Here is a 55,284-nt window from a genome sequence, read left to right as displayed (position 1 = left end):
GACCCCCTCTGCTGGTCGAGTAGCCCGGAGGGGCGGACCCCCTCTGCTGGTCGAGTAGCCCCGAGGGGCGGATCCCCTCTGCTGGTCGAGTAGCCCCGCAGGGGCGTATCGAGACCCACCCCCCTCTGCTGGTCGAGTAGCCCCGCAGGGGCGTATCGAGACCCACCCACTCCGGGAGTCGTGAATCTCGAAACGCCCGCTTCGCGGGCTACTCGATCAGCAGGGGGCTAGCCCCGCGGGGGCGTAGCGGCATCGACCGTCCCCCAACCGGCTCACCCCTCCAGCACCCGCCCCTCACCCGAGTACACGTTGAACCCCGCCCCCCGGCTGAACCCGATCAGCGTCAGTCCCGCCCGCCGCGCCAGGTCCACCGCGAGCGACGACGGAGCCCCCACCGCCGCGAGCAGCGGAACACCTGCCATCACGGCCTTCTGCACCAGTTCGAACGACGCGCGCCCCGACACCTGCAGCAGCGTCCCGCGCAGCGGGAGCCGCCCCTCGCGCAGGCCCCAGCCGACCACCTTGTCGACCGCGTTGTGCCGCCCCACGTCCTCGCGGAGGCACAGCAGCGCGCCGTCGGCGTCGAACAGCCCGGCGGCGTGCACCCCGCCGGTCCGGTCGAAGAGCCCCTGCGCCTCCCGCAGCCGGTCCGGCAGCGAGGCGAGCAGGTCGGTGGACGCCGTCACCGGGTCCTCGTCGACGGTCCACGCCGACTCCGTCGTCACCGCGTCCAGCGACGCGAGCCCGCAGACCCCGCACGAGCTGCTCGTGTACACCGAGCGCTCGCGCTCCAGGAGGATCGCCGCGCGCCCGCCCCGCACGGTCGCGTCGACCACGTTGTACGTGTTCTCGCCCGGACCGGAGCCGCTCGCGCAGTAGCGCAGCGCCGCGAGCTGATCGGTCGACGTGAGGACCCCCTCCGACACCAGGAACCCCGCGACGAGGTCGAAGTCCTCTCCGGGAGTGCGCATCGTCACGCTGAACCGACGCCCGCCCACGCGGATCTCGAGCGGCTCCTCGACCGCGAGCACGTCCTCCCGTCGACGGGTCGGCTCCGCGGCGCGCACGGCGGTCAGTCGGGTCCTCGCGGCGGCGCGGCTCATGGTGGTCTCCTCCTCGAGCGGTGCTGTCCATCCTCGCACCGGCCGCGCGGAACCGGGCGGCCGGTCCGTTCCCCGGCTGCGCGACGTAGCATGCAGGGATGGTCGACGACGCCGCACCCCGAGAGACTCCGATCGACGAGCGAGGCCTCACGGTCGGCGCCCGCAAGCACCGAGCGGTCGGCATCCCCGGAGTCGCGCACGCCCTGCAGATCTCGATGAAGCAGATGGGTCCGCTGCGCAGCGCCGAGACCCTCCTCCGCGTGAACCAGAAGACCGGCTTCGACTGCCCCGGCTGCGCCTGGCCCGAGGCCGACAAGCGCCACGTCGCCGAGTTCTGCGAGAACGGAGCGAAGGCGGTGGCCGAGGAGGCGACGCTCCGCACCGTCACGCCGGCCTTCTTCGCGCAGCATCCGCTCGCCGAGCTCGAGACCTGGGACGACTTCGCGCTGGGCCAGCAGGGCCGCCTCACCGAGCCGATGCTGCTCGAGGAGGGCGCGACCCACTACCGCCCGATCGGCTGGGACGAGGCGCTCGATCTCGTCGCCGAGGAGCTGCGCGCGTGCGCGAGCCCGGACGAGGCGATCTTCTACACGTCCGGTCGCACCTCCAACGAGGCCGCCTTCGTCTACCAGCTGATGGTGCGCGGCTTCGGCACCAACAACCTGCCGGACTGCTCCAACATGTGCCACGAGTCCAGCGGATCCGCGCTGACCGAGACCATCGGCATCGGCAAGGGATCGGTCAGCCTCCGCGACATCGAGCGGGCGCCGCTGATCATCGTCGCCGGGCAGAACCCGGGCACGAACCACCCGCGGATGCTCACCTCGCTCGAGCGGGCGAAGCGGGCCGGCAGCACGATCGTGGCGATCAATCCGCTGCCCGAGGCGGGGCTGCTCCGCTTCGACAACCCGCAGACCGTGCGCGGCACGATCGGCGGAGGCACCGCCCTCGCCGACCACTTCCTGCAGGTCCGCCTGGGCGGCGACCAGGCCCTGTTCCAGGGCTTCGGCAAGGCGCTCCTCGACCTCGAGGAGTCGCGCGGCGGGGTCTTCGACCGCGCCTTCATCGAGCGGAGCACCGACGGGCTCGAGGCCTACCTCGACGAGCTGCGAGGCACCGAGTGGTCCGAGATCGAGCTCGGCAGCGGGATCGACGAGGTGCGCATCCGTGCGATCGCCGAGCTGATCGCGGCGTCGGAGGGCACGATCGTCTGCTGGGCGATGGGCCTGACCCAGCACCGCCACTCCGTCGCCACGCTCAAGGACGTCGTGAACGTGCTGCTGCTCACCGGCAGCATCGGCAAGCCCGGCGCGGGCGTCTGCCCGGTGCGCGGGCACTCCAACGTGCAGGGCGACCGCACGATGGGCATCTTCGAGCGGATGCCGGAGGTGTTCCACGACCGGCTCGACGCCGAGTTCTCCTTCGCCTCGCCGCGGAAGCACGGCACCGACACCGTCGCCGCCATCCGTGCGATGCGCGACGGGAAGGCGCGCGTCTTCATGGGACTCGGCGGCAACTTCGCGCGCGCGACTCCCGACACCGCCGTCACCGAGGCCGCGATGCGCTCGCTCGCCCTCACCGTCCACGTCTCGACGAAGCTCAACCGCTCGCACGTCGTCACGGGCCGACGCGCCCTGATCCTCCCGACGCTCGGCCGCACCGACGCCGACGTGCGGGCGACGGGGGAGCAGCGCGTCACCGTCGAGGACTCGATGAGCGCAGTGCACGCCTCGCGCGGTCGTCTCGCGCCGCCGAGCGAGCACCTGCGCTCCGAGGTGGCGATCCTGACCGGCCTCGCGGAGCGGCTCCTCGCCGGCCGCGAGAACGCGCCGGTCGCCGACTGGGCGGCCCTGCGCGAGGACTACCGCCTCATCCGCGGGCACATCGCGAACGTCGTCCCGGGCTTCGAGGACTTCGAGGCGCGGGTGAGCGCTCCCGGCGGCTTCGTCCTCCCGCACCCGCCCCGCGACGAGCGCCGATTCGAGACCGCGACGGGCCGGGCCCGCTTCACCGCGAATCCGCTCGAGTACCCCCGCGTGCCCGAGGGGCGGCTGCTGCTGCAGACGCTGCGCTCGCACGACCAGTTCAACACCACGATCTACGGCCGCGACGACCGCTACCGCGGCATCCACGGCGGGCGGCGCGTGGTCTTCGTGAACGCCTCCGACCTCGCCGCTCTCGGCATCGCCGACGGGGCGATCGTCGATCTGGTGTCGGAGTGGGAGGACGGCGTCGAGCGCCGGGCGCCGGAGTTCCGCACCGTCGCGTACGACACTCCGCGCGGGTGCGCCGCCGCCTACTACCCCGAGACCAACGTGCTCGTGCCGCTCGACTCGACGGCCAGGATCAGCGGGACGCCGACCTCGAAGTCGGTCGTCGTGCGGCTCGAGCCGGTGGCCTGACCGCTACCAGGGCAGCGGCAGCAGGCGGACGGAGTCGCCGATCCGCGCACCGCCGGGCGGCACCACCGCGACGGCCTCCGAGGCCGCGAGCCCGGTGAGCATGTGCGAGCGGATGCCCGCCGCGGCCCGCCAGCCGCCCTCGCCGCGCGAGACGGGCACGAGCACGGTCGTCCCCGGCCTGCCCAGCGGCTCACCGAGAGTCCCGGTGCCGGGCGTCCACGGCGTCGCTCCGGCCGCGGCGTCGAGCGCCGGAGGGAGGAACGACAGTGCGGCGAGCAGCGCCGCGAGCGGGTTCCCCGGCAGGGTGATCACGAGCGCGCCTCCGGGCAGCACCGCGAGCATCGTCGGGTGGCCGGGACGCATGTCGACGCCGTCGACCAGCACCGCGGCGCCGGCGAGGGTCAGCGCCCGCCGCACCGCGTCCGCCCGCGAGCGCCCGGTCCCGCCGGTCGTCAGGCGGATCGGCGCCGAGCCCGCCGAGAGCCGCGCGGCGATCGCGTGGTCGTCGTCGGCCAGCCGGTCGATCCGGCCGATCGCGCCTCCGACACCCTCGACGAACGAGGGGAGGAGCGGAGTGAAGGCGTCGCGGACCCGGCCGGCCACGGGCGCCCCCTCGGTGTCGATCTCGTCGCCGGTGAGGAGGAGGTCCACGAGGCACGGCCGACGCACGTCGACGCGGTCGACACCCGCGACCGCGAGCAGCGCGAGGTGCGCCGGGGTGAGGCGGGTCCCGGCGTCGACCAGCACGGTCCCGGCGGAGGCCTCGTCCCCGGCGCGGCGCACATGGCGCCCGTGCGGCAGGTGCGCGGCACTCGAGAGCACTCCGTCTCTCACGACGCCCTGCTCGGTGGGCACGACCGCGTCGCACCAGGCGGGCACGACGCCGCCCGTGACGATCGGAGCGGCGACCCCGTCGGCGAGCCGCCACGGTCCCGCGCCGCGCACGGCCCAGCCGTCCATCGCCGACGAGTCGTAGTGGGGGAGCGGGCGGGTCGTCGCCACGGGCCCGGCGAGCACCGCTCCGCGGGCTGCGAGGAGCGGGACCTCGACGACGCCGCCGATGCCGACGGCCTCGGCGGCGCGCCGTCGGGCGTCGTCCCAGTCGGTCGCCTCGTGCCGGTGCGCGCTCATCCCCTCATTCTGGCCGGAGCCCGAGCGGGGCCCGTATCGCGCGGACCCCGCCCCTCGCTCAGCCGAGGTACCCGTTGGGGTTCAGCACGAACTTCTTCGCCGCTCCCTTGTCGAAGTCCGCGTAGCCGCGCGGAGCCTCGTCCAGCGTGATCGCCGTGGCCTGCACCGCGTCCGCGATGTGCACCCGGTCGTGCAGGATCGCCATCATCAGCTGCCGGTTGTACTTCATCACCGGGCACTGGCCCGTGGTGAACGACAGCGACTTCGCCCAGCCCAGGCCGAGCCGGATCGAGAGCGAGCCCTCCTTCGCCGCGTCGTCCACTCCGCCCGGGTCGCCGGTGACGTAGAGGCCGGGGATGCCGAGCGCACCGCCGGCCGCTGTGATCGACATCAGCGAGTTCAGCACCGTCGCCGGCGCCTCCTGATGCGAGTCGGGTCCGTTGCCGTGCGCCTCGAAACCCACCGCGTCCACGCCGCAGTCGACCTCCGGCACCCCGAGGATCTGCTCGATCTGCCCGGCCGGGTCGCCCTTCGAGACGTCGACGGTCTCGCAGCCGAAGGAGCGCGCCTGGGCGAGCCGCTCCTCGTTGAGGTCGGCGACGATGACGACGGCGGCTCCGAGGAGCTGCGCGCCGACCGCCGCGGCGAGGCCCACCGGGCCCGCGCCCGCGACGTACACCGTGGAGCCGACTCCGACACCCGCGGTGACCGCGCCGTGGAAGCCGGTGGGGAAGATGTCCGAGAGCATCGTGAGGTCGAGGATCTTCTCGAGCGCCTGATCGCGGTCGGGGAAAACGAGCAGGTTCCAGTCCGCGTAGGGCACCATCACGTACTCGGCCTGGCCGCCGACCCAGCCGCCCATGTCGACGTAGCCGTAGGCGCTGCCCGGGCGGTCCGGATTCACGTTCAGGCAGATGCCCGTCTTGCGCTCCTTGCAGTTGCGACAGCGGCCGCAGGCGATGTTGAAGGGCACCGAGACGATGTCGCCGACCTTCACGAACTCGACGTCCGGCCCGACCTCGACGACCTCGCCGGTGATCTCGTGACCGAGGACGAGGTCGGAGGGGGCGGTGGTGCGGCCGCGGACCATGTGCTGGTCGGATCCGCAGATGTTGGTCGAGACGGTGCGGAGGATCGCACCGTGCGGCAGCTTCCGGCCGATGTTGGCCGGGTTGACGCCCGGACCGTCCTTCAGCTCGAAGGCCGGGTAGTCGATGTCGATGACCTCGACGACTCCGGGGGACTTGTAGGCGACGGCTCTGTTGCCCGACATGGGTGCTCCTTCAGCGCAGCGACCGCGGAGCGCTCGCCCCGCGGGAGCCCTGTCGCCGCGCGGTGGTCCGGCCGCGGCGTCGGGGCTCGATTGCACCGTACGCCCGCAGTCTGGAGCGGGATCGAGCGTCGGGGAGTAGCGTGTCAGGAGTCGTGTGCGCGGCCGCGGATCGCCGCGCGGGACGCCTCGACCGCCGCGTCGAGCGCCTCCGCTCCGCCGCCCTGCAGCCCCGCCGCGTACCCCGCGAGGAACGTCGTGAGTGGAGCGGCCGGGCGCACGACCCCGTGCGCCGCGTCGCCCGCCAGCGCGAGCAGCGCGTCTCGGCCGATCGGCACATCACCCAGCTCCAGTGCCGTGCACAGCTCGTCCCACCAGGCGGCCAGCACGGCGTCGGTGGAGTCGGCGGGAGGGGCGGTGTTCGTCTCGGTCATCCGCTCATTCTCCGCCGCGGGCGCGCGGGACGTCGATGCCGTGGCTCAGGGCGTCCTCGGGATCGTCGATGTCGTCGGCGGATCCTGCGGGCACCTCGACGAGGGCGACCTCCCGGTCGGCGAGCAGGGCGCGGACCGAGGCGCCGTCGGCCGCGCCGAGCCGCCGGAGCGCCGAGACGAGCGAGGCGCGCCGGTGCACGCCGAGCAGCTGCTGCGGGCGCCGGTCCGCATCGACGGCCAGGACGGAGTCGACGCCGGTGCCCGCCGCCTCCTCGATCAGCCGCCCGACGGCCGCCGACGGCGCGACGAGGTCCGCGGCGAGGACGAGCACCCACTCCGGGGAGTCCGGACGCTCGAGCAGGGGCAGCGCGGCGGCGAGGCCCGCGACCGGTCCGCCGAAGGGCGGCTCCTCCTGCACGAGCAGGGTGCTCCCCGTCGCCGAGCGCAGCGACGCGGGTCCCGCGACGACGATCCGCTCGGCGCCGTCGACCGCTGCGAGCGCGGTGGCCAGCAGCGTCGTGCCGCGGTGCACCAGGAGCGGCTTGGCCGCGCCGTCGAGGCGGCGCGCGCGCCCGCCGGCGAGCACGACGGCGTCGAAGCGGAGGAGGGAGGCGGGGTCCGTCACGGTCCGAGGCTACGCGGGGCCCGGGCTCGGGCGACCCGGCTCCCGTGTCGGAGGTCGCGGCTACTCTGTACGGGTGGTAGCAGCCCTGTATCGCCGGTACCGGCCCGAGACGTTCGCCGAGATGATCGGCCAGTCCCAGGTGACCGATCCGCTCATGACGGCCCTGCGCACCAATCGCGTAAACCACGCCTACCTCTTCAGCGGTCCGCGCGGCTGCGGCAAGACCACGTCCGCGCGCATTCTGGCCCGCTGCCTGAACTGCGCCCAGGGTCCGACCGACACTCCGTGCGGCGTCTGCGACAGCTGCGTCGAGCTCAGCCGCGAGGGCCAGGGCTCGCTCGACGTCGTCGAGATCGACGCCGCGAGCCACAACGGAGTCGACGACGCGCGCGACATCCGCGAGCGCGCCGTGTTCGCCCCGGCCCGCGACCGCTTCAAGATCTTCATCCTCGACGAGGCGCACATGGTCACGCCGCAGGGCTTCAACGCGCTGCTCAAGATCGTCGAGGAGCCGCCGGAGCACGTGAAGTTCATCTTCGCGACGACCGAGCCCGACAAGGTCATCGGCACCATCCGCTCGCGGACCCACCACTACCCCTTCCGCCTCGTCCCGCCCGCGCAGATGCTCGACTACACGCAGGAGCTCTGCGAGCGCGAGGGCGTCGGAGTCGCGGCGGGCGTCCTGCCCCTCGTGGTCCGCGCGGGAGGCGGCTCGGTCCGCGACACGCTGTCCCTCCTCGATCAGCTGATGGCCGGGTCCGAGGACAGCACCGTCGAGTACGAGCGCGCCGTCGCGCTGCTCGGCTACACCCACGGCGCCCTCCTCGACGAGGTGATCGACGCGCTCGCCGAGCACGACTCCGCCGAGGCGTTCGGAGCGGTCGACCGCGTCATCCAGACCGGTCAGGACCCGCGGCGCTTCGTCGACGACCTCCTCGAGCGGCTCCGCGACCTGATCGTCGTGGCCGCCACCGGAGCCGCGGCCGCCGCCGTGCTGCGCGGCGTCTCGCAGGACGAGCTCGACCGCATGGCGGGCCAGGCCCGCGCGCTCGGCCTCGCCGAGCTCTCCCGCATCGCCGACCTCGTCAACGACGCCCTCACCGAGATGACCGGCGCCACGTCCCCCCGCCTGCACCTCGAGCTGATGATCGCGCGCGCCCTGGTCCTGAGCGGCGCGCCCTCGGCCGCCGGTGCCCCGCGCGAGGCGCCCGTCCGTGCTGAGGCCCCGCGTGCCGAGGCCCCCCGTGCCGAGGCCCCCCGTGCGGCCGACGAGCCGCGCGATCGCGCTCCGGCGGCCCCGGCCCCGATCGCGCCCGCGCACCGCATCGAGCGCCCCGCCGCCGTGATCGCCACCGCCGTGCCGGTCGAGGAGGTGCCGGTCGAGACCGTCCCCGTCGCCGCTCCGGCGGCGTCCGCTCCCGACGCCGTCCCCGCGAGCCCGGCCCCGTCCGCTGCCGCCCCCTCCGCCCCCGCGCCGTCCGCCGCCGAGGAGGGCCCGATCACCCTGCAGCGGATGAAGGACAGCTGGCCCGAGATCCTCGAGGTCGTGCAGAAGGCGAAGATGACCGCCTGGCTCGTCGCCTACACCGCGCAGGTGCGCGCGCTGAAGGACGACGTCCTCACCCTCTCCTTCCCGAGCCAGAACGACGTCGACTCGTTCAAGATGGCGGGCACGGCCGGGCAGCCCGGAGTCAGCGAGCACCTCCGCCAGGCCATCCAGCAGGTGCTCGGCCTCCGCGTGAAGTACATCGCCCGCGTCGAGCCGTCGGCCGCCGCTCCCGAGACGGTCCGCGCAGCCGCCGAGGCACCGCCGGCGCCTCCGGCAGCCGCTCGAGCGGTCGCGGCGCCGTCCGCCGCGACGGGCTCCGACGGCTGGGCCACCGTGGCGATCCCCGCCGACCCGGTCGCTCCCGTCGTCGAGTCGGAGTCGGCTCCCGCCCCGAGCACCCCCGCGCCGCCGCGCGCCGCGGAGCCCTCCGTCGCGCGCAGCGCACCGGTGGACGACGCGCCCCCCTTCGACGAGGAGCCGCCGGAGGAGGACATGCCGCCGGTCGAGCCCCCGATGCCCGATTCCTGGGCCGTCGTCGCCCCTCCCGGCGAACCCGCTCCGGCGGCCGCCCCCGAGCCCGTCCGCGCGCCCGCCCCGGCCCCCGAGCGCCGGGAGCCGCCCGCCCGCCCGGTGACGCGGACCACCCGCTCGGCGACGGCCGACGGCCGCCAGCGCTACGGCGAGGCCGTGGTGCGCGAGATCCTCGGCGCCCAGTTCATCGAGGAGCAGCCCCACGTGCCGCGCGGTCCCCGCGTGAGCGGCGCGTGATCGTCCCCGTGCTCCGTCCCGTCCGTTCCCCCCGCCCCGCCCGTTCCCCCCGCACCGACAGAGAGGAGGCGACCGCATGTACGAAGGCATCGTCCAGGAGCTGATCGACGAGCTCGGCCGCCTCCCCGGCATCGGCCCGAAGTCCGCCCAGCGCATCGCGTTCCACATCCTGCAGACCGAGACCTTCGACGTCACCCGCCTCGCCGAGATCCTGCTCGAGCTGCGCGGCCGCGTGCACTTCTGCGACATCTGCGGCAACGTGGCCGAGGAGGCGACCTGCGGCATCTGCCGTGACCCGCGTCGCAGCCGCACCGTCATCTGCGTGGTCGAGGAGGCGAAGGACGTCCCCGCCATCGAGCGCACCCGGGAGTTCCGCGGCCTCTACCACGTGCTCGGCGGAGCGATCAGCCCGATCGACGGCATCGGCCCGGATCAGCTCCGCATCCGTCAGCTGCTGCAGCGGCTCGCCGACGGCGAGGTGCAGGAGGTCATCATCGCGACCGACCCCAACCTCGAGGGCGAGGCGACCGCGACCTACCTCTCGCGCATGCTCAGCACGCTCGGCATCCGGATCACCCGGCTCGCCTCCGGCCTGCCCGTCGGCGGCGATCTCGAGTACGCCGACGAGATCACCCTCGGCCGCGCCTTCGAGGGCCGCCGCCTCGTCGAGAACTGACGCAGGAGAGGACGACCGGCCGGCCCGACACATGGCCCCTCGTGCATGCGCCCGCCGGTAGACTCCTTCGTCGGGTCGCGACGGCCCACCAGCCACCGACCCGGGAGCAGCACGTGAGCCTGATCGTCCAGAAGTTCGGCGGGTCCTCCGTCGCCGACGCGGAGAGCATCAAGCGCGTCGCGAAGCGGATCGTCGCCACGAAGCAGGCGGGCAACGACGTCGTCGTCGCCGTCTCGGCCATGGGCGACACCACCGACGACCTGCTCGAGCTCGCCCACCAGGTGACCCCCATCCCGGCCCCCCGCGAGCTCGACATGCTGCTGTCCTCCGGCGAGCGCATCTCGATGGCGCTGCTCGCCATGGCCATCAAGAGCATGGGCTACGAGGCCCGTTCCTTCACCGGCAGCCAGGCCGGCATGATCACCGACGCCCAGCACGGAGCGGCGCGCATCGTCGACATCACTCCCGTGCGCCTGCGCGAGGCGCTCGACGAGAACGCCGTCGTCATCGTCGCCGGCTTCCAGGGCTTCAACCGCGACACCAAGGACATCACGACCCTCGGTCGCGGCGGCTCCGACACCACCGCCGTCGCGCTGGCCGCGGGCCTCGGCGCCGACACCTGCGAGATCTACACCGACGTCGACGGCGTCTTCACCGCCGATCCCCGCGTCGTCAAGCGCGCCCGCAAGCTCGACCGCATCTCCAGCGAGGAGATGCTCGAGCTCGCCGCGGCCGGGGCCAAGGTCCTGCACATCCGCGCCGTCGAGTTCGCGCGCCGCCACGGAGTGACGCTGCACGTGCGCTCCTCCTTCAGTCCGAACGAGGGCACCATCGTCTACAACGCCGGAGCAGCCGGCACCGAGAAGGGACAGACCGTGGAAGAGCCGATCATCGCCGGCGTGGCCGCCGACCTGAACGAGGCCAAGATCACCGTGGTCGGCGTGCCCGACATCCCGGGGAAGGCCGCGCAGATCTTCACGATCGTCGCGAAGACCGGGTCGAACATCGACATGATCGTGCAGAACGTGTCGGCCGCCTCGACCGGTCTCACCGACATCTCGTTCACGCTGCCCAAGGCCGACGGCCAGACGGTCCTCATGGCGCTCAACGCCGAGAAGGACGACGTCGGCTTCCAGGCGCTCCAGTACGACGACCAGATCGCCAAGCTGGCCCTCGTCGGCGCCGGCATGCGCACCAACGCCGGCGTCTCGGCGAAGCTGTTCCGCTCGCTGTTCGAGGCCGGCATCAACATCGAGATGATCTCCACCAGCGAGATCCGCATCTCGGTCGTCACGCGCGCCGACACCGTGAACGAGGCGCTGCGCGTCGTCCACACCGCTTTCGGGCTCGACGCCGAGGACGACGCGGTCGTCTACGCCGGCACCGGTCGCTGACGGACATCCACCCCCGCGATCCCGCCGATCGCGCGGTGCCGGGCGCGGAGGCGACTCCCCGCCCGGTACCTTCTCACCGGTACCCGCTCCCCGCGGGACCCCTCCTGATCCCCACGCGAGTGGGAGCGGCGGCCGCGCCGCACGGACGAAAGAGCAGAGCATGAGCAGCACCCCCCTCCACGTGGGCGTCGTCGGCGCGACCGGTCAGGTCGGGAAGGTGATGCGCCGCCTCCTCGAGGAGCGCGACTTCCCGATCGCCTCGATCCGCTTCTTCGCCACCGCCCGCTCGGCCGGCACCACGCTGCCGTTCCGCGGCGAGGACGTCGTCGTCGAGGACGTCGAGAACGCCGATCCAACGGGGCTAGACATCGCCCTCTTCTCGGCGGGAGCCACCGGGTCCCGCGCGCAGGCCCCGCGGTTCGCCGCCGCCGGCGCCCTCGTGATCGACAACTCCAGCGCCTGGCGCATGGACCCCGAGGTCCCGCTCGTCGTCAGCGAGGTCAACCCGCACGCGATCGACCGGGCCGTCAAGGGCATCATCGCGAACCCCAACTGCACCACGATGGCCGCGATGCCGATCCTGAAGGTGCTCGACGCCGAGGCCGGGCTCACCCGTCTCATCGTCAGCACCTACCAGGCCGTCTCGGGCAGCGGTCTGGCCGGAGCGAACGAGCTCGCCGGCCAGGCGAAGGCGGCCGTCGCCGACGAGCGCCTCCTCGACCTCGTGCACGACGGCTCGGCCGTCGCGTTCCCGGACCCCGCGGTCTACGTGGCTCCGATCGCCTTCGACGTCATCCCGTTCGCCGGCAACCTCGTCGAGGACGGCCTGAACGAGACCGACGAGGAGAAGAAGCTCCGCAACGAGAGCCGCAAGATCCTCGAGCTGCCCGGCCTGCTGGTCTCGGGCACCTGCGTCCGGGTCCCCGTCTTCACCGGGCACTCGCTCTCCGTCAACGCCGAGTTCGCGCGCGAGCTCACGCCCGAGCGCGCCCGCGAGCTGCTCGCCGACGCTCCCGGAGTCGTCCTCCGCGAGGTCCCGACCCCCCTCGTGGCCGCGGGCACCGACCCGAGCTACGTCGGCCGGATCCGCGCCGACGAGGGAGCGCCCGAGGGCCGCGGCCTCGCGTTCTTCATCAGCAACGACAACCTCCGCAAGGGCGCCGCGCTCAACGCCGTGCAGATCGCGGAGCTGATCGCGTCGCGTCCCGCCGCCTCCTGACGCCGGAGCGGCGCCGCGCGAGCCGAGCCGACCGCTCGTCCCTGCGCGGCGCCGCCCGCCTCCGCGTCGAAAAGCCGCGAATTTGATGACGGTGCAGCCCCCCGTCCGGGCTGCCGACCCTTCCGCGACGGTAAACTCGGTTCTCGTGAACTCCTCGGAACCGGTCGACGTCGCCCTCATCGGAGGGGGCATCATGAGCGCCACGCTCGGAGCCCTCCTAACCACGCTCCAGCCCGACTGGACGATCGCGGCCTACGAGCGCCTCGGCGACGTCGCGCAGGAGTCGTCGAACCCGTGGAACAACGCGGGCACGGGCCACGCCGCCCTCTGCGAGCTGAACTACATGCCTGAGGCGGCCGACGGCTCCGTCGACCCCGCCAAGGCGATCCAGATCAACGAGCAGTTCCAGATCTCGCGCCAGTTCTGGGCGAGCCTGGTCGAGGCCGGAGCGATCCGCGAGCCCTCCAGCTTCATCAACGCCGCTCCGCACATGACCTTCGTGCACGGCGAGGCCAACGTCGAGTACCTCCGCAAGCGCTACGAGGCGCTGAAGGACCAGCCGCTCTTCGCCGGCATGGAGTTCACCGAGAGCGTCAAGACGATCCACGAGTGGGCGCCGCTCCTGATGGAGCAGCGCCCCGCAGGCGGGGGCCCTTACGCGGCGACGCGCATCCCCGCCGGAACGGACGTCGACTTCGGCGCTCTGACCCACCAGCTCTTCGATCACGTCGTCGGCAACGGCGGGACCCTCGACACGGGCCACGAGGTCACGAACATCACCCGCCGCAAGGACGGGCTCTGGCAGCTCGACCTCAAGCAGCTCGTCGGCAGCACGCCCAAGCGCGTGCTCGCCCGTTTCGTCTTCGTCGGCGCGGGGGGCGGCGCCCTCCACCTGCTGCAGAAGTCGGGGATCCCCGAGATCAAGGGCTTCGGCGGCTTCCCGATCTCGGGTCAGTTCCTCCGCACCGACAACCCCGAGATCGTGGCGCGCCACCAGGCGAAGGTCTACGGCAAGGCCGCGGTGGGCGCACCGCCCATGTCCGTCCCGCACCTCGACACGCGCGTCGTCGACGGCGAGGCGTCGCTCCTCTTCGGTCCCTACGCGGGGTTCACGCCCAAGTTCCTCAAGCGCGGATCGTGGCTCGACCTGCCGCTCTCGATCCGCCCGCACAACATCGGGCCGATGCTCGCGGTCGCGCGCGACAACTTCGACCTGATGAAGTACCTCCTCGGCGAGGTCGTCGCCGGCCGCGGCAAGAAGATGAAGGCGCTGCGCGAGTTCCTGCCCACCGCCCGCTCCGAGGACTGGTACCTGATCACCGCCGGTCAGCGCGTCCAGGTGATGAAGAAGGACGAGAAGAAGGGCGGAGTGCTGCAGTTCGGCACCGAGGTCATCACCGGGGGAGAGGGCACCATCGCCGGCCTGCTCGGCGCCTCGCCCGGAGCCTCGACCGCCGTCCCGATCATGCTCGACGTGCTCAAGCGCTGCTTCCCGGACGAGCTGAAGGGCTGGGAGCCGCGCATCCGCTCGCTCATCCCGAGCTACGGCTCGACGCTGAACGACGCTCCCGAGGCGGCCGAGCGCACGGTCGCGGCGACCGCCGAGACGCTCGCACTCGGCGCCTCGGTCTGACCCGTTCGGGCGCCGCCCGGCGCGCGGAGTTCGAACGTATGTTCTAATTGCTCCATGAGGTGGAGCGGGCAGTCGATCGGCGCGGCGGACGACCGCGCGCTCCCGGGACTCGTGCGGCTGACCGATCTGGTGCGGACGACCCGCACCCCCGAGTTCGACGGCATCACCTTCTACGAGGTGCTCGCGAAATCGGCGCTCAACAGGGTGCACACCTCGTCGAAGATGCCCTTCGGCTGGACCATCAACCCGATGCGCGGCTGCACCCACGCCTGCACCTACTGCTTCGCCCGTCCCACCCACGAATACCTGGAGTTCGACGGCGGCCGCGACTTCGATTCCCAGATCGTGGTGAAGGTGAACGTCGCCGAGGTGCTCACGCGAGAGCTCGCCCGGCCGAGCTGGGAGCGGCACCCGGTGGCCCTCGGTACGAACACCGATCCCTACCAGCGGGCGGAGGGGCGCTACCGCCTGATGCCCGGCATCATCGCCGCGCTCGCCGCCTCGGGCACCCCACTCTCGATCCTCACCAAGGGCACCCTCCTCCGCCGGGATCTGCCGCTGCTGAAGGAGGCCGCGGAGCACGTCCCGGTCGACCTCGGCGTCTCCATCGCGGTCTACGACGAGGAGCTGCAGCGCTCCGTCGAGCCGGGAGCCCCCACCGCCGCGGCGCGACTGGCCACGGTCACCGCCGCTCGCGAGGCGGGCTTCGACTGCTCCGTCTTCCTCATGCCGATCCTGCCGTTCCTCACCGACACGAAGGCGCACCTGGACGCCTCGCTCCGCGCCTGCGCCGAGGCGGGCGCCACGTCGATCCTGTACTCGACGCTCTACCTCAAGCCCGGAGTGAAGGAGTGGTTCCTGCACTGGCTCGCGCAGGAGCACCCCGAGCTGCTCGACCGCTACCGCTCGCTCTACCCGGGCCGCTCGGCCTACGCCCCCATCGAGTACCGCCGCTGGCTGACGGAGCGGATCCGCCCGTTGATGCGCGCCCATGGCCTGGAGCAGGGGCGGGAGGATCCCGCCACCGGGTCGGTGCTCTCCTCCGGACTCGGCACGCTGCGGGTGCTCGGAGGGGATCGCCGCCCACTCCAGCACGGCGGTCTCCTCGCCGAGGAGCTCGGTCCCGATCGTGCTGCGCTGCTCCCCGGAGTCGGCCAGCCGACGCTCTTCTGACGTGCCTGCGCCGCCGGAGCCCCTCCTCGCAGCTCCGATAGGATCGGGCCATGGTCAGCCGCTCCGGTGAGCCCTCGTCCGGCTCCTCCGCTCGCAGCGGCGACGACGAGTCTCCTCGCCCCGTGCGCCTGGGCATCCTCGACGATCACGAGCTCGTCCTCGACAGCATGAGCAGCTGGATCGCGGCGCACGCGCCGGACTTCGAGGTCGTCGTCGGCGCCGGGACCTGGATGGAGCTGGTGACGAGCACCGTGTTCCCGACGCAGGTCGTGATCATGGACTTCGAGCTGCGCGAGCCGATCTCGATCGAGGCGCGCATCCGCACCTGCCGCGCCGCGGGAGCCGTCGTCGTCGTCCTCTCGGAGCACGAGGACGACGAGATCCGCGAGCGCAGCCTCCGCGCCGGAGCCGCCCGGCACCTGACCAAGGCGCAGCCGATGCGCGAGGTGATGGAGAGCACGCGGTCCGCGATGGCCATGCGCTCCACCGAGGGATCGGCGACGCAGTGGCGGCCCCTGCCCATCGGCGTCGCCGCTCAGCAGCGTCCGAGGCTGAGCGCGGGCGAGCTCGAGGCCCTCCGGCTCTACGTCTCGGGATCGAGCACCCCCGAGGTCGCTGCCAAGATGAACGTGCAGTTCGAGACGGCGAAGACCTATCTGCGCCGGGTGCGCCAGAAGTACGCCAGGATCGGCCGTCCCGCGAGCCGTCGAGCGGAGCTCATCCGCCGCGCCGCCGAGGACGGCTTCCTGGAGTGAGCGCCCTCGCGAGCTCCCGACCGCCGACGAGCCCCGAGGAGACCTGATGGCGAAGCTGTACTTCCGCTACGGAGCGATGAACAGCGGCAAGAGCACGTCGCTCCTGCAGGCCGCGTACAACTACGAGGAGCGCGGTCACCGGGTCCTGCTGGCCAAGCCGGCGGTCGACACCAAGGGCGAGGCGCTCATCGTGTCGCGGCTCGGCGTCACCCGTCCGGTGGACATCCTGTTCCGCCCGGACGACGACCCGGTCGCGGTGTTCGGCGCCGCCCGAGCGCACGTGCTGGCCGAGACCGCGCGCGACGTGAGCGCTCTGCTGGTCGACGAGGCGCAGTTCCTCTCCGAGTCGCACGTCGACGACCTGCTGCGCATCGCCATCCTCGAGAACGTCCCCGTACTGGCGTACGGCATCAGAACCGACTTCCGCACCGCGGCGTTCCCCGGCAGCAGGCGGCTCCTCGAGATCGCGCACAGCCTGGAGGAGCTCAAGACGATCTGCCGGTGCGGTCGCAAAGCGATCTTCAACGGGCGCGTCGTGGACGGCCGCTTCGTCTTCGACGGCGACCAGGTGGCGATCGACGGAGCCCTGGTGACGTACGAATCCCTCTGCGGAGCCTGCTACCTGCAGGAGAGCCGCGGACGCCTCCGGGGGTAGCCTCCGAGGAAGCCTCACGCCAGCGACACCCACGCGAAACGAACTAGTGGGTAGCCTTGCGGCGTGACATCACCGGAGACGGAAGAACGCGTGTCGAAGAACGAGGAGAGATCGGGGGGATCGATGACGGCGCAGGGCATCACGCCGAAGCGCGGGTCGTCCTGGGAGCAGGAGTACCGCGGCCGGCTCCTCGCCACCGACGTCCTCGCCATCCTCGTCTCCGTGTTCGGCACCCAGCTGTTCTGGTTCGACCTCGATCTCGGCTCCGGCGTGGTCGGATTCCGCACGACCGACGCGTTCACCATCAACTACACGGTGGTCTCGGTCGTGCTCTCGATCGCCTGGCTCCTGGCCCTGCAGGTGTTCGACACCCGCGACCGCCGGATCATCGGAACGGGGTACGTCGAGTACCGCCGCATCGTCGACTCCACGATCTGGCTGTTCGGCATCGTCGCGATCGTCGCCTACCTCCTGCAGATCCAGCTCGCGCGCGGCTACATCATCACCGCCCTCCCCGCCGGCATCCTCCTCATCTGCGTGGGCCGTCTGGTCTGGCGCTCCTGGCTCACCCGTGAGCGCAAGCAGGGGCGCTCGGCGAACCAGGTGGTTCTGCTCGGTTCGCGGGCCAGCGTCCTCCACACCGCGCGCGAGCTGCGCCGCGGCACCGAGGCCGGCTACAAGCTGGTCGGCGCAGTCTCCACCTCCCCCGGGGGAGCGGACGCGCTCCACGGCGAGAGCGAGCTCGACGGCCTCGCCGTGCACTCCTTCACCGGGATCGACGGGGTGCGGGCAGTCATGGATGCGACCGGCGCCGACACCGTCGTGGTGACCAGCTCCGACGAGCTGGCCCCGCAGCGGATCCGCGAGCTGAGCTGGACGCTCGAGCCCGGTCGCGAGCACCTCGTCGTGGCGCCGAGCCTCACCGACATCGGCGGTCCGCGCATCCACACCCGCCCTGTTGCGGGGCTGCCCCTCATCCACGTGGAGACCCCGCGCTTCGACGGGCGCCAGCGCTTCGCCAAGCGTCTGTTCGACATCGTCGCGTCGACCGCGCTGATCCTGCTCAGCGCTCCGGTCCTCATCGTCGTGGCGATCCTCGTGCGCACGACCAGCCCCGGGCCGGTCCTGTTCCGTCAGGAGCGCATCGGGCTGAACGGCGCGACCTTCGAGATGCTCAAGTTCCGCTCGATGGTCGTCGACGCCGAGGCCCGCCTCGCGGCTCTCGCCGCCCAGCAGCGCGACGAAGGCAACAGCGTCCTCTTCAAGATGGCGAAGGACCCGCGCGTGACGAAGGTCGGGACGGTCCTCCGCCGGTTCAGCCTCGACGAGCTGCCGCAGTTCCTCAACGTCTTCCGCGGCGACATGTCTCTGATCGGCCCCCGCCCGCCGCTGGCCCGCGAGGTCGAGCAGTACGAGGCCCACGTGCACCGCCGCTTCCTGATGAAGCCGGGCATCACCGGGCTGTGGCAGGTGAGCGGCCGCTCGAACCTGTCGTGGGAGGACACCGTCCGCCTCGACCTCTACTACGTCGAGAACTGGTCGATGACGGGCGATCTGATCATCCTGTTCAAGACTGCCCGAGCCGTTCTCGCTCGCGACGGCGCGTATTGATCGCGTCCGAGGCGGGGGTCGCCCTCCGCAGCATGACCGTCTCCGTCCTCGACGTGCCCTTCCGGGTCGTCTTCGGCGACGGACTGTCGCCGGAGGACGTCGAGCGGATCGCCTGCAGCTGGGCGGCGTGCCACCGCCCGCCGACGGGGGAGGAGCGGAGGGTCCTCGCGGACGTGCTGCCCTCGACCGTCGACGGGGAGGGCGTGCGGGTTCTCGCCGGGTCGGTCGCCCAGCTCGAGGAGTCGCTGACCTCGACGCTCACCGTGGAGGCGATCGGCGTCCGACGCGGCGACCTCCTCATGCTCCACGCGTGCGGCGTCGCCGACGAGTCGGGCCGGGTCCTCGCCTTCGTGGCCGCCTCCGGCACCGGCAAGACGACGATGGCCCGGCTGCTCGGCACGCGCTTCGGCTACGTGAGCGACGAGACGGTCGGAGTGGGCGAGGGCGGGCGGGTCCTGCCGTACCCCAAGCCGCTCTCGGTGAAGCCGCTCACGGGCACCGCTCCCAAGGCGCAGCTCGCCCCGGAGGCGCTCGGGCTCCGGCCCGCTCCGCTCGGGCCGCTCGTGCTCGCGGGCGTGGTCCTGCTCGATCGGCGCCCCGGAGTGGCGGAGCCGTTCCTCGAGGCGGTCGATCCGATCGAGGCGATCGACGACCTCGTGCCGCAGACCTCCTACCTCTCGGCGCGACCGCGCCCGATCGTGCATCTCGTCGAGACCCTCCGCTCGCTCGGCGGCGTGCGGCGCCTCGTCTACTCCGAGTCCTCCGACGCCCTCGGGCTCGTCGAGCAGCTCTTCGCGACGCTCGGCGACCCGGCTCCGGCGATCTGGGACGAGATCGTCCCCCTCCCGCTCTCGGGGACCGCGTCGGACGACCTCGAGCTCTCGCCCGTCGACGACGCGCTGCGCGCTCCCGACGGCGAGGTCCTCGTCTTCTCCGGCGGCGTCCTGATCCGCCTCGCGGGCATCGGCCCGGCCCTCTGGCAGCGGGTCGGCGAGGGCGTCCCCGCCGACCGCCTGAGCGCCGCGGTCCTCGCTGACGTCGGCGGGGCGCCCGACGGAGTGGACCCGCGGTCCGCCGTCGACGCCGCGGTCGACGAGCTCGTCGGGCTCGGGGTGATCACGAGGAGGCGTGCACAGCAGCCCACCCCGGACGGGGTGCACACATGATGCGCCGCGAAACAGGCCGACAACACGCCTGTGCAACAATCTCAGGGCTCACCGTCTCCGACGGTCGTGCGCCGCTCCGAATCAGTGAAGGAACCTGCCACCTTGGAACTTAGGGACGTCCTCCGACTTCTCCGTGATCACTGGTTGCCGATCGTCGCAGCGATCCTCCTCGGAACCCTGGTCGCCTTCGGCTGGTCCCTGACGCAGAAGCCGCGCTACGTGGCCGATTCCAAGGGCCTCGTCACCGTGACCGTGCCCGGCGGAGGAGCGGATGACTCCCAGGGCGTCTACCTTCAGCAGGTCGCCGACGCGCTCGCCAAGTCGCGCCTCACCACCTTCGTTCCGATCGCCTCCTCGCGCGACGTCGCCGAGATCGCGATCGAGAACCTCGGCCTCGACATCAGCCCTTCCGCCCTGATCAGCGCGATCACGGTCACTCCGGAGACGGCTTCGCCCGTCCTCAACGTCACCGCCGAGGCCTCGACCGCCGACGGAGCGCAGAAGCTCGCCGACGCCTGGGTCTCGGCCGTAGCCACCCGGATCCAGCAGATCAACGCCGAGACGGGCGCCGGGGACGCGGTGAACCTCCAGGTGATCCAGGACGCCGCTCTGCCGGGCGCGCCCGCCTTCCCGAACCTCCGACTCGTCCTGGCGGTCGGAGCACTCGCCGGGCTCGTGCTCGGCCTCGTCTACGCGTTCGTCCGCAACACCCTCGACCGCCGCATCCGCACCGCCGAGATGGTCGAGCGCCTCTTCGACCTGCCCGTGGTCGGCACCCTGCCCATCGACAAGCGCCTCAGCGAGACGAATCGCATCATCCCCGAGGCCGACACGACCGACTACGTGAAGGCCGACGGCAAGCACGCCCTCGCCGAGTCGCTGCGCGAGCTGCGGACGAACCTGCAGTTCATGAACGTCGACAGCCCGCCGCGGATCATCGTCGTCACGAGCCCGCTGCCCTCCGACGGCAAGTCCACCGTGACCGCCAACCTCGCCGTCACGCTCGCCGCCTCCGGGCAGCGCACCGTCGTCGTCGACGGCGACCTCCGCAAGCCCACCGTCGCCAAATCGTTCGGCCTGGTGCCGGGCGTCGGCCTCACCGATCTCCTCATCGGCAAGGCCGAGCTGCAGGACGTCCTCCAGCCGTGGGGCCCCTCCGGCAACCTCTGGATCCTCGGCGCCGGCTCCATCCCGCCGAACCCGAGCGAGCTCCTCGGCTCCAACGGGATGGACATCCTCCTGCACGAGATCGCCCGCGAGGCCATCGTGATCGTGGACGCGCCCCCGCTGCTGCCCGTCACGGACGGCGCCATCCTCACCGCCCGCACCGACGGCGCGCTCGTCGTGATCTCGGCCGGCAAGACCACCACCGACGAGCTGGGCAAGGCGATCCAGAACCTCGAGCGCGTGAGCGGCCACACCCTCGGCGTCATCCTCAACCGCGTTCCTCCGCGCGGCCAGGTCGGACGGGGCTACGGCTACTACTACACGAGCTACTACGGCTCCGAGAAGACGGGTGCACGCCCCGAGTCCGCGAGCGAGCCCGCCCCGAGCGCCGTCTGATCGGCGCGGCATGACGTTCCCCGGAGACGACGGCTCCCGTCGGAGTCGCCGAGGCCGACCCTCGGCCGAGGCGGCGTCCGCCGCGGGCTCTCCGGTGTTCACGATCCTGTCCGTCTGCACCGGCAACATCTGCCGGTCCCCGATGTCCGAGCAGCTGCTACGACACGAGCTGGGCGATGCGCCCTCTCCCGCAGGGGGCCCGCTCTTCTCGTTCCGGAGCGCAGGGGTGCAGACGCGGGACGGGTACCCGATGGATCCGACCTCCGCCCGGCTGAGCACCGTGCACGGCGGTGATCCGACCGGTCACTCCAGTGCGCGGCTCTCGGAGCGACTGGTGGCCGAGGCCGACGTGATGCTCACGATGACCCGCGACCACCTCGTCGATGCGGCACGGAGCTTCCCCTCGATCCTGCTCCGGGGCTTCACCCTGCTCGAGTTCGCGCGGGTGCTGCCCTTCGTCCTCGCCGAGGTCCCGCTCCCGGTCGTCGAGGATCCTGCCGCTCGGCTCCGCGGCGTCGTGCGCCTCGCCGCAGCGAACCGGGGGCGTGCTCCCGGCGGCGCCGCAGGGGACGACATCGACGACCCGATCGGCCGCAGCGAGGCGACGCACACCCGCGTCGCCGAGCAGATCGCCGTCGCCGTCGCCGACATCTCCCGCGATCTGAGAGCATTGGCGCGGTGAGAGAACGCTCCCGGAGCGGCTCGTCGCCGGATTCAGCTCCCCCCGCCGTCGCCGACGCGACACCCACCCGTCCACGATTCGGAGAAACCCTGTGAAGCTTTCTGTCATTGGTTGCGGCTACCTCGGTGCCGTCCACGCCGCCGCGATGGCCGAGCTCGGCCACGATGTGATCGGCATCGACGTGGACCAGGCCAAGATCGACGCCCTGGCTGCCGGCTCCGCCCCGTTCTTCGAGCCCGGCCTGCCCGAGCTCCTGTCCTCCGGAGTGGCGTCGGGCCGTCTCCGCTTCTCGACGAACACGGCCGACGCCGCCGGTGCGGCCGTGCACTTCGTGGCCGTCGGCACCCCGCAGAAGGCGGGCTCGAACGCCGCCGACATGCGCTTCGTCGACTCGGCGATCGAGGGCCTCCTGCCGCACCTCACCGCCGACTCCCTCGTCGTCGGCAAGTCGACGGTCCCGGTCGGCACGGCCGCCCGCCTCGCCGAGATGATCGCCCCGACGGGCGCGTCGCTCGTGTGGAACCCCGAGTTCCTCCGCGAGGGCTTCGCCGTCGAGGACACCATCAGCCCCGACCGCCTCGTCTACGGAGTGCCCTCGGGCGAGGCCGGAGCCGCCGCCAAGAGCGTGCTCGACGAGGTGTACGCGACCGCGCTGGCGGCCGACACCCCGCTCGTCGTGACCGACTACGCGACCGCCGAGCTCGTGAAGGTCTCGGCCAACGCGTTCCTCGCGACCAAGATCTCGTTCATCAACGCGATCGCCGAGATCGCCGAGGTCACCGGAGCGGACGTGACGCAGCTGGCCGACGCCATCGGCTACGACGCCCGCATCGGCCGTCGCTTCCTGAACGCCGGCATCGGCTTCGGCGGCGGCTGCCTGCCCAAGGACATCCGCGCCTTCTCCGCCCGCGCGGACGAGCTCGGCGTCGGCGAGTCGGTCGCGTTCCTCCGCGAGGTGGACTCGATCAACCTGCGCCGTCGTCAGCGCGTCGTCGACCTCGTCGTCGAGGGCCTCGGCGGCTCGGTCGAGGGGAAGAAGATCGCCGTCCTCGGTCTGGCCTTCAAGCCGGAGTCCGACGACACCCGCGACTCGCCGTCGCTCGACGTCGCGGGCCGCTTCCACGACCTCGGCGCGAACGTGGTCGCGACCGACCCCGAGGCGATCGAGAACGCTCGACGCAAGTACCCGGACATCACCTACACGACCGACGTCGACGAGGCCCTTCGCGGAGCCGACGCCGTGGTGGTCGTCACCGAGTGGAAGCAGTTCCGCGCCATCGACCCCGCCGTCGCGGGCGAGCTGGTCTCGAACCGCTTCGTCGTCGACGGGCGCAACTGCCTGGTCCCCGCCGACTGGCGCGCCGCAGGCTGGGAGTACCGCGGCCTGGGTCGCTGACCCACCAGCACCCCTCGATCGGCGCCGGAGGCGCGGAGCTCGGACGACGCGACTGCGTTGCACCGGCCCGGCCCTCCGGCACCGTCGTTCGTGCGGCGAACGGACGCCCGCCTCAGACGCGGCCGGGGAGCGGAGCGCGGACGAGCAGATCGTCCTCCCTCCGCGCGAGCCGCTCGCGGCGCTGCAGGATCGCGCGCACGACGGCACCGAGCACGGCGCCGATCGCCGCCCCCAGGCTGTTCATGACGACGTCGTCGGTGGTGGCGAAGCGGTCCGACAGGAACAGCAGCTGCCCCGTCTCGATGACGGCGCTCGTCACGGCTCCGATCACGGCGGCGAGCCAGGCCCAGCGGGGCCGCAGGTGCAGGGCGACGAGGACGCCCAGGGGGACGAACAGCGCGACGTTGGCGGCGCGCTCGATCAGGTCGTAGTCGATCACTCCCAGGCCGTGACGAGCGAGAGCGGCCAGCAGCCGGTCGAGCACGCCCCGCACTCCCGAGTCGACGGGGACGGGCCAGAACGCGATCAGCGCCAGCGCTGCCAGGTAGGGGGCGCCGACGGCGAGGGTGAGGCGGGTGAGCGACCGGCTCATGGTGCTCCTCCTGCGGGGACGATCGGATGCGGCAGCAGTCGACGGGAGCGACCCAGTCTGCTCCGCGTTCCTCCGAGGGGACTGCCCGAGCGCGGAACACCGCCTGTGCGGCGCGCGCACGACCCCGGGAACGACGAAGCCCGGCCCGGATCATCGATCCTGGCCGGGCTTCTCACCGGTCGGGGTAGCGGGATTCGAACCCACGACCTCCTCGTCCCGAACGAGGCGCGCTACCAAGCTGCGCCACACCCCGGTGGAGTGCTCGCACCGCTCTCGCGGGCGAACCTCGTCAATGATAGCCGATATTCACGAGCCGGAAGAACGGCGGCGACGTGCTCCGACTCAGCTCGCCGACTCGAGGGTCACGAGCGTCACCTCGGGGCGGCAGGCGAAGCGCACCGGCGCGTAGATCGAGGTGCCCACGCCCGCCGAGACGTTGAGGTAGGAGCTCCGCAGCCCGTTGTCCCAGGTCGTGAACCCCGAGACCTTGTCGCGGGGGATGTCGCAGTTGGTGACGAGGGCTCCGAAGCCCGGCACGCAGACCTGGCCGCCGTGCGTGTGCCCGGCGAGGATCAGCTCGGCGCCGCGCGCGACGAAGTCGTCGAGCACGCGCTGATATGGCGCGTGCGCCACTCCGATGCTCACGTCGGCCGGACCGTCGGCGGCGGCGCGCAGCTCGTCGACGGCCCCCGCCACGAGGTCGATCCGGTCGCGGGAGATGTGGGGGTCGTCGACCCCGAAGAACTCGATCCGGGTCCCGCCGACCTCGATCGACGTGGCGGTGTTGTTGAGGTCGGTCCAGCCGAGGTCGTCGGTGAAGTAGCCCGTCAGCGCGGCGGTGTCGAGCCCGGCCTGATCGGGGCGCGGGTTCTTCGACGGTCCGCGGAAGTAGCGCAGGGGGTTCTTCAGGCGGGGGCCGAAGTAGTCGTTCGAGCCGTGGACGAACACTCCGGGGACGCCCGCGAACGGCTCGAGTGCGCGGCGGATGCCGAGCACGCCGTCGCGGTGGCCGAGGTTGTCGCCCGTGTCCACGATCAGATCGGGGGAGAGGGCGGCGAGCGAGCTCAGCCACTCCTGCTTCTTCGACTGCCAGGGGGCCATGTGCAGGTCCGAGAGGTGCAGGATCCGCAGCGGCTCCGCTCCCTGCGGCAGCACGGGCACGCTGATTCGGCGGACGGTGAACAGGGTGCGCTCGATGCCGATGCCCCAGACGCCGGCGGCCGCGCCGGCGAGGGCGGCCGTCGCGAGAGCGGTGGTCAGGGGGCGTCGGCTGCGTCCGGTCATGTGTCCTTCTCCCGAGGGTGCGGTCGCGAGGCGCGACCGCGTTCATTCTGCACGACGGCACCGGACGGCCGGTGAGTGCTCATCCGCCGGCAGGAGGCGCGGTGCCGGGCGACGGCGGAGTGGGCGAGGGCGGCGGCGTCGCGGGCCCCGCGCTCACCTGGAGCACCACGGCGCTGCCTCGGGCGATGCGCGAGCCGGCCGGCGGGCTCGTCTGGGCGACGGTGCCGGCGGGGCGATCGGAGGGCACGCGGACGGGGTCGACGCTCACCCGGAAGCCGAGCTGGCGCAGCCGCTCGGAGGCGGCGGCGGGGCTCTGCCCGGTGACCTCGGGCACGGCCTCCTGAGGCGCCTCCACGAGGGAGCGCTGCGGTGACGGGAACGCCGAGCCGCCGTACTTCGCATCGGCGACGCGCATGATCCGAGGCCAGATCTGATGGCGCACCTGACCCGCGTTCACACCGTTCAGGCGCAGCCCGCGCATGGAGGTCTTGCCGACGACGTTGCCGACCCAGGTCGCCGTGGCGACCTCGGTGCTCGCGCCGACCATCCAGGTGTGCACGGCGTTGTCGGTGGTGCCCGTCTTGCCGATGTGCGGGACGCCGGTGCCGGTCGCGGACGCGCGCCCCGTTCCTCCGGTCATGACCTGCTGCAGGGCGTAGTCGGCCGTGGCCGCCACCGCCTCCGACATCCCCTGCGTGCACTCGGAGGCGGGAGGAGCGACGTCCGCCCCGGTGCGGTCCACGATGCGGTCGATCGCGATCGGGGTGCAGACGGTGCCCTTGTTGGCGAAGCCCGCGAAGGCGGTCGCCATGGTCAGCGGCGCGATCTCGTTGGTGCCGAGGATCGTGGGTGCGAACTTCTGCAGTTCCGTGCCGTCGGCGCGGTGCACGCCCATCGCCAGGGCGGTGTTGCGGATGCCGCAGAGGTCGAGCTGCTCGGCCATCGCGGCGAAGCCCGTGTTGATCGAGCCCTTCGTCGCGTCGAGGACGGAGTAGACGCCTCCGTTGCCGCCCTCGTCGTTCTTGGGGTCCCAGGACTCGCCGTAGTAGATGCCGTCGGGTTCGCAGCTGTCGCGGAAGGTCGTGTACGCGCGGCGCACCCCGTCGACGCTCTCGCCGAGCGAGCGTCCCTCCTGCAGCCACTCCGCGAGCGTGAAGACCTTGTAGGTCGATCCCACCTGGAACCCCGACGAGCCGCCGTAGCCGAAGTCGGTGCTGTAGTTGACGCTCGTGTAGTTCGGCCCGGCGACGTCGGGATCGTTCGAGTAGTCCTTGTTCTGCGTCATCGCGAGGATGCGACCGGTGCCGACCTCCACCGAGACGCTCGAGCTGCCGATGTTGATCGATCCCATCGACTTCGGCACCCAGGCGTCGGTCGCCGAGACGGCTGCCTGCTGCAGCTCGCTGTCGAGGGTCGTGTAGATCTGGTACCCGCCGCGCTTGAACGTCGCGTCGCGCTCGTCCCGGCTCGCTCCGAACGCGTCGTCGTTCTTGATGACCCAGGTGACGTAGTCGCAGAAGAACGCGGCGATGCCGGCGGTCTGGCAGCCGGTGCTGGGCTCGGTGACGACGGGGGCGATGGGCGTCCCCGCGGCCTCGGCGATCTGCTCCGGAGTGACCTTCGACTCCTTGTCCATCTGCACGAGGATGTAGTTGCGCCGGTTCAGGGTCTCGGGGTACCCCTCGACGGCGAGGTTGGCCGGGTCGTCGGGACGGTCGAAGCGGAACTTCTCGGGGTTGTTGACGATCGCGATGAGCGCGGCCGACTGCGCCAGGGTGAGGTCGCGGGCGCTCGTGCCGAAGTAGTAGTTCGCGGCGGCCTCGATGCCGTAGACCGTTCCTCCGAACAGCGCGATGTTGAGGTAGCCGAGCAGGATGTCGTTCTTCGGGTACTCCTTCTCGAGGCCGATCGCGAGGCGCATCTCGGCGACCTTGCGCTCCGGAGTCGTCTCGGTCGCCTCGCGGTAGGCGGCGTCGCGCTCGATCGGGTCCGAGAGGGCCTCGGCCTTCTGCACCAGGACGTTCTTCACGTACTGCTGGGTGATCGAGGAGCCGCCCTGCACGCGGCCGCCCATCGCGGTCGTGGCCGCGGCGCGCACGGTGCCGAGGAGGTCGATCCCGCCGTGCTCGTAGAAGCGCGGGTCCTCGGAGGCGACGACGGCGTCCTTCACGAAGGGGGAGATGTCGTCCCAGCCGACCTCGACGCGGTTCTGCGCGTAGAAGGAGGCGAGGAGGACGTCGGCGCCGCTCGCGTCCTTCGCGTAGATGTTGCTCTTCTCGGCGAGGGTGCCGATCTCGAGGTACTCGGGGAGGTTGTCGAACATCTGCACGCCGTTGTTCGCGGCCATGCCGCCCAGCGCGATGGCCGGAGTGATCGACGCGGCCACGAGGATCCCCGCGATCACGCTCATCGCGACCACCCCGATGAGTCCGCCGACGGCGCCCCCGATCGACTTGACGACCCTGGTCCCGCCTGCCCCCGACATAGAATCAGCGTAGTCGCCGCGACCGCACCGGACGCGGCGCACCCCCGCCCGCACCGCCTCGCGGCGGTGCGCCCCGCACTCGAGGAGAGCCATGTCCGTCCCGCGCTGGGAGTACGTCACGACCCCGTTGATGATCCACAACACCACGGCGATCCTGAACACCTGGGGATCCGAGGGCTGGGAGCTGGTGCAGATCGTGACCGGCCCCGAGGGCGGGCTCGTCGCCTACCTCAAGCGCCCCGTCGCCGAGGCCGGCGCGTGAGCGGAGCGGGCATCGCCCAGCGCCTCGCGGAGCTGGGCATCGAGCTGCCCGCCGTCGCCGCCCCCGCGGGCGCGTACGTCCCGGCCGTCGTGCACGAGCACCTCGTCTTCACCGCGGGGCAGATCCCGTTCGTCGACGGCGTCCTGCCCGCGACGGGCAAGGTCGGCTCCGGTGACGGCCTCGTCGATCCCGACGAGGCGAAGGCCCTCGCGCGGATCTGCGCGCTCAACGCCCTCGCGGCGGTCGCCGACGCGATCGGATCGCTCGATCGCGTCACCCGCATCGTCAAGCTGACCGGCTTCGTCGCTTCCGCCCCGGGTTTCACCGGGCAGCCGGGAGTCATCAACGGCGCGTCCGAGCTGCTGGGCGACGTCTTCGGCGAGGCGGGCCGCCACGCGCGCTCGGCGGTCGGAGTCGCGGAGCTGCCGCTCGGCGCTCCGGTCGAGGTCGAGCTGGTCGTCGCCTTCGCCTAGGGAGTGCGGCGCCCGGGGGAGACCCTCCGGGCACCGCGCTCACTCCGCGGCGATGGCGGACGAGATGACGGTCATCACCTGCGTGTCGGCGAGCGTCGTCGTGTCGCCGACGGCCCGTCCCTCCGCCACGTCGCGCAGGAGGCGGCGCATGATCTTGCCCGAGCGGGTCTTGGGCAGCTCCTGCACGATCAGGATCCGCTTCGGGCGGGCGATCGCGCCGATGTGCTCGGCGACGTGCGCCTTCAGGGTCGCCACGAGCTCGTCGTGGCCGCCCGCCAGCGACTCCGCCTGGCTCGCCTTGGCGATGACGAACGCGACGACGGCCTGGCCGGTCGCCTCGTCCGCCGCTCCGACGACCGCGGCCTCGGCCACGACCGGGTGCGAGACGAGCGCCGACTCGATCTCGGCGGTCGAGAGCCGGTGCCCCGACACGTTCATCACGTCGTCGACGCGGCCGAGCAGCCAGAGGTCGCCGTCCCGGTCGAGGCGCGCTCCGTCGCCGGCGAAGTACCGGTCGCCGAACTTCGACCAGTAGGTCTCGACGTAGCGCTCGGGGTCGCCCCAGATGCCGCGCAGCATCGCGGGCCACGGCTCCGTGATCACGAGGAGGCCGCCGGAGTCCTGGCCGACCGAGCGGCCGGACTCGTCGACGACGTCGATCGAGACGCCGGGCAGCGGCACCTGCGCCGACCCCGGTTTGAGCGTCGTCACGCCCGGGAGCGGCGACACCATGATCGCCCCGGTCTCGGTCTGCCACCACGTGTCGACGATGGGCGTGCGGCCGCCGCCGATGACGTCGCGGTACCAGACCCACGCCTCCGGGTTGATCGGCTCGCCCACCGATCCGAGCAGCCGGAGGCTCGAGAGGTCGAAGCGCTGCGGGATCTGCCGGCCCAGCTTCATGAACGAGCGGATCGCCGTGGGCGCGGCGTAGAGGATCGTCACGCCGTACTTCTCGACGATCTCCCACCAGCGGCCGGTGTGCGGAGTGTCGGGGGTGCCCTCGTACATCACCTGCGTCGCTCCGTTGGCCAGCGGCCCGTAGACGACGTAGCTGTGCCCGGTGATCCAGCCGACATCGGCGGTCGACCAGTAGACGTCGGTCTCGGGGTGCAGGTCGAACACCGCACGGTGCGTGTACGCGACCTGGGTCAGGTAGCCGCCGCTGGTGTGCAGGATGCCCTTCGGCTTCCCGGTGGTGCCGCTCGTGTAGAGGATGAAGAGGGGCTGCTCGGCGGGGAACGCTCGGGCCGTGTGGTCGGCGTCGACAGCGACGATCTCCTCGTGCCACCAGAGGTCGCGGCCGTCGCGCCAGTCGACCGGGTTGCCGCCGCGCTGCACGACGAGCACGTGCTCGACGGTCGAGGGGGAATCGTCGCCGCCGATCGCGAGGGCGGCGTCGACCGCGGGCTTGAGCGGGAAGACCGAGCCCTTGCGCCAGCCGCCGTCGGCGGTGATGACGAGCTTCGCCTCCGCGTCGTCGATGCGCGCTCGCAGGCTCTCGGCGCTGAAGCCGCCGAAGACGACGGAGTGGACCGCACCGATCCGCGCGACGGCGAGCATCGCGACGACCGCCTCCGGGATCATCGGGAGGTAGATCGCGACGCGGTCGCCCGCGTGCACGCCGAGGCTGGTCAGCAGGTTGGCGGCGCGCTTCACCTCGGCGGTGAGCTGCGCATAGGTGAGGGTGCGCGTGTCGCCGGGCTCTCCCTCCCAGTGGATCGCGACGCGGTCGCCGTGGCCGGCGAGCACGTGGCGGTCGAGGCAGTTGTAGGCGACGTTGAGCTCGCCGTCGTCGAACCACTTCGCGAAGGGCGGCCCGCTCCAGTCGAGGGTGCGCGTGAACGGACGGTGCCAGTGCAGCAGCTCGCGGCTGCGCGCGGCCCAGAAGGCGAGTCGATCGGCGGCCGCCTCGTCGTAGAGGTCGGTCGTGGCGACGGCGTTCTCTGCGAAGTCGGCGGGGGGAGGGAACCGGCGCGTCTCGTGGAGGAGGTTGTCGATGGTCTCGGAACCCGGGATCACGACGTCGTCGGGGGGAGTGGTCATCTGCGATTCGCTCCTTCGCGAGTGCGCCTGCACGGCCGCTGCCGGCCGATCTCGCTCCACCGTAGCGCGCGGGCGGAGGCGGGCCGGGCGTGTGCCGGCGAGGTGTGCCCGGGTAATGGTCGGCGTGCCCCCGAACGGGTCGGAGATCGGGGGTTGGCGTTTCGGGCGCGGTCACGTACTCTTACATACGGCCGAATGAACTTCGGCTCAGCGGCGCATGTGATTCCCCCCAATCCCGCGCCGCCGAGGCGGCACCTGTTCCCCCCAATGGGTGCCGCCCCCTTCTTTTAACGGCCTGTGCAGAACTCCGGGTCGTGCGTCGCCGCTGGAGCCCGGGCTCGCGGACGCGGGCCTCGCGGGCGCGTCCGCCGATCGTTCCTCCCCAACACTCTCTCTGACGGGCGTCTCCACCGATCGGGGTGCTGCGCCGTCGTGCGGAGTGCGTGCACGCCTACCGTGCCCGGATGATCGCCGACTTCGTGCCCCTCGTCCCTGCCGAGTTCCGGAGGGAGCCGCCCGCGGAGTCTCCACCGGCCCCGCCCGCCCCTCCGCCCGTCAGACCGGGAGCGGCCTCCCTCGGCCTCCTGGCGCCCTTCGCCGCCGATCCGGCCGTCACCGATCTCTTCGTCAACGGCGGATCCGGGCTCTGGGTCGACCGCGGCCAGGGGGCGGTGCGCGAGCCGACCTGGTCGCTCGACGCGACGGGCGCACGACGTCTGGCCGTGTCCCTCGTCGCGGCGGGCGGTCGGCACGTCGACGAGGCGAGCCCGTGCGTCGACGTGCGGCTGCGCCACGGCGTCCGCGTGCACGTGGTGCTCCCTCCGGTGGCCACGGCGGGGGCCCTGATCTCGGTGCGCGTCCCACGGGCCGAGGCGTGGAGCCTCGACCAGCTGCAGGCGGCGGGGATGATGGACGACGCCGGTCGCGCCCTCCTGGGCCGCGCGGTCGCGTCGCGGTGGAACCTGCTCGTCTCGGGGGCGGGCGGCTCCGGCAAGACGACGCTGCTCGGAGCGCTGCTGGGATGCGCGCCGACGCACGAGCGCATCATCGCGATCGAGGACGTGGGGGAGCTGCGGCCCGCGCATCCGCACGTCGTCTCGCTCGAGTCCCGACAGCCCAACCTCGAGGGGGCGGGCGGCGTCGGGCTCGACCGGCTCGTGCGCGAAGCGCTGCGGATGCGGCCGGACCGCCTCGTCCTGGGCGAGTGCCGCGGGGCGGAGCTGCGGGAGCTGCTCTCGGCGCTGAACACAGGCCACGACGGCGGGGCGGGGACGGTGCACGCGAACTCGCTCGCCGACGTGCCGTCCCGGCTCGAGGCGCTCGGCGCGCTGGCGGGGATGGGGCCGGACGCCGTCGCGCGCCAGGCGGTGAGTGCGCTCGATCTCGTGCTGCACCTCGAGCGCCGGGGCGGGCGCCGTCGCCTCGCGTCCTGGGGGTGCTTCGCTCTGGACGACTCCGGACGGCTCCGGATCGCCGAGGGGACGCTGCCTGCCCGGGCCCGGTCGGTGCCGTGAGGAGCGCGGACGGACTGGACGAGGTCGCGGCCGTCGTGCACCGGCTGTCGGTCCTGCTCGCCGCGGGGGTCGCTCCCGCCTCCGCGCTGACGCATCTGGCCGAAGCCGACCCCTCGGGTGCGGCCGGGCCGCCGGGTGCTGCTCGGCGGAGGCGGCTGCTCCGCTCGGTCGCGCTCGAGGCGGCTCGCGGCGGTGATGCGACGGAGGCGCTCCTTCGCGGGGTTCCGGAGTCGCGTCGATCCGGAGTCCGTCGCCGTGGCAGGCGGCCGACCCGGGACGGTGGCGAGGCGACGGCCTGGGCGTCCCTCGCGGCGTGCTGGCGGGTGGCCGCCGATTGCGGGGCTCCGGTGGCGGCCGCGCTGACCGAGCTGGCGGAGTCCATGCGCGAGACCGGGCGGGCGCGCCGCGACATCGACGTGGCGCTCGCGGGACCAGCGGCGACCGGGCGGGTGGTCGGCCTGCTGCCGCTCGTGGCGCTGGGCTTCGGGGTCCTCCTGGGGTTCGACGTGGTCGGAGTGCTCCTGGGCACGGTGCCCGGGCTCGTGTGCCTCGGCGGGGGAGCGGGTCTCATGGTGCTCGCGCAGGCGTGGACCCGTCGTCTGGTGCGCGGAGCGGACCCGGGGGAGGCGTCTCCGGGCCTCGCGCTCGACCTGCTCGCGGTCGCGCTCGCCGGAGGAGGGTCCGTCGACGCGGCCCGAGTGCGCGTGCTGGCGGCGCTGGCCGAGTGCGGACTGCCTCCGGACGCCCGAGCGCTCGAGGCCGCGGAGGCGATCCTCGCGCTGTCGACCGGCGCCGGGGTGCCCGCGGGGCGGCTGCTGCGCAGCGAGGCGGCGCTGGTGCGGGTGCGGGCCGCGGGTCGTGCCCGGGAGCGGGCCGCGCGACTCGGGGTGACCCTGATGCTGCCGCTGGGCGTGTGCGTGCTGCCCGCCTTCCTGCTGCTGGGCGTCGCTCCGATGATCGTGTCCGTGCTGCTCTCGACCTTCGAGGTGACGCGGTGAGCGGGCTCCTCCCCAGGCGGCATCGAACCGTGCTCTCCACCGATCGGTCGATCGGCTGCGCGCGGGTCGGAGGACCCGGCGATGCTCATGGCGAGGGGCACGGCACGGGGCGGGAACGGAGCAGGAGAGATGAACGGGTTCGACGGAAGGGGAGCGCCGGTGGGCGAGGCGCGGCCGGGGCTGCGCCGACTCGCGGCGGAGGAGGAGGGATCGGCGACCGCCGAGTACGCGATCGCGACGATGGCCGCGGTCGGCTTCGCGGGTCTGCTGGTGGTGATCCTCAAGGGGGACGAGGTGCGCGGGATCCTGACCGACCTCGTCACCCGCGCGCTGACGTCCGGCGGATGAGCGGCCGCGCCGGGAGGGCGGTGCGGCGAGCGGCGGAGGAGGACGGATCGGCGAGCGCGGAGCTCGCGGTCGTCCTCCCCGCGGTGGTCGTGGTGCTGGCTCTCTGCCTGGGCTCGGTCGCGGCGTCGGCCCAGTACGTGCGGCTGGTGGACGCGGCGGCCGACAGCGCCCGGTCCTCCGCTCGGGGAGACGACCCCGCGGGGCCGGTGGCGCGGGTCGATGCGGAGGCGGCGGTCGCGGTGTCGGAGGAGGGCGACCTCGTGTGCGTGCGCGTGGCGGCCCGGTTGCGCCCGCTGCCGGTGCTCGAGGTGCCGGTGGAGGTGCGCTCGTGCGCGCTGGGCGGTGGCCGGTGAAGCGGCGCGCGGCGGCGGGACGGAGGGATCGGCCACCGCGGGCACTCCGCAGGGGGTCGCTCCGCGGCGGATCGTTCCGCAGCGAGGACGGCTCGGCGGCGACGGCGGTCGTCGGTGTCGTGGCGGGCACGATCCTCGTCACCGCCGCGGTGCTCGCGGGGTGCGGCGGCGTGATCGGTCATCAGCGCGCGGTGGCCGCGGCGGACGCGGCGGCGCTCGCCGCGGCCGACGTCGCGTCCGGGCTGCTGACGGGGGCGCCGTGCACCGAGGCTCAGCGGGTGGCGGAGGCGGGGTCGGCCAGGCTGTCGGAGTGCGCGGTGGAAGAAGGAGTCGCGACCGTCTCGGTCGCGGTCTCCGTCGGTCCGCTCGTGCTGCCCGCCCGGTCGAAGGCCGGTCCGCCGCCCTGACGGTCGGGGCGCCGCCCGGGCGACCCGTCCGCCGCGGTCCGGATCAGTCGGAGCTGAGGCGCTGGTACCGGTAGGCGGCGGCCGTCGGCCGCGACCCCGCGCCCTCGTCGTGCTCGAGGGAGCCGGCGAGGAGGTAGACCCAGCGGGAGGAGCCGCGGCCGGTCGGGATCTCGATCCGGGCGGCGGGAGCGCCGTCGTCGCCGTACGGGCGGCGGAGCGTCTTGCCCTCGAGAGGGCCGTCCGCGAGCTTCGCCGTGTACGCGGCGAGCGTGTCGGACGGGCGGAGGGAGGAAGAAGGAGTGTGCGTCGTTGCCATGCACCTCATCATGCGCCGATCGGGCCGCGGCGTCACCAGGGGCGGCTCGACGGATGCCCTCGCGTTCGGCGTGCTCAGGGCCCGCTCTCAGCCTCATCCGGCACCCGCGAGGGCCTCGGTCCCCGGACTCGGTGTGTATGGTGTGCCTGTCGGGCGCCCGAGGCCCACGCGAACGGGACACCGTTCCCCGTGCGGCCGCCGCGCACCGCCTCCCCGCAGACGGGGACCCGTCGGACGGCCCGCCCGTCCGACCCGACAGCATCAACCGAGGAGAACTGTGTCCGGCACGAAGAAGCTGGTGATCGTCGAGTCGCCGGCGAAAGCCAAGACCATCGCCCAGTACCTGGGCGACGGGTACGAGGTGCTCGCCTCCGTCGGCCACATCCGCGACCTCATCGAGCCCAAGAACCTCCCGCCCGAGCTCAAGAAGGGTCCGCTGGGCAAGTTCTCGGTCGACGTCGACAACGGCTTCGAGCCGTACTACGTCGTGTCGGACCAGAAGAAGAAGACGGTCGCCGATCTCAAGCGGGCGCTGAAGAACGCCGACGAGCTCTTCCTCGCGACGGATGAGGACCGCGAGGGCGAGGCCATCGCGTGGCACCTCCTCGAGGAGCTCAAGCCCAAGGTCCCTGTGCACCGCATGGTCTTCCACGAGATCACCAAGGACGCGATCCAGAAGGCCAGCCAGAACACCCGCGACATCGACACCTCCCTGGTCGACGCGCAGGAGACCCGCCGTATCCTCGACCGCCTGTACGGCTACGAGATCTCGCCGGTGCTCTGGCGCAAGGTCGGCCCCGGACTCTCGGCCGGCCGCGTGCAGTCGGCCGCCACCCGCCTCGTCGTCGACCGCGAGCGCGAGCGCCTCGCGTTCGTCTCGGCGAGCTACTGGGACCTCGCGACCGTGCTCGCTCCCGAGGCCGACGCCTCGGCGGGCTTCGACGCCCGACTGGCGCGCCTCGACGGCAAGCGCATCGGAAGCGGCCGCGACTTCGACGACCGCGGCGAGCTCAAGAGCGACGTCACCGTGCTCGACGAGGCCAGCGCGACGGCCCTGGCCACGGCGCTGCGCGACCCGGCGACCCTCGTGCGCGTCACGAACCTCGAGTCGAAGCCCTACTCGCGGCGCCCCGCCGCTCCGTTCACCACGTCGACGCTGCAGCAGGAGGCGGCGCGCAAGCTCCGCTTCTCGGCCCGCCAGACCATGAGCGTGGCGCAGTCGCTGTACGAGAACGGCTTCATCACCTACATGAGGACCGACTCGCCGAACCTCTCGCAGCAGGCGATCACCGCGGCGCGCTCGCAGGCGACCGCGCTCTACGGTGCCGAGACGGTGCCCGACACGCCGCGCCTCTACTCCGGAAAGAACAAGAACGCGCAGGAGGCGCACGAGGCGATCCGTCCCGCCGGCGAGACCTTCCGCACCCCCGACCAGCTCGCGGGGACCCTCCGCGGCAACGACCACCGCCTCTACGACCTGATCTGGAAGCGCACCGTCGCCTCCCAGATGGCCGACGCCAAGGGCTCGACCGCTACGGTCACCCTCGAGGCGAACCCGGCCGGCGACACGACCCGCAGCGCGGAGTTCACCGCGTCCGGCACGGTCATCACCTTCCGCGGCTTCCTGCTCGCCTACGAGGAGGGCCGCGACGAGGAGCGCCACGGCGCCCGCGACGAGAAGGACGCCAAGCTCCCCGTGCTCGAGGTCGGCCAGTCCCTCGTGGTCGCCGACGTCGAGGCGAAGGGCCACGAGACCTCGCCGCCGCCGCGCTACACGGAGGCGAGCCTCGTCAAGTCGCTCGAAGAGCTGGGGATCGGGCGCCCCTCGACGTACGCGTCGATCATCTCGACCATCGTCGACCGCGGATACGTCACTCCGCGCGGCACGGCGCTCGTGCCGAACTGGATCGCCTTCTCGGTCGTGCGCCTGCTCGAGGACTTCTTCTCGGACCTCGTCGAGTACGACTTCACGGCCGAGATGGAGGGCGACCTCGACCGCATCGCCGGCGGTGAGGAGGACCGGGTCGACTGGCTCAACCGCTTCTACTTCGGCGGCGGCGCGCATCCCGGACTCCGGAACGTCGTCGACAACCTCGGCGAGATCGACGCCAAGAGCATCAACTCCATCCGCATCACCGACGACATCACGCTGCGGATCGGCAAGTACGGCCCGTACCTGGAGGTCGCCGAGGAGGAGGGACAGGAGACGCCCCGCCGCGTGAACCTGCCGCTCGAGCTCGCCCCCGACGAGCTGACGCCCGCCAAGGCGCAGGAGCTCATCGACGCGCCGGTGCAGACCGACCGCGTGCTCGGGAGCAACCCCGACAGCGGGAAGACCGTCGTCGTCAAGGACGGGCGCTTCGGCCCCTACGTGACCGAGGTCGACCCCGAGCCCGAGACGACCGCCGACCCGGCGACGGGCGAGGTCGTCGAGCCCGCCCCCGCCAAGCGCGGGGCGAAGAAGCCCGCGGTCGTCAAGCCGCGCACCTCCTCCCTCTTCAAGTCGATGGACGTGGCGACGGTCGACCTGGCCACGGCGCTCCGCCTGCTGGACCTGCCCCGCACGGTCGGCGAGGACCCCGAGACGGGTGAGCCCATCACGGCGCAGAACGGTCGCTACGGCCCGTACCTCAAGAAGGGCACGGACAGCCGCTCGCTCACCAGCGAGGACCAGATCTTCGAGGTCGACCTGCCCACCGCTCTGGAGGTGTTCGCGCAGCCGAAGTACGGAGCGAAGCGGGCGTCGAGCGCTCTGAAGGAGTTCGAGGCGGACCCGGTCAGCGGCAAGCCGATCCGCATCCGGGACGGACGATTCGGCGCCTACGTCACCGACGGCGAGACGAACGTCACGATCCCCAAGGGCCAGACGATCGAGGAGATCGACTTCGAGCAGGCCGTGCAGATGCTCGCCGACAAGCGCGCCAAGGGGCCGGTCAAGAAGGCACCCGCGAAGCGCGCACCCGCCAAGAAGCCGGCGGCGAAGACGACGGTTGCGAAGACCACGGCGGCGAAGACGACCGCGGCGAAGACGACGGCCGCGAAGACGACGGCCGCGAAGACCACCGCCGCGAAGACGACCGCCGCCAAGACCACCACCACCCGCAAGCCGGCCGCGAAGAAGCCCGCGGCCGCATCGGAGGCGACGGGCACCGCGGAGTGACCGGGCTGTTCGTCACCCTCGAGGGCGGGGACGGCGCGGGCAAGACGACGCAGGCCCGGCTGCTCGAGGAGTGGCTGGGCTCGCGGGGCGAGACCGTCGTGCGCACCCGGGAGCCGGGCGGCACGGAGGTGGGGGTGCAGATCCGCGAGATCGTCCTCCACCACCGCGGTGAGATCGACCCGCGCGCCGAGGCCCTGCTCTACGCGGCGGACCGCGCCCAGCACATCGGCACGCTGGTGCGGCCGGCGATCGAGCGCGGCGAGGTGGTGGTCCAGGACCGCTACATCGACTCCTCCGTCGCCTATCAGGGGGCGGGACGCGTGCTCGACGCGGACGAGGTGAGGCGCCTCTCGGAGTGGGCGACGCACGACTTCCGCCCCGATCTCACGGTGCTGCTCGATCTCGACCCGGCGGCGGCGCGCTCGCGCCTGGACGCCGCCCGCACCCGCTTCGATCGGCTCGAGGCCGAGAAGGCGGAGTTCCACGAGAGGGTCCGCGGCGCGTTCCTCGCGATCGCCCGATCCGACCCCGAGCGCTTCCTCGTGCTCGACGCCGCCCTCCCCGTCGAGGAGCTCGCCGCCGCGGTGCGCTCGCGCGTGGAGGAGCTCCTCGAGCGCGGCGGCGGCACTGACGGCGGCGGCCCTGTCGGTACTCGCGGGTAGCGTGGACGCGTGAACGTCTGGAGCCAGCTCGTCGGCCAGGAGCACGCCATCGGCGCCCTGCGCGACGCCTCCACGCCCCGCTCCGCCTCGGGCGACGAGTCGGCGTCGATGACGCACTCGTGGCTCATCACCGGCCCGCCCGGCTCCGGCCGCTCGAATCTCGCGTACGCGTTCGCCTCGGCGCTGCTGTGCCGGAACGGCGGCTGCGGCGAGTGCCCGGACTGCCGCCAGGTCGCGGCTCGTTCGCACCCCGATCTCTCCGTCCTCGCGACCGAGCGCGTGATCATCTCGATCGAGGAGGTCCGCAAGCTCGTCTCGAGCTCGCAGTACTCGCCCTCCGTCTCGCGCTACCGGGTGATGGTGATCGAGGACGCCGATCGTATGAGCGAGCGCACGTCGAACGTGCTGCTGAAGGCGCTCGAGGAGCCGCCGGAGCGCACGGTCTGGATCCTCTGCGCGCCCAGTGAGGCCGATCTGCTGCCCACGATCCGCTCCCGGGTGCGCTCGGTGCGCCTGAGGGTGCCGAGCGTCGAGGACGTCGCCGGGCTGCTCGAGCGCCGCGACGGGGTCGACTCCGAGACCGCGGAGCGCGCGGCCCGCCAGGCGCAGAGCCACATCGGCATGGCGCACCGGCTCGCCACCGACGCGAACGCGCGTGCGCGTCGCGAGGAGACGCTCCGGATCGCCCTGCGTCTGCGCGGGGTGTCGGACGCCGTCCTCGGCGCCGCCCGGCTGATCGAGGTCGCGACCGACGATGCGAAGGCGATCACCCTCGAGCGCGACGAGGTCGAGCGCGCGCAGGCCCTCCGCTCGCTCGGAGTCGAGCCGGGGGGCACGATCCCGCCGCAGCTGCGCTCGCAGCTGCGGGCCCTCGAGGAGGACCAGAAGCGCCGCGCGACGCGGAGCCTCCGCGACGGTCTCGACCGGATCCTCGTCGACCTGCTCTCGCTCTACCGCGACGTCGTCCGTCTGCAGCTCGGTGCGCCGGGCGGGGTCATCAACGAGGAGGTCCGCGCCGAGATGACCGCGCTCGCCGATGCCACCCGGCCCGAGCGCACCCTCGCGGTGCTCGAGGCCGTCTCGACGGCGCGCCAGCGGATCGACGCCAACGTGTCGCCGGTCCTCGCACTCGAGGCGATGCTCGTGGTCGCCGCCCGCCGTCCGGTGGCGGCGTGAGGCGCGCGGGGCGCTCGCTCGCCGCAGCCGCCGTGATCGCCGCATCGGCTCTGCTCGCCGGCTGCTTCGCACCCACCCCGTCCGCGACCTCCACCCCCGCCGCGCAGCCGGTCGAGGCGCCGCTCGAGCCGTACTACGGCCAGGTCCTCGTCTGGGACGACTGCGGCGACGGTGCCCAGTGCACGGAGGCGACGGTCCCGCTCGACTGGGACGAGCCCGCGGGTGAGACGGCGACGATCGCCCTGGTGCGGCACCCGGCCGCTCAGCAGCCCGCCCTCGGCTCGCTGCTGGTGAACCCCGGAGGCCCCGGCGCCTCGGGCGTCGACTTCATCCGCGACAGCGTCGACTACGCGGTCGACGAGGAGCTCTCGGCCCGCTACGACGTCGTCGGCTTCGACCCTCGGGGCGTCGGCGCCTCGACCGCCGTCACCTGCCTCGACGACGCGGGACTCGACTCCTACCTCTACGACATCACCCCGGGCGAGCGGGGGAGCGACGAGTGGATCGCCGCCCAGCGCACCGCGTCGGCCGCCTTCGCCGACGCCTGCGCCGAGCGGAGCGGATCCCTGCTCGGCGAGGTCGGGACGCCGAACGCGGCGCGCGACCTCGACGTGCTGCGCGCCGCGCTCGGCGACGAGACGCTGAACTACCTCGGCTACTCGTACGGCACGTTCCTCGGCGCCACGTACGCGGGACTCTTCCCCGAGCGGGTCGGCCGCCTCGTGCTCGACGGCGCGATCGATCCGGCCGCGACCTCGCTCGACGTGGTGCGCGAGCAGGCGAAGGGGTTCGAGAGCGCCCTGCGCGCCTATCTCACCGACTGCCTCGGCTCGGCCGACTGCCCCTTCTCCGGCTCCGTCGAGGACGGCATGGATCAGGTGCGCTCGATGCTCGAGCGGGTCGACGCGTCCGGGATCCGCGCGGGCGACGGCCGCGTCCTGGGGGCGAACACGCTCTTCACCGCCATCGTGTACCCGCTCTACGACGCGGGAGCGTGGGGCGCCCTCAGCGAGATGCTCGCCGAGGTGCAGTCGGGCACGGCGACGACCGCGTTCCAGTACGCCGACGCGTACAACGGCCGCGACGCCGACGGCGCGTACCGCGACAACGCCACCGAGGCCTTCCTCGCGATCAACTGCGTCGACTACTCCTACACCGGAGACGTCGCCGCGATGCGCGCCGACGCGGCGGCGCTCGAGGAGGCCGCCCCGACGATCGGGCGCTACATGGCGTACGGCGACATCCTCTGCAGCGAGTGGCCCGCCCGGTTCGAGGGCTCGCGGGAACCGATCGCGGCGGAGGGATCCGCGCCGATCCTCGTGGTCGGCACCACCAACGATCCGGCCACGCCCTACGTGTGGGCGCAGGCGCTCGCGGGACAGCTCGCCGAGGGGCACCTCCTCACCTACACGGGCGAGGGTCACACCGCCTACAACAATTCCAACCCGTGCGTGAACGACACGGTCGACGCCTACCTCCTCGAGGGCGTCGTGCCACCGGAGGATCCGCAGTGCTGACAGAGACAGAGTCGACCGCCCCCCGCCCCGGACTCCGGGAGCGCAAGCGGCTCGCCACCCGGCGGGCCATCGAGATGGCGGTGCTGCGCCTCGCCGCCGAGCGCGGGCCCGACCGCGTGACCATCGAGGACGTGTCGCGGCAGGCCGACGTCTCGACCCGCACGTTCTTCAACTACTTCGCGTCGAAGGAGGACGCCCTCGTCGGTGGCCTCCCGGTGATCACCGACGAGATCGCCGCCGCCTTCGTCGAGGGGGAGGGGCCGGTCCTCGACGCCCTGCAGAGCGTCTTCGTCGCGGCGATGGAGGAGCCGATGGAGGACGACCGCGAGCTGCACCTGCTCCGGCGCGAGCTGTTCCGCGAGCATCCGCAGCTGGTGGGCCTCAAGATCGCCGGCATGCGCGATTTCGAGGTCGCCGTGGAGCAGCTGGTCGCCGACCGCCTCGCCCGCACCGAGCAGGACCCCGACGTCGCACGCAGCCGGGCGCGCATGCTCACGCTCGTCGGGCTCGCGGCGATGCGCCACGCGTGGGTCTGCTGGGCCGACCAGGACGGCCGCGAGGCGCTGCCGGGCCGGGTCGCCGCGTCGTTCGAGGAGCTGCGCTCCGTCCTGGCCTGAGGGGCCGTCGGGGGTCGGACGCCGCGCCGGTCGTGTTCACGACCGGGCTCGCGACCGTATATGCTGTGTACTCGTGTCCGGGGCCCAGGCCCTCGTTCACGCCGCCTTAGCTCAGTCGGCAGAGCGTCTCACTCGTAATGAGAAGGTCGTGGGTTCGATTCCCACAGGCGGCTCCGTTCCCCTCCCTCCACCAGGTTCCCTGGACGGTCCACGACTACCATGTCCTGGATGACCCCGACCCGGACCACTCCGACCCGGACCACCCCGTCCCTCCGTCGGCCGTGGCTGCTCGCGGTGTCCGCGGTCCTCGCTGCGGCCCTGCTCGGAATCGGCGCGTTCAGCGTCGGAGCCGCGCTGGCCGGGGACGAGGAGCCCCGTGCGGCGGCGGTCGCGACGGCCACCGCCACTCCGGAACGGACGCCCACGCCGACGCCCACCCCGTCCGCCCGGCCGACCGTCGCGGACACCGCTGCCGCTCTGCGCACCTGCTCGGCCGCGGACGCGGCGGCGGATCCCCGCCTCGGTTCGATGCAGGCGCGGGTCGTCGATGCGGCGACCGGCCAGGTGCTGTTCGACCGCGGCGGGGAGACCCCCTCGCGCACCGCCAGCGCGCTCAAGATCCTCACGGCCGCCTCCGCGCTGGCCGTCCTCGGCCCCGACACCCGCATCGCGACGACCGTCGTCCGGGGGGAGGCTCCCGGCTCCGTCGTGCTCGTCGGCGGCGGGGACGTCACGCTCAGCCGGCTCCCGACCGGGCAGAGCTCGTTCTACTCCGGTGCGGCTCACCTCGACGATCTCGCAGAGCAGACGCTCAGCGCCTGGGACGCCGATCCCGCGACGGCCGGAACTCCGATCACCTCGGTGGTCCTCGACTCGACGCTCTTCACCGGCGACACCTGGCAGCCGACCTGGAACCGCAAGGAGCAGACGCAGGGCTACATGCCCGAGATCACGGCGCTGCAGGTGGACGGCGACCGAGCGGATCCGACCGCGTCGACCTCGACGCGCGGCACCGACCCGGTCGGGCGCGCCGGCGCGGCGTTCGTGAACGAGCTGGCCGGGTCGCCGTCGATCAGCACCGGGACCGCTCCGGCCGGTGCCGAGGTCCTCGGGACGGTCGAGTCCGCACCGGTCCGCGAACTCGTGCAGCAGATGCTCCTCGTCTCGGACAATGCGATCGCCGAGATGCTGGCGCGGCTCGTCGCGATCCGCACCGGCGCCGGCAGCACCTTCGCCGCCGAGCAGGCCGGCGTGCTGCAGGGGCTCGCGGGCTACGGAGTCGACACGTCGGGCATCGTGATCGCCGACGGATCGGGCCTGAGCGACGACAACTCGGTGGCGCCCGCCTACTTCACCGAGCTCCTGCGCAAGGTCCAGGCGCGCGAGGGCGACCTCGGCGTCGTGCTCGACGGGCTGCCCGTCTCGGGTCGCACCGGATCCCTCGCCTACGCCGACCGGTTCGCGGGTGAGAACGCTGTCGCCGATGGCGCGGTGCTCGCGAAGACCGGCTGGATCGACACCGGCTACACGCTCGCCGGCGTCGTCACCGCCGCCGACGGCACCGTCCTGACCTTCGCCGTGTACGCCCTCGGCGACGTGGCCGACTCGGCGAAGACCGCGATCGACACCCTGGTGACCGGCTTCTACCGCTGCGGCGCCGGGCTCTCCGACTTCTGACCACGCACTCCCGATCCCACCCCTCCGGAAGGAACCCCATGACCTCCGCGCTCCTCATCGTCGACGTGCAGAACGACTTCACCGAGGGCGGCGCGCTCGCGGTCGACGGCGGCGCCCGCGTCGCCGAGGACGTCTCGGCGTACCTCACGGCGAATCCCGAGCGGTACCGGACCGTGCTCGCCTCCCGCGACTGGCACGACGGCGACTCCGACAACGGCGGCCACTTCTCGCCCGAGCCGGACTTCGTCGACAGCTGGCCGGTGCACTGCGTCGCGGGCACCCCCGGCGCCGACTACCACCCCTCGCTCCGGACGGACGCGATCGACGTGCACCTCTGGAAGGGCCAGGGGCGTCCCTCCTACTCCGCGTTCGAGGGCGTCACCGCCGACGGCGACGGCCTGCCCGAGACGCTCGCCCGGTGGGGAGTGACGGAGCTCGACGTCGTGGGGCTCGCGACCGACCACTGCGTCCGGGCCTCGGCGCTCGACGCTCGCGCGGCGGGGCTCGAGGTCCGGGTGCTCGAGGACCTCGTCGCCGGAGTGTCGGCGGAGGCGAGTGCCGCGGCGCTGCGCGAACTCGCCGAGGCGGGCGTGCGCGTCGAGCAGTCGGTCTGACGAGGTCGTCCCCGTCGCCCCGAGGAGTACCCTCGATGAGGTGATCCTCCTTCGTGTGCGCCCCGAGCGCCGCGATCCGCAGAGAAAGAATGCATCCGTGACTGATTCCGTCGAGACCCCGGCCCTGACCGAGGAGTCGCTCCTCGCACGCACGCCCGCGCAGCTGTACATCGGAGGCGAGTGGATCGACGCCTCGGGCGGCGGGACGATCGACGTGGAGGATCCGGCGACGGGCCGGGTGATCCGCACCATCGCCGATGCGACACCGGAGGACGGCCTGCGCGCGCTCGACGCCGCGGTCGAGGCCGGTGCGGCGTGGGCGGCGACCGCGCCCCGGGTGCGCGGCGAGATCCTCCGCCGCGCCTTCGACCTGCTGCAGGAGCGCAAGGACGAGTTCGCCCTGCTGATGACGCTCGAGATGGGCAAGCCGGTCGCCGAGGCGCTGGGCGAGGTCGCCTACGGCGGCGAGTTCCTCCGCTGGTTCAGCGAGGAGGCCGTGCGCATCTCGGGCCGCTACGGCGTGAACCCGGAGGGGACCGGGCGGATGATCGTGTCGCAGCATCCGGTGGGCCCCTGCTACCTGATCACGCCGTGGAACTTCCCGCTCGCGATGGCGACGCGCAAGATCGCGCCGGCGCTCGCGGCGGGCTGCACGGTCGTCGTGAAGCCCGCGGAGCTCACTCCGCTGACCACCCTCGCCTTCGCGGCGCTGCTCGCTGAGGCGGGCGTCCCTGCCGGCGTCGTCAACGTGGTCACCACGTCGAGCGCCGCGGCGGTGTCGGAGCCGATCCTGTCGGATCCGCGCCTGCGGAAGGTGTCGTTCACCGGCTCCACGCCGGTCGGGCAGACCCTGATGCGGCAGGCCGCGGAGAACGTCCTGCGCACCTCGATGGAGCTGGGCGGGAACGCTCCCTTCGTGGTCTTCGAGGACGCCGACCTCGACCGCGCGGTGGACGGCGCGATGCTGGCGAAGTTCCGCAACATCGGGCAGGCGTGCACCGCCGCCAACCGCTTCTTCGTGCACGAGTCGATCGCCGACGAGTTCGCGACGCGGGTGACCGAGCGGGTCCGCGCCCTGCGCGTGGGCCGCGGCACCGAGGAGGGCGTGAGCATCGGCCCGCTCATCGACGACCGCGCCGTGTCGAAGGCCGACGCCCTCGTGCAGGACGCCGTCGAGCGGGGTGCCCGGGTGCGCGCGGGCGGCCGCGCGGTGGACGGTGCGGGGCACTTCTACGAGCCGACGGTGCTGACGGACGTCGTCCGGGGCAGCGAGCTCCTGCGCACCGAGATCTTCGGGCCGGTGCTCGCGATCGTTCCGTTCCGCGACGAGGAGGAGGCCGTCCGGCTCGCGAACGACACCGAGTTCGGGCTGGTCTCGTACGTCTTCACCCGGGACCTCGCGCGCGGACAGCGCATGATCGAGCGCCTGCAGACGGGCATGATGGGGCTGAACGTCGGCGTCGTGTCGAACGCGGCCGCTCCGTTCGGCGGCGTCAAGTCGTCCGGGCTGGGCCGCGAGGGCGGGCCGGAGGGCATCGCCGAGTACCTCAGCACGAAGTACACGCTCACCCCCGACCCGTTCGCCTGAGCCGTGGCACGGGTCGAGGTCGCCTCCCTGGACGATCCGCGGCTGCGCGACTACGCGCACGCCACGGACGTGGCGCTGAAGAACGCCCGGGGCGCGCAGGGTCTCTACATCGCGGAGTCGGCGCTGGTGCTGGAGCGTGCACTGCGGGCGGGGCACTGTCCGCGGTCGGTGCTGGCGCTCGGCTCCTCCGCCGACGAGGCGGAGCGCCTGGTCGCGGAGTTCGACGTGCCGGTCTTCACCGGTCCGGGCGAGCTCCTGGCGGAGCTCACGGGCTACGTCCTGCACCGCGGGCTCATCGCGGCGATGGAGCGGCCGGAGCTACCCGACCCGGCGGTGCTGCTGGCCGGGGCGCGGCGCGTGGTCGTGCTCGAGGACGTCGTCGACCCGACGAACGTCGGCGCGATCTTCCGCTCGGTCGGCGCGATCGGAGCGGACGCCGTGCTCGTCACTCCGCGTTGCTCCGACCCCTTCTACCGCCGCGCGATCCGGGTCAGCATGGGCACCGTGCTGCAGGTGCCCTGGACGCGGGTGGGCGGCTGGGACGAGACGGCCGCGCTCCTGCACGGAGCCGGCTTCACGATCGCGGCGATGGCGCTGACGGAGGGGGCGCTGCCGCTGCGCGAGTTCGCCGCCACCGCCCCCGAGAGGGTGGCTCTCGTACTCGGCACGGAGGGGGAGGGACTGACCGCTGAGGCGCTCGCGGCGGCCGACGTCGCCGTGCAGATCCCGATGCGGCACGGGATCGACTCGCTCAACGTCGCGGCGGCCAGCGCGGTGGCGATGTGGGCGCTGGCCGAGCCGGGCTGAGCTCCCGGGTGGCGCACCGTCCGTCGATGTGCGCCGTGCCCCCTGGGGCCGGCGGCCCTGAGGTACCGTGGCTGCCACTCCCGTCCACCCCGCCCGAACGAGGTCCTCATGCCGCAGACGCCGCGACGGAGACGGACCGCTCCGGTCGCCGCGCTCGTCCCGGCTCTGCGTAGTCCGGCTCTGCGTCTTCCGGCCCTGCTCGTCCCCGCGTTGCTGTCGCTGCTCCTGACCGGGTGCATGGGGGATCCGGCAGAGATCCCGGACGACGCGCAGGATCCGTCCTCGACCTCCGCCACCGCGCCGGCGGACGGGGGAGCCGACGGCACTGCTCCGAGCGCCGCCCCCGACGACTCCGAGCCGTCCGACGACGGCGCGGCCGTGGCGCGCCGCATCACCGACTGCCTCGCGCGCTACGGGCTGAACGAGCGACCCGTGGTGCCGGACGACGTGACCGAGGAGGAGCTGCTCGCCGCGCGGCGCCTCCTCGAGCAGTACGACCAGACCTTCACGACGTGCACGGCCGAGGCGCTGGCGGCGGCGGCGGCGGCGCCCACTCCGTGACGGCGGGCAGCTGATGCGCCTCGACTCGCTCTCCGCCCTCGTCGCCGGTGGCGCGTCCGGTCTGGGCGCGGCGACGGCGATCGCGCTGCTCGAGGCGGGAGCGCGGGTCGTCGTGCTCGATCTGCCGGTTGCTCTGGAGCGGGCGGATCTCCCCGATGCCGTCGTCCGGGTGCCCGGTGACGTGCTCGACTCGGAGGCCGTCGCCCGGGCCGTGGCGGCGGCCGGCGATCTGCGGGTGGCCGTGACCTGCGCGGGCATCGCGACTCCGGGCCGCCTGCTCGGCAAGGAGGGCCCGCTCGCCCTCGACGGCATCGAGCGGGTGCTGCGCGTCAACACGGTCGGCACGCTGAACGTGCTGCGGCTCGCGGCGGCGTCGATCGTCGAGCGGGAGCCGATCGACGGGGAGCGCGGGGTGCTCGTGACGACGTCGTCGGTGGCGGCGTTCGACGGCCAGATCGGCCAGGCGGCCTACGCGGCGTCGAAGGGGGCTGTGGCGGCCCTCACGCTGCCGCTCGCGCGCGAACTGGCCGCGTCGCTCCTCCGGGTGGTCTCAATCGCGCCGGGGACGTTCGACACGCCCCTGCTCTCCGGTCTCCCCGAGCGCGCGCGGACCTCGCTCGGCGCGGCGACCCCGCATCCCGCTCGACTCGGCCGCCCGTCGGAGTTCGCGGCCCTCGTGCGGCACATCGTCGAGAACCCGATGCTCAACGGCGAGGTCGTCCGGCTCGACGGCGCGCTGCGGCTGCCGCCGCGCTGAGCGCTGCCGGGCCCAGCCCGTCAGACCAGCAGCTGGTGCTTCGCGAGGTCGCGGTACAGCGGGGTCGACTCGACGAGCTCGGAGTGCGTGCCGACTCCGACGACCTCGCCCTTCTGCAGCACGACGATGCGGTCGGAGTCGACGACGGTCGACAGGCGGTGCGCGATGACCAGGAGCGTCCGGTTCTCGGCGACGGCGTCGATCGCCAGGCGCAAGCGCTGCTCGTTGAGCCCGTCCAGGCTCGATGTCGACTCGTCCAGGAGCAGGATGGGCGGCGCGGCGAGGAGCGCGCGGCCGATCGCGAGACGCTGGCGCTCGCCTCCCGACAGCATCACTCCGCTCTCGCCCACCGGGGCGTCGAGGCCGAGCGGGTTGCGCTCGAGCACGTCGGTGAGGTTCACGGCCTCGAGCACGCGGAGGCAGTCGGCGTCGTCGGCGTCGGGGCGGCCGAGGACGAGGTTCTCGCGGATCGTGCCGGCGAGGACCGGGGCGTCCTGCTCGACGTAGCCGATCTGGGCACGGAGAGCGTCGCGGTCGACGGCGGTGATGTCGACGCCGCCGAGGCGGACCACTCCGGCCTCGGGGTCGTAGAAGCGCTCGATGAGCGCGAGGATCGTGCTCTTGCCGGCGCCGGAGGGGCCGACGAGGGCGGTGCGCTTGCCACGGGGGACGGTGAACGAGACGCCGCGCAGGACGGTCCGGTTGCGCTCCTCCGGAGCCGACTCGGCCCCGTCGGCCGGCACCACCTGCTCGTCGTACGAGAAGACGACGTCCTCGAACGCGATCGCGTCCTCGCCGACTCCGGCGCCGAGACCGCTGACGGAGCCCGCTCCGTCGCCGTCGCCCTCGATGGGGAGGTCGATGATCTCCTGGATCCGGCCGAGGGCGCCGAGCGCCGAGTTGACCGAGGTGATCGCGCCGATGAAGTTGCCCAGCGGCATCACCATCATGAAGAGGAACAGGATGAACGAGACCAGCTGCGCGATGTCGATCGAGCCGGAGGCGACGCGGTAGCCGCCGACACCGAGGACTGCGAGGAACGCGACCTGCATGGCGATGCCGGCGACGGGCACCACGAGGGCGGAGACGTGCGCGACGCGGATGCCGAGGCGGTAGGCCTCGGTCGCGTGGCCCTCGACCACGGCGATCTCGCGCTCCGTCGCTCCAGCGGCGCGGATCGTGCGGACGGCGCTGATCGCGCGCTCGACGGCCGCGGCCAGGTCGCCCACCTTCTCCTGCGCCTTGCGGCTCGCGACGCGGATGCCGCGGCCGAGGGTCAGTGCGAGCCCGAGCGCAGCGGCGACGACCACGACGATGATGACGAGCAGGACCCAGTCGATGATCGCCATCGCGATGATCGCGCCGACGAAGACGAGCGAGCCCGCGATCGAGTCGACGAGGCCCTGGGTGAGCACGGCGCGCAGCAGGGTGGAGTCGGAGCCGACGCGCGAGACGAGGTCGCCGGTGCGGCGGGCGTCGAACTCGCGGATCGGGAGGCGCAGGAGGCGCGCGACCAGGCGGCGGCGGCTCGAGAGCACGATGCCCTCTCCGGTGCGCTGCAGCAGGTAGTGGGCGAAGCCCGAGATGAGTCCGGAGGCGACGACCAGGGCGACGAGCGCCCAGACGAGTGGGCCGAGGTCGAGCCCCTCCTGCACGCGGGTGATGACCTGGCCGACGACGAGGGGCTGCGCGAGGCTCGCGGCCGCGCCGAACAGGCTCAGCACGACGACGACCGAGAGGATCCCGCGGTGCTCGAGGAGGTAGGGGACGAGCTGCGAGAAGGAGGCGCGGGGCCCGTCGTCGGTTCCGCGTCCGCCGCGTCGTCCTCGTGCGCTCCGGGTGCTGCTGCTCATCGATCGTCCGTTCCCGCTCATGCCGCCGTCCATTCTGCCTCCTGGTCGCTGCGAACGAGCCGGTGCGGGCCTGCGCACACAGCTTCGGCCCGCCGGGGATCCGACGGGCCGAAGGGGGAGTGCTGCCGCCGACTACGAGACGTTGTCGGTGTACGAGAGGTGCTGGGTCTCCTTGGACAGGATCAGCGCGATGAGCGTCAGGACGCCCGCCGCACTGAGGTAGAGGCCCACGAGCACCGGGCTGCCGCCCGCCGCCTGCCAGAGCGCGACCGCGATGATCGGCGCCACGGCCGCTCCGAGGATCGACGCGAGGTTGTACGACATCGCCGAGCCGGTGTAGCGGACGTTGGTCGGGAACAGCTCGGGCAGGACCGCGCCCATCGGACCGAAGGTCAGGCCCATCAGCGTGAAGCCGAGGATCAGCACGGCCATCACGCCGACGAAGCCGCCGCCGAAGAGGGGCACGAAGAGCAGGCCGAACACGATGATCGCCGAGGTGACCGTGATGAGCAGCTTCCGACGGCCGAACTTCTCGGCCAGCGGGCCGGAGACGAGCGTGAAGATCCCGAAGAAGACGACGCCGACGATCAGCATGATCAGGAAGTCGTTGCGGGTGTAGCCGAGGCCGGCGACCGGTCCGTCGGTCGCGGCGGTGCCGTAGGTCAGCGTGAACGTGGTCATCAGGTAGAAGAGCACGTAGGTCGCGAGCATGATGAACGTGCCCAGGATCAGCGGACGCCAGCTCGAGACGAACACGCGCGCGAGCGGCAGCTTGGCGACCTCGCCCTTCTCGACGACCTTCTGGAAGGCGGGGGTCTCGACGAGCTTGAAGCGGACGTAGAGGCCGATGATCACGAGGACCGCGCTCGCCAGGAACGGCACGCGCCAGCCCCACGCGGCGAAGGTCTCGTCGTCCATGGACGTGGCGAGCACGAGGAACAGCACGTTCGCGACGATGAAGCCGATCGGAGCGCCGAGCTGCGGGAAGGTGCCGTAGATGGCGCGCTTGTTCGCGGGGGCGTTCTCGGTGGCGAGCAGCGCCGCTCCGGACCACTCGCCGCCGAGGCCGAGGCCCTGGCAGAAGCGCATCACGACGAGCAGGAACGGCGCGAGGAACTCCCAGCCGGGCGTGAGCGCGGTGGGCAGGCAGCCGATCAGGAAGGTCGCGATGCCCATGGTGAGCAGGGAGGCGACGAGGGTGCCCTTGCGGCCGACGCGGTCGCCGAAGTGGCCGAAGATGATCGAGCCGATCGGGCGGGCGATGAACGCGACTCCGAAGACGGCGAAGGAGGCGAGCAGCGCTGTCGCCGGGTCCTCGTTCACGAAGAAGAGCGTGGGGAAGACCAGGACGGCGGCGGTCGCGTAGGCGTAGAAGTCGTAGAACTCGATCGACGTGCCGATGAGGCTCGCGAGGATGACGCGGCCGCGGGAGTTCTGCGGGGCGGAGGGAGCGTCGGCGGTGGCGGGTGCGTGAGACATGGGAGGGGAGTTGCTCCGGTAGGCGGGGTTCCCCGTGCCGGCGGGCGAGGCGTCGATCGGGCGTCGCGGACCTGAGGGCGGTGGGGGTGGAGGAGTCGGGCCGCTCGTGACGGCCCGACCACTTTACTCCGTGTTCACCCAGCTTCGTGCTGTAGCACCCCGCGGACGGGGGACCAGCCGGAGGTCGTGGCTGGGCTCAGCCGCGAAGCTCGCGCAGCAGCAGCGCGGTCGCGACCGCCGCCTCCGCCGCCTCGCGGCCCTTGTCCTCCTTCGAGCCGGGCAAGCCGGCGCGGTCGATGCCCTGCTGCTCGGTGTCGAGCGTGAGCACGCCGAAGCCGACGGGCTTGCCGGTCTGGAGGCTGACGTTCGTCAGTCCCGAGGTCGCCGCGTCCGAGACGTACTCGAAGTGCGGGGTGCCGCCGCGGATGATCACACCGAGCGCGACGACCGCGTCGGCGCCCGCCTCCAGCGCGACCTTGGCGGCGACGGGCAGCTCGAACGAGCCGGGGACGCGCACGAGCGACCACGAGGCGCCGGACTCGTCGAGTGCGGCGCGCGCTCCGGCGATGAGGCCGTCCGAGATCTGCGTGTGCCAGGTCCCGGCGACGACGACGACGCGCAGTCCCGATCCGTCGAGGGCGGTGGAGGTGGTGGGGGCGCCGGAACCGGCCATGCTGTTACTCCTTCGTCGTCGCGCCGGCGATCCCGGCGTCGAGGTGTCCGAGATCGGCGAGGTCGCCGAGGTTCTCGATGTCGTGGCCCATGCGGTCGCGCTTGGTCTCGAGGTAGCCCTCGTTGAACGCGCCGACGCCGACCACGAGCGGCACGCGCTCCGAGACGGTGATGCCGCGGTCGGTCAGCTGGCGGACCTTCTCGGGGTTGTTGGTCAACAGGCGCACATCGCGGACGCCGAGGTCCTCGAGGATCCCGACGGCGGCGCCGTAGTCGCGGGCGTCGGCGGGAAGGCCGAGCGCGAGGTTCGCGTCGAGCGTGTCGAGGCCGTCCTCCTGCAGGCGGTACGCGCGCAGCTTGTTGATCAGGCCGATGCCGCGACCCTCGTGACCGCGGAGGTAGACGACCACTCCGCCGTCGCGCTGGATCGTGTCGAGCGCGGCGTCGAGCTGCGGTCCGCACTCGCACTTCAGCGACCCGAAGGCCTCGCCGGTCAGGCACTCCGAGTGCACGCGGACCAGCGGCGGCCGCGCGGTGGACCCGCCGATCGTGCCGGCGACGATCGCGACGTGATCGGCTCCCGTCTGGCGGTCGCGGTAGGCGCGGACCCGGAACGGACCGTGGGTGGTGGGGACCGTGGTCTCGACCTCGAAGCTGACCCGGGAGCTCTCGGGGACCGGGACCGACTGGGGCACCTCGGCGTCGCAGTGGAACTCCTGCAGGTACTCGATCAGCGCCGCGACGGTGGTGACCGGGACGCCGTCGCGCTCGCCGAGCGCGATCAGGCCGGGCAGGCGCATCATCTCGCCGTCCTCCGCGACGATCTCGGAGATCGCGGCGACGGGGTAGAGGCCGGCGAGCTTCATCAGGTCGACGGCGGCCTCGGTGTGGCCGTCGCGCTCGCGCACGCCGCCCTCGACCGCGCGCAGCGGCAGGATGTGGCCCGGGCGGTGCAGTCGTGACGGCGTCGCCTCCGGATCGGCGAGGACGCGGAGGGTGTGCGCGCGATCGGAGGCGCTGATGCCGGTCGAGAGGCGGTCGGCCGCGTCGACCGAGAGCGTGTAGGCGGTGCCGCGCGGGTCCTCGTTGTCGACGACCATGAGCGGGAGCTCGAGCCGGTCGGCGATCTCGTTCGTCATCGGGGCGCAGATGAAGCCGGAGGAGTTGCGCACCAGCCAGGCGATCGTCTCCTGGGTCGCGAGCTGAGCGGCGATGATGACGTCGCCCTCGTTCTCGCGGCCCTCGTCGTCGGCCACGATGACCGGGCGGCCCTCGCGCAGTGCGGCGACGGCCTCGGGGATGCTGGAGAGGCTCATGCCCCACCTCCGGGAAGGGTGACGGGAAGGGCGGGCGCGGGGTTCGCGATGGCCTGCAGGGCGAGCATCCGCTCGACGTGACGGGCGAGGATGTCGGTCTCGATGTTGACCTGCTCGCCGACAGCGCGGGCGCCGAGAGTGGTGGCGGCGAGGGTCTCGGGGATGAGGGAGACCTCGAACCACTGCTCCGGCTCTGCGGCGGGGCTGATGGCCGAGACGGTCAGCGAGACTCCGTCGACCGCGATCGAGCCCTTGTCGGTCACCAGCGGCGCGGCCTGGGGCGGCAGGGAGAAGCGGAGCACGCGCCACGCGTCGCCCGGCGTGATCGACAGCAGCGTCGCCGTGCCGTCGATGTGGCCCTGCACGATGTGGCCGCCGAGCCGGTCGCCCACGAGGGCGGCGCGCTCGAGGTTCACCGGATCGCCGACGGCCACTCCGTCGAGGGTCGACATGCGGAGCGTCTGCGCCATCACGTCGGCGGTGAAGCCCTCGTCGGTCTGGTCGACGACGGTCAGGCACACGCCGGAGACCGCGATGGAGTCGCCGTGGCGGGCACCCTCGACCGCGAGCGGACCGCGCACCGTGAGCCGGATCGCATCCGCGCCAGTCTCGATCGCCGTGACGACGCCGATCTCCTCGATGATTCCGGTGAACATCAGTGGGTCTCCATCTGCAGGGCGTGGGGGAGGCGGGCCGGTTCGCCGGCGCCGCCCGCGGGGTGCGCGGCGGGACGAGCGGTCACGAGGAGGTCGTCGCCGAGGACCTCGACCGAGTGGATGCGGAGGCGGCGGGCGTCGGCGATGCCTGCGACTCCGATGTCGCCGAGCGCCAGGCGGGGGCCGCCGAGCAGCGCGGGAGCGAGGTAGACCAGGTACTCGTCGACCAGGCCCGCGGCGACCAGGGCGGAGGCGAGGGTCGGCCCGCCCTCGACGTAGACGTGCCGCACCTCGTCGCGGTAGAGGCGGTCGAGGACGGCCTCGAGGTCGTGGTGGCGCTCGAGGACCGCCGGGTGCGGGTGGTGGAGCACGTGCGCGTCGTCCGGGACGGGCCGCTCGCCGACGACCACGGGGATGGGCTGGTGCTCGAGCAGCTCGCCCCCGTCGCCGCGGGCGGTGAGGCTCGGGTCGTCGGCGAGGACGGTGCCGGTGCCGACCAGGATCGCGTCGCTGTCGGCGCGCTGCTCGTGGACGCGCTGCCGGGCGGCGGCTCCGGTGATCCAGCGGCTGCTGCCGTCGGCGGCGGCGGTGCGGCCGTCGAGGGTCGAGGCCCATTTGAGGGTGACGAAGGGGCGGTGGAGGCGAGCGGCGGTGAGCCACACGTGCAGGAACTCCTCGCCCTCGTCGGCGAGGACGCCCTCGATCACCTCGATGCCGGCGGCACGGAGGGTGTCGCCACCGCCTCCCGAGCGGGATCCCGGGTCGTTGACCGCGTAGACGACGCGCGCGACGCCGGCCTCGATGAGGGCCCGGCTGCACGGACCGGTGCGGCCGGTGTGATCGCACGGCTCGAGGCTGACGATCGCGGTCGCGCCGGCGGCGACGTCCGGGGCGAGCTTCGAGAGCGCATCGACCTCGGCGTGCGCGGTGCCTGCTCCGTGGTGCCAGCCCTCGGAGAGGACGGTGCCGTCGGGCGCCAGGAGGACGCAGCCCACGCGCGGATTCACTCCGCGGGCGGGACCGCGCTCGGCGATCGCGAGCGCTCTGCGCATCGCGTGCTCGAAATCGATCGTCATTCCCGGTCTTCCGTTCGTCGCCGAACTCCGGGGTCTCGATCGCCGGTGCGCGGGCACCGTCGTTCGACGTCGCGCTCGCGCGCGACGCTCGTGCTGCCTCCCATCCGGACTTTCACCGTCGGTCCCGGAATTCCACCGGATCAACGGCTCCCCACCGAAGTGGTCGGCCGCTCGCGGACTGTCACCGCCGGTTCGGACTCTCACCGACCCCGGAGCACGTGCTATCTCGTTCAGCCTAGGACAACGCGGGTGAGGGTGCCGTATTCCCACGTCACACTCGGAGGCGGAGGACTCGCGGGCAGCGAGCGGGCGGGACATCAGAACGGCGGCGGCTCGTCGGTGAGGTCGTCGTGCAGCCCGTCGAGCCTCGGTGACGGGGGCTCCGGTGACGGTGGACGGGTGAGGTGGTGTCGTCCGGTGGGGCTGGTCCAGTCGAGGATCCCTCCTCGTCGGTGGTGGACCCGCCAGGTGGTGGTGTGGCGGAGGCGGTGGTGGTGCCGGCAGAGGTGGGCGAGGTTGTCGGCGTCGGTATGCCCCTCGTGCTGCCACTCGACGCCGTGGTCGACGTCGCTGTCGCGAGCGGACCTGGTGCAGCCGGGGAACCGGCAGGTGACGTCACGGTGGGCGAGAGCCCGGCGCAGGTCGGCGGGGACGCGGTAGGTGGTCCGTCCGACGGAGAGGACCGCCCCGGTCTCGGGGTGGGTGAGGATCCGGGCGAAGGAGGGAGCGTCGGCGGCGAGGCGTCGCGCTGTCACCGGGTCGATGGGGCCGTAGCCGTCGAGGATCCCGGGCTCGTCGGAGCGTCCGAGGAGG

49 protein-coding genes, 2 tRNA genes and 1 riboswitch are annotated in these 55,284 nt (G+C 72.5%); of the genes, 33 read left to right on the top strand and 18 right to left on the bottom strand.

Annotated elements, in window-relative coordinates:
- Positions 1 to 272 precede the first annotated feature (272 nt).
- A complete protein-coding gene (gene fdhD / locus ASF46_RS12090; protein ID WP_056867821.1) occupies positions 273 to 1,103 on the bottom strand; it encodes a formate dehydrogenase accessory sulfurtransferase FdhD in 831 nt (276 codons plus the stop codon).
- A gap of 98 nt (positions 1,104 to 1,201) precedes the next feature.
- Here fdhD and ASF46_RS12085 point away from each other — a divergent pair, with 98 nt between their 5' ends.
- Complete coding sequence (locus tag ASF46_RS12085; protein WP_056867820.1) at positions 1,202 to 3,505, top strand: FdhF/YdeP family oxidoreductase; 2,304 nt, start codon at positions 1,202 to 1,204, stop codon at positions 3,503 to 3,505.
- 3 nt (positions 3,506 to 3,508) lie between these two features.
- Here the strand turns inward: ASF46_RS12085 and ASF46_RS12080 are convergent, their stop codons facing one another.
- From ASF46_RS12080 to mobA, 4 genes are all read right to left on the bottom strand, one after another.
- Entirely contained in the window at positions 3,509 to 4,636 is a 1,128-nt protein-coding gene (locus ASF46_RS12080; RefSeq protein WP_056867819.1) for a molybdopterin molybdotransferase MoeA, read from the bottom strand.
- 58 nt (positions 4,637 to 4,694) lie between these two features.
- Positions 4,695 to 5,909: a formaldehyde dehydrogenase, glutathione-independent gene (gene fdhA, locus ASF46_RS12075; protein ID WP_056867818.1), complete on the bottom strand. Its 1,215-nt coding sequence runs from the start codon at positions 5,907 to 5,909 to the stop codon at positions 4,695 to 4,697.
- Positions 5,910 to 6,052: 143 nt separating this feature from the next.
- The gene (locus tag ASF46_RS12070; RefSeq protein ID WP_235576938.1) at positions 6,053 to 6,340 is read right to left on the bottom strand and encodes a DUF6457 domain-containing protein; all 288 of its coding nucleotides are present in this window, start codon (positions 6,338 to 6,340) and stop codon (positions 6,053 to 6,055) included.
- 4 nt (positions 6,341 to 6,344) lie between these two features.
- Entirely contained in the window at positions 6,345 to 6,965 is a 621-nt protein-coding gene (gene mobA, locus ASF46_RS12065; protein WP_056867817.1) for a molybdenum cofactor guanylyltransferase, read from the bottom strand.
- Between the two features lie 73 nt (positions 6,966 to 7,038).
- On the opposite strand from mobA, the gene ASF46_RS12060 reads away from it, so the two are divergent.
- The 13 genes from ASF46_RS12060 (at position 7,039) to ASF46_RS12000 (ending at position 23,205) form a co-directional block, all read left to right on the top strand.
- The gene (locus ASF46_RS12060) at positions 7,039 to 9,282 is read left to right on the top strand and encodes a DNA polymerase III subunit gamma and tau (protein ID WP_056867816.1); all 2,244 of its coding nucleotides are present in this window, start codon (positions 7,039 to 7,041) and stop codon (positions 9,280 to 9,282) included.
- 76 nt (positions 9,283 to 9,358) lie between these two features.
- Complete coding sequence (recR, locus tag ASF46_RS12055; protein WP_055791233.1) at positions 9,359 to 9,958, top strand: recombination mediator RecR; 600 nt, start codon at positions 9,359 to 9,361, stop codon at positions 9,956 to 9,958.
- 113 nt (positions 9,959 to 10,071) lie between these two features.
- On the top strand, positions 10,072 to 11,352 hold the full coding sequence (locus ASF46_RS12050) for an aspartate kinase (protein ID WP_056867815.1): 1,281 nt from the start codon (positions 10,072 to 10,074) through the stop codon (positions 11,350 to 11,352).
- Positions 11,353 to 11,512: 160 nt separating this feature from the next.
- Positions 11,513 to 12,571: an aspartate-semialdehyde dehydrogenase gene (locus ASF46_RS12045; protein WP_056867814.1), complete on the top strand. Its 1,059-nt coding sequence runs from the start codon at positions 11,513 to 11,515 to the stop codon at positions 12,569 to 12,571.
- 85 nt (positions 12,572 to 12,656) lie between these two features.
- Positions 12,657 to 14,204 carry a malate:quinone oxidoreductase gene (locus tag ASF46_RS12040; protein ID WP_082481308.1) on the top strand — a complete coding sequence of 516 codons (1,548 nt, stop codon included), beginning with the start codon at positions 12,657 to 12,659 and terminating at the stop codon, positions 14,202 to 14,204.
- A gap of 54 nt (positions 14,205 to 14,258) precedes the next feature.
- The gene (locus ASF46_RS12035) at positions 14,259 to 15,377 is read left to right on the top strand and encodes an Rv2578c family radical SAM protein (RefSeq protein WP_056867813.1); all 1,119 of its coding nucleotides are present in this window, start codon (positions 14,259 to 14,261) and stop codon (positions 15,375 to 15,377) included.
- A 50-nt stretch (positions 15,378 to 15,427) separates the two neighbouring features.
- A complete protein-coding gene (locus tag ASF46_RS12030; RefSeq protein WP_082485462.1) occupies positions 15,428 to 16,132 on the top strand; it encodes a DNA-binding response regulator in 705 nt (234 codons plus the stop codon).
- A gap of 46 nt (positions 16,133 to 16,178) precedes the next feature.
- On the top strand, positions 16,179 to 16,787 hold the full coding sequence (locus tag ASF46_RS12025; protein ID WP_056867812.1) for a thymidine kinase: 609 nt from the start codon (positions 16,179 to 16,181) through the stop codon (positions 16,785 to 16,787).
- Between the two features lie 63 nt (positions 16,788 to 16,850).
- On the top strand, positions 16,851 to 18,398 hold the full coding sequence (locus tag ASF46_RS12020; protein WP_235576937.1) for a sugar transferase: 1,548 nt from the start codon (positions 16,851 to 16,853) through the stop codon (positions 18,396 to 18,398).
- A 32-nt stretch (positions 18,399 to 18,430) separates the two neighbouring features.
- The gene (locus ASF46_RS12015; protein ID WP_157602478.1) at positions 18,431 to 19,564 is read left to right on the top strand and encodes a hypothetical protein; all 1,134 of its coding nucleotides are present in this window, start codon (positions 18,431 to 18,433) and stop codon (positions 19,562 to 19,564) included.
- Positions 19,565 to 19,594: 30 nt separating this feature from the next.
- On the top strand, positions 19,595 to 21,127 hold the full coding sequence (locus ASF46_RS12010; protein WP_157602475.1) for a polysaccharide biosynthesis tyrosine autokinase: 1,533 nt from the start codon (positions 19,595 to 19,597) through the stop codon (positions 21,125 to 21,127).
- A 10-nt stretch (positions 21,128 to 21,137) separates the two neighbouring features.
- Positions 21,138 to 21,809, top strand: a complete 672-nt coding sequence (locus tag ASF46_RS18820) for a hypothetical protein (RefSeq protein ID WP_082485460.1) — start codon at positions 21,138 to 21,140, stop codon at positions 21,807 to 21,809.
- Between the two features lie 91 nt (positions 21,810 to 21,900).
- Positions 21,901 to 23,205 carry a UDP-glucose dehydrogenase family protein gene (locus tag ASF46_RS12000; RefSeq protein ID WP_056867809.1) on the top strand — a complete coding sequence of 435 codons (1,305 nt, stop codon included), beginning with the start codon at positions 21,901 to 21,903 and terminating at the stop codon, positions 23,203 to 23,205.
- A 112-nt stretch (positions 23,206 to 23,317) separates the two neighbouring features.
- On the opposite strand, the gene ASF46_RS11995 is transcribed toward ASF46_RS12000, so the two are convergent.
- From ASF46_RS11995 to ASF46_RS11980, 4 genes are all read right to left on the bottom strand, one after another.
- Positions 23,318 to 23,797 carry a VanZ family protein gene (locus ASF46_RS11995; RefSeq protein WP_056867808.1) on the bottom strand — a complete coding sequence of 160 codons (480 nt, stop codon included), beginning with the start codon at positions 23,795 to 23,797 and terminating at the stop codon, positions 23,318 to 23,320.
- A 179-nt stretch (positions 23,798 to 23,976) separates the two neighbouring features.
- Positions 23,977 to 24,050: transfer RNA gene (locus ASF46_RS11990), tRNA-Pro, on the bottom strand.
- 89 nt (positions 24,051 to 24,139) lie between these two features.
- Positions 24,140 to 25,081: a metallophosphoesterase gene (locus ASF46_RS11985; RefSeq protein WP_056867807.1), complete on the bottom strand. Its 942-nt coding sequence runs from the start codon at positions 25,079 to 25,081 to the stop codon at positions 24,140 to 24,142.
- Positions 25,082 to 25,160: 79 nt separating this feature from the next.
- Entirely contained in the window at positions 25,161 to 27,566 is a 2,406-nt protein-coding gene (locus ASF46_RS11980; RefSeq protein ID WP_056867806.1) for a penicillin-binding protein, read from the bottom strand.
- A gap of 91 nt (positions 27,567 to 27,657) precedes the next feature.
- Here ASF46_RS11980 and ASF46_RS19585 point away from each other — a divergent pair, with 91 nt between their 5' ends.
- Entirely contained in the window at positions 27,658 to 27,828 is a 171-nt protein-coding gene (locus tag ASF46_RS19585) for a hypothetical protein (protein ID WP_165759626.1), read from the top strand.
- Positions 27,825 to 28,301, top strand: coding sequence for a RidA family protein (locus ASF46_RS11975; RefSeq protein WP_056867805.1), 477 nt, complete (start codon positions 27,825 to 27,827; stop codon positions 28,299 to 28,301). Before ASF46_RS19585 ends, ASF46_RS11975 begins: the two co-directional genes overlap by 4 nt.
- 39 nt (positions 28,302 to 28,340) lie before the next feature.
- Here the strand turns inward: ASF46_RS11975 and acs are convergent, their stop codons facing one another.
- Complete coding sequence (gene acs / locus ASF46_RS11970) at positions 28,341 to 30,347, bottom strand: acetate--CoA ligase (protein WP_056867804.1); 2,007 nt, start codon at positions 30,345 to 30,347, stop codon at positions 28,341 to 28,343.
- A 464-nt stretch (positions 30,348 to 30,811) separates the two neighbouring features.
- On the opposite strand from acs, the gene ASF46_RS11965 reads away from it, so the two are divergent.
- The 5 genes from ASF46_RS11965 (at position 30,812) to ASF46_RS11945 (ending at position 33,967) form a co-directional block, all read left to right on the top strand.
- The gene (locus ASF46_RS11965) at positions 30,812 to 31,861 is read left to right on the top strand and encodes a TadA family conjugal transfer-associated ATPase (protein WP_082485586.1); all 1,050 of its coding nucleotides are present in this window, start codon (positions 30,812 to 30,814) and stop codon (positions 31,859 to 31,861) included.
- Positions 31,858 to 32,859 carry a type II secretion system F family protein gene (locus tag ASF46_RS11960; protein ID WP_056867803.1) on the top strand — a complete coding sequence of 334 codons (1,002 nt, stop codon included), beginning with the start codon at positions 31,858 to 31,860 and terminating at the stop codon, positions 32,857 to 32,859. Before ASF46_RS11965 ends, ASF46_RS11960 begins: the two co-directional genes overlap by 4 nt.
- 129 nt (positions 32,860 to 32,988) lie before the next feature.
- The gene (locus ASF46_RS11955; protein WP_056867802.1) at positions 32,989 to 33,207 is read left to right on the top strand and encodes a DUF4244 domain-containing protein; all 219 of its coding nucleotides are present in this window, start codon (positions 32,989 to 32,991) and stop codon (positions 33,205 to 33,207) included.
- Positions 33,204 to 33,560, top strand: a complete 357-nt coding sequence (locus tag ASF46_RS11950) for a TadE family type IV pilus minor pilin (RefSeq protein WP_157602472.1) — start codon at positions 33,204 to 33,206, stop codon at positions 33,558 to 33,560. The genes ASF46_RS11955 and ASF46_RS11950 overlap by 4 nt, the downstream gene beginning before the upstream one ends.
- On the top strand, positions 33,470 to 33,967 hold the full coding sequence (locus ASF46_RS11945; protein WP_327205466.1) for an Rv3654c family TadE-like protein: 498 nt from the start codon (positions 33,470 to 33,472) through the stop codon (positions 33,965 to 33,967). The genes ASF46_RS11950 and ASF46_RS11945 overlap by 91 nt, the downstream gene beginning before the upstream one ends.
- A 43-nt stretch (positions 33,968 to 34,010) precedes the next feature.
- Here the strand turns inward: ASF46_RS11945 and ASF46_RS11940 are convergent, their stop codons facing one another.
- Entirely contained in the window at positions 34,011 to 34,283 is a 273-nt protein-coding gene (locus ASF46_RS11940) for a hypothetical protein (protein WP_056867800.1), read from the bottom strand.
- Positions 34,284 to 34,560: 277 nt separating this feature from the next.
- Between ASF46_RS11940 and topA the strand changes: the two genes are divergently transcribed.
- The 12 genes from topA (at position 34,561) to ASF46_RS11880 (ending at position 47,419) form a co-directional block, all read left to right on the top strand.
- Entirely contained in the window at positions 34,561 to 37,443 is a 2,883-nt protein-coding gene (gene topA / locus ASF46_RS11935) for a type I DNA topoisomerase (protein WP_056867799.1), read from the top strand.
- Positions 37,440 to 38,105 (top strand): dTMP kinase, encoded by a 666-nt coding sequence (gene tmk, locus ASF46_RS11930; RefSeq protein ID WP_056867798.1) that lies wholly within the window; start codon positions 37,440 to 37,442, stop codon positions 38,103 to 38,105. The genes topA and tmk overlap by 4 nt, the downstream gene beginning before the upstream one ends.
- Before the next feature lie 9 nt (positions 38,106 to 38,114).
- A complete protein-coding gene (locus ASF46_RS11925) occupies positions 38,115 to 39,281 on the top strand; it encodes a DNA polymerase III subunit delta' (RefSeq protein WP_055791292.1) in 1,167 nt (388 codons plus the stop codon).
- Positions 39,278 to 40,798: an alpha/beta hydrolase gene (locus tag ASF46_RS11920; protein ID WP_056867797.1), complete on the top strand. Its 1,521-nt coding sequence runs from the start codon at positions 39,278 to 39,280 to the stop codon at positions 40,796 to 40,798. Before ASF46_RS11925 ends, ASF46_RS11920 begins: the two co-directional genes overlap by 4 nt.
- Positions 40,792 to 41,415 carry a TetR/AcrR family transcriptional regulator gene (locus ASF46_RS11915; protein WP_082485458.1) on the top strand — a complete coding sequence of 208 codons (624 nt, stop codon included), beginning with the start codon at positions 40,792 to 40,794 and terminating at the stop codon, positions 41,413 to 41,415. Before ASF46_RS11920 ends, ASF46_RS11915 begins: the two co-directional genes overlap by 7 nt.
- Before the next feature lie 100 nt (positions 41,416 to 41,515).
- Positions 41,516 to 41,588, top strand: a tRNA-Thr gene (locus tag ASF46_RS11910).
- Positions 41,589 to 41,643: 55 nt separating this feature from the next.
- On the top strand, positions 41,644 to 43,092 hold the full coding sequence (gene dacB / locus ASF46_RS11905; protein ID WP_082485584.1) for a D-alanyl-D-alanine carboxypeptidase/D-alanyl-D-alanine-endopeptidase: 1,449 nt from the start codon (positions 41,644 to 41,646) through the stop codon (positions 43,090 to 43,092).
- A gap of 38 nt (positions 43,093 to 43,130) precedes the next feature.
- The gene (locus tag ASF46_RS11900) at positions 43,131 to 43,706 is read left to right on the top strand and encodes an isochorismatase family protein (RefSeq protein WP_056867796.1); all 576 of its coding nucleotides are present in this window, start codon (positions 43,131 to 43,133) and stop codon (positions 43,704 to 43,706) included.
- A 124-nt stretch (positions 43,707 to 43,830) separates the two neighbouring features.
- On the top strand, positions 43,831 to 45,294 hold the full coding sequence (locus ASF46_RS11895) for an NAD-dependent succinate-semialdehyde dehydrogenase (RefSeq protein WP_056868566.1): 1,464 nt from the start codon (positions 43,831 to 43,833) through the stop codon (positions 45,292 to 45,294).
- Positions 45,295 to 45,297: 3 nt separating this feature from the next.
- Entirely contained in the window at positions 45,298 to 46,101 is an 804-nt protein-coding gene (locus tag ASF46_RS11890) for a TrmH family RNA methyltransferase (protein ID WP_056867795.1), read from the top strand.
- Positions 46,102 to 46,209: 108 nt separating this feature from the next.
- Positions 46,210 to 46,662 carry a hypothetical protein gene (locus tag ASF46_RS11885; RefSeq protein WP_056867794.1) on the top strand — a complete coding sequence of 151 codons (453 nt, stop codon included), beginning with the start codon at positions 46,210 to 46,212 and terminating at the stop codon, positions 46,660 to 46,662.
- A gap of 13 nt (positions 46,663 to 46,675) precedes the next feature.
- Positions 46,676 to 47,419: an SDR family NAD(P)-dependent oxidoreductase gene (locus ASF46_RS11880; protein WP_056867793.1), complete on the top strand. Its 744-nt coding sequence runs from the start codon at positions 46,676 to 46,678 to the stop codon at positions 47,417 to 47,419.
- Between the two features lie 20 nt (positions 47,420 to 47,439).
- Here the strand turns inward: ASF46_RS11880 and ASF46_RS11875 are convergent, their stop codons facing one another.
- The 7 genes from ASF46_RS11875 to ASF46_RS11845 form a co-directional block, all read right to left on the bottom strand.
- The gene (locus tag ASF46_RS11875) at positions 47,440 to 49,272 is read right to left on the bottom strand and encodes an ABC transporter ATP-binding protein (protein WP_056868565.1); all 1,833 of its coding nucleotides are present in this window, start codon (positions 49,270 to 49,272) and stop codon (positions 47,440 to 47,442) included.
- Between the two features lie 132 nt (positions 49,273 to 49,404).
- Entirely contained in the window at positions 49,405 to 50,751 is a 1,347-nt protein-coding gene (locus ASF46_RS11870) for an MFS transporter (RefSeq protein ID WP_056867792.1), read from the bottom strand.
- A gap of 196 nt (positions 50,752 to 50,947) precedes the next feature.
- Positions 50,948 to 51,424, bottom strand: coding sequence for a 6,7-dimethyl-8-ribityllumazine synthase (gene ribH, locus ASF46_RS11865; protein WP_056867791.1), 477 nt, complete (start codon positions 51,422 to 51,424; stop codon positions 50,948 to 50,950).
- 4 nt (positions 51,425 to 51,428) lie between these two features.
- Complete coding sequence (locus ASF46_RS11860) at positions 51,429 to 52,739, bottom strand: bifunctional 3,4-dihydroxy-2-butanone-4-phosphate synthase/GTP cyclohydrolase II (RefSeq protein ID WP_056867790.1); 1,311 nt, start codon at positions 52,737 to 52,739, stop codon at positions 51,429 to 51,431.
- Positions 52,736 to 53,395: a riboflavin synthase gene (locus tag ASF46_RS11855; protein WP_056867789.1), complete on the bottom strand. Its 660-nt coding sequence runs from the start codon at positions 53,393 to 53,395 to the stop codon at positions 52,736 to 52,738. Before ASF46_RS11855 ends, ASF46_RS11860 begins: the two co-directional genes overlap by 4 nt.
- Positions 53,395 to 54,471, bottom strand: coding sequence for a bifunctional diaminohydroxyphosphoribosylaminopyrimidine deaminase/5-amino-6-(5-phosphoribosylamino)uracil reductase RibD (gene ribD / locus ASF46_RS11850; RefSeq protein ID WP_056867788.1), 1,077 nt, complete (start codon positions 54,469 to 54,471; stop codon positions 53,395 to 53,397). The genes ASF46_RS11855 and ribD overlap by 1 nt, the downstream gene beginning before the upstream one ends.
- An 88-nt stretch (positions 54,472 to 54,559) precedes the next feature.
- A riboswitch (FMN riboswitch) is annotated at positions 54,560 to 54,691 on the bottom strand.
- A gap of 97 nt (positions 54,692 to 54,788) precedes the next feature.
- On the bottom strand, positions 54,789 to 55,284 hold a 496-nt coding region (locus ASF46_RS11845; RefSeq protein WP_162240176.1), incomplete at its 5' end, for an HNH endonuclease signature motif containing protein.

The organism is Rathayibacter sp. Leaf296 (assembly GCF_001423045.1).
GTDB classification, from domain to species: Bacteria; Actinomycetota; Actinomycetes; order Actinomycetales; family Microbacteriaceae; genus Rathayibacter; species Rathayibacter caricis.
The sequence above is the reverse complement of the archived record's forward strand: the minus strand, read 5'-3'. Positions and strand labels throughout refer to the sequence as shown.

What these genes read in the sequence shown, in the direction of transcription:
- ASF46_RS11860 (WP_056867790.1), bottom strand. Translation starts at nt 52,739, where the DNA reads ATGAGCCTCTCCAGCATCCCCGAGGCCGTCGCCGCACTGCGCGAGGGC.
- ASF46_RS12045 (WP_056867814.1), top strand. Translation starts at nt 11,513, where the DNA reads ATGAGCAGCACCCCCCTCCACGTGGGCGTCGTCGGCGCGACCGGTCAG.
- ribH (WP_056867791.1), bottom strand. Translation starts at nt 51,424, where the DNA reads ATGGCCGGTTCCGGCGCCCCCACCACCTCCACCGCCCTCGACGGATCG.
- ASF46_RS11855 (WP_056867789.1), bottom strand. Translation starts at nt 53,395, where the DNA reads ATGTTCACCGGAATCATCGAGGAGATCGGCGTCGTCACGGCGATCGAG.
- ASF46_RS11940 (WP_056867800.1), bottom strand. Translation starts at nt 34,283, where the DNA reads ATGGCAACGACGCACACTCCTTCTTCCTCCCTCCGCCCGTCCGACACG.
- ASF46_RS18820 (WP_082485460.1), top strand. Translation starts at nt 21,138, where the DNA reads ATGACGTTCCCCGGAGACGACGGCTCCCGTCGGAGTCGCCGAGGCCGA.
- ASF46_RS11880 (WP_056867793.1), top strand. Translation starts at nt 46,676, where the DNA reads ATGCGCCTCGACTCGCTCTCCGCCCTCGTCGCCGGTGGCGCGTCCGGT.
- ASF46_RS11885 (WP_056867794.1), top strand. Translation starts at nt 46,210, where the DNA reads ATGCCGCAGACGCCGCGACGGAGACGGACCGCTCCGGTCGCCGCGCTC.
- ASF46_RS19585 (WP_165759626.1), top strand. Translation starts at nt 27,658, where the DNA reads ATGTCCGTCCCGCGCTGGGAGTACGTCACGACCCCGTTGATGATCCAC.
- ASF46_RS11995 (WP_056867808.1), bottom strand. Translation starts at nt 23,797, where the DNA reads ATGAGCCGGTCGCTCACCCGCCTCACCCTCGCCGTCGGCGCCCCCTAC.
- ASF46_RS11950 (WP_157602472.1), top strand. Translation starts at nt 33,204, where the DNA reads ATGAGCGGCCGCGCCGGGAGGGCGGTGCGGCGAGCGGCGGAGGAGGAC.
- ASF46_RS12080 (WP_056867819.1), bottom strand. Translation starts at nt 4,636, where the DNA reads ATGAGCGCGCACCGGCACGAGGCGACCGACTGGGACGACGCCCGACGG.
- fdhD (WP_056867821.1), bottom strand. Translation starts at nt 1,103, where the DNA reads ATGAGCCGCGCCGCCGCGAGGACCCGACTGACCGCCGTGCGCGCCGCG.
- ASF46_RS12040 (WP_082481308.1), top strand. Translation starts at nt 12,657, where the DNA reads ATGACGGTGCAGCCCCCCGTCCGGGCTGCCGACCCTTCCGCGACGGTA.
- ASF46_RS12030 (WP_082485462.1), top strand. Translation starts at nt 15,428, where the DNA reads ATGGTCAGCCGCTCCGGTGAGCCCTCGTCCGGCTCCTCCGCTCGCAGC.
- ASF46_RS11980 (WP_056867806.1), bottom strand. Translation starts at nt 27,566, where the DNA reads ATGTCGGGGGCAGGCGGGACCAGGGTCGTCAAGTCGATCGGGGGCGCC.
- fdhA (WP_056867818.1), bottom strand. Translation starts at nt 5,909, where the DNA reads ATGTCGGGCAACAGAGCCGTCGCCTACAAGTCCCCCGGAGTCGTCGAG.
- acs (WP_056867804.1), bottom strand. Translation starts at nt 30,347, where the DNA reads ATGACCACTCCCCCCGACGACGTCGTGATCCCGGGTTCCGAGACCATC.
- ASF46_RS12025 (WP_056867812.1), top strand. Translation starts at nt 16,179, where the DNA reads ATGGCGAAGCTGTACTTCCGCTACGGAGCGATGAACAGCGGCAAGAGC.
- ribD (WP_056867788.1), bottom strand. Translation starts at nt 54,471, where the DNA reads ATGACGATCGATTTCGAGCACGCGATGCGCAGAGCGCTCGCGATCGCC.
- ASF46_RS11870 (WP_056867792.1), bottom strand. Translation starts at nt 50,751, where the DNA reads ATGTCTCACGCACCCGCCACCGCCGACGCTCCCTCCGCCCCGCAGAAC.
- ASF46_RS11965 (WP_082485586.1), top strand. Translation starts at nt 30,812, where the DNA reads ATGATCGCCGACTTCGTGCCCCTCGTCCCTGCCGAGTTCCGGAGGGAG.
- ASF46_RS11985 (WP_056867807.1), bottom strand. Translation starts at nt 25,081, where the DNA reads ATGACCGGACGCAGCCGACGCCCCCTGACCACCGCTCTCGCGACGGCC.
- ASF46_RS11900 (WP_056867796.1), top strand. Translation starts at nt 43,131, where the DNA reads ATGACCTCCGCGCTCCTCATCGTCGACGTGCAGAACGACTTCACCGAG.
- ASF46_RS12085 (WP_056867820.1), top strand. Translation starts at nt 1,202, where the DNA reads ATGGTCGACGACGCCGCACCCCGAGAGACTCCGATCGACGAGCGAGGC.
- dacB (WP_082485584.1), top strand. Translation starts at nt 41,644, where the DNA reads ATGACCCCGACCCGGACCACTCCGACCCGGACCACCCCGTCCCTCCGT.
- ASF46_RS12015 (WP_157602478.1), top strand. Translation starts at nt 18,431, where the DNA reads ATGACCGTCTCCGTCCTCGACGTGCCCTTCCGGGTCGTCTTCGGCGAC.
- ASF46_RS11955 (WP_056867802.1), top strand. Translation starts at nt 32,989, where the DNA reads ATGAACGGGTTCGACGGAAGGGGAGCGCCGGTGGGCGAGGCGCGGCCG.
- ASF46_RS12035 (WP_056867813.1), top strand. Translation starts at nt 14,259, where the DNA reads ATGAGGTGGAGCGGGCAGTCGATCGGCGCGGCGGACGACCGCGCGCTC.
- ASF46_RS12070 (WP_235576938.1), bottom strand. Translation starts at nt 6,340, where the DNA reads ATGACCGAGACGAACACCGCCCCTCCCGCCGACTCCACCGACGCCGTG.
- recR (WP_055791233.1), top strand. Translation starts at nt 9,359, where the DNA reads ATGTACGAAGGCATCGTCCAGGAGCTGATCGACGAGCTCGGCCGCCTC.
- ASF46_RS11875 (WP_056868565.1), bottom strand. Translation starts at nt 49,272, where the DNA reads ATGAGCAGCAGCACCCGGAGCGCACGAGGACGACGCGGCGGACGCGGA.